Here is a 57671-nt window from a genome sequence, read left to right as displayed (position 1 = left end):
TAAATGGCGGGAACGTCCACTGAACACCCGCTCTAGTTGTTTGAAATTCTCCAGAACTCGACCAGTTCCCAAAACCACACAACTTAGAGGATCGGCAGCGACATGAGTCACAATTCCGGTTTCGTGGCTGATGAGGGTATCTAGTCCCTTCAACAATGCGCCACCACCGGCTAGCATAATGCCCCTGTCGATAATATCCGCTGCTAGCTCCGGAGGTGTCCGCTCTAGCGTGCGTTTCACTGCGTCAACAATCACTGAAAGCGGTTCGGACATACTTTCACGGATTTCTGGTCCTTTGATTGTGACTGTTCGTGGCAAACCAGAGAGGAGGTGTAAGCCCCGCACCTCTAGGGTGACATCATCATCATGGTGAGTTGGGTAGGCTGAACCAATCTGAATTTTGATTTCTTCAGCGGTGCGTTCCCCAATCACTAAGTTATGGACTTTTTTCATGTAGTGGGTAATCGATTCACTTAGTTCATCTCCGGCAACGCGCACGGATTCACTAAGCACCGTCCCTTGCAAACTGAGCACAGCCACTTCGGTTGTGCCACCACCGATATCAATGATCATGTTGCCCGTTGGCTCTGCTACCGGTAGCCCAGCACCAATCGCTGCTGCTACTGGTTCATCAATCAAGTAGACATCTCTTGCCCCTGCTTGAGATGCTGCTTCCATTACCGCCCGTCGTTCGACACCTGTAACACCACTAGGAATGCCAATGACAATCCGTGGTGAAACCAAAGTTCTGCCTTCATGAACTCGCCGAATAAAATGCTTAAGCATCAATTCTGCGGTATCAAAGTCGGCTATCACGCCATCGCGGAGGGGACGAAGGGCAACCACATTACCTGGGGTTCTGCCCAACATTTTTTTCGCATCCTCACCCACGGCTAGCGGAACTTTTAAGTCTTGGTCCATGGCGACTACGGAAGGCTCTTGTAGCACAATGCCTTTACCGGATACATATACTAAAGTGTTAGCAGTACCCAGGTCTATACCCATGTCCCGTGATAGGGAAAAGCGACTGAAAAGACCCACTCGTTTCTACGCCCCCAAAGTCAAATGTTGCTGTGTATGACCAAAATGTAACTGAACCGTAACCGAGGTGGATTCTATTACGTTTCTTGAGCTGAGTCTAGTGAGGTAGAGCAATTCATTCACACAAATCATCAACAACTAAGTTGAAAGTATCATTCAGCATCGAGAATCTGTCATCCGGAGAAAGTCAAATCGAGTATATTCGTTCCTTACCAAAAGTTTGGATAACTCAAAGAAAGTTAGTGATTGCCTGAGATTTGCGCTGATTCGCTAAAATATTATTTACGCTATCAGTACAGTTGTACTAAAAAATATGAGCCTTAATGTTGTCAATTTAGTTGGTCGCGTCGGTGGAGACCCAGATGTCAAGTATTTTGAGTCTGGTAGTGTTAAGTGTAATCTAACGCTAGCCGTGAACCGTCGTAGTCGCAATAACGATCAGCCGGATTGGTTCAATTTAGAGCTATGGGGTAAGACGGCGGAAGTAGCGGCTAACTATGTACGCAAGGGTAGTTTAATTGGCGTACAAGGTGCCCTGAAGATTGAGACGTGGAGCGATCGCGCAACTGGAGCCAATCGCTCTAAGCCAATCATTAAAGTAGATCGGCTAGATTTGTTAGGCTCCAAGCGGGATACAGATTCTAGTGCTGTGGATGGATACAACGATGCAGAGTTTTAAGGAAGAGTTTTCTCTTCTTTATTTCCCCACTCCTAGATTAGTAGCTAATTTGCAGCGTTACTGAGGCTTGTACTTCTTGCTCACCGCCAATGATTGGCGTGTTAGCCACTTGATCGCTAGCAAAAGCCGCTCTTTCCAATACAGGCATTGGTGGGGGTGGGGTAGCTCCGTTAACTTGAATGTTAACAACCTCCTTCCGACTCAGATTTAAGCTACTCAAAACCGCATCGGCTTGCCTTTGAGCATCCTGAGTAGCTTCGCGAAGGGCTTGTTGTTGAGCCGCTGCGATCGCTTCATCAGCGGCGGTAAAGCTCACGCTATCAATCCGTGTTGCCCCAGCTTTGACGGCATCATCTAAGAGCGTACCCGCTTGCTCGGTAGACGTGCGAAAGCTCACTGTATTGGCAGCCGAATAACTGGTGAGGCGTTGCACGTTGTTCTCGTAGCTATAAATTGGGTTGAGCCGAACACCAGTTGTTTGTAACTTTTCTACATTACGCGATCGCAAGAACTCGACAACCGAAGCAGAGCGACGTGCCACTTCCTGCTGAACGCCAGTAGCAGTTTCTCCCTGAATCTCAACACCTAACTGTACTTGTGTTGCGGTTGCTGGAATCATTTCAACGCCTCGACCTGTAACAGTTAGGGTGCGTAGAAGTCGTTCTTGAGCGATCGCTGGATTGCTTAACGACAGAGTCAAAAGCCCTACCAATAGGGAAATTGTCTGTAACCGCCCAGCAACTTTAGAGCAGCAACCAGATAGAAACGCTTGAGTCATAGGAATAGATTCTCCTCACTTGAGAGATGACATAACTCTGCAAGGCAGAGCTACTTAGGCTTCTACTGTGCCACGGTAGTGAGTTGAGATTTGAAGTAGTTACAGTTTTAGCAACTGAGGTACTGTGGCTGAGTGATCTAACAGCTACGACTCTTTAACTGATGGCTTACTGGCTACTCAAAAGCGAACCTCAAGATTATTCCTACGCCAATTTAGAGCAAGAGGGACGCGCCGTTTGGAATGGGGTCAAAAATCCCCTTGCTCTCAAACATCTCCGCACAATGCAACCAAGAGACAAAGCGTTCATTTATCACACGGGTAAAGAGCGGCAGGTGGTTGGGGTTGCTGAAGTTCTGACTCTGCCTTATCCTGATCCCGCACTCAATAATCCTAAACTCGTCGTCGTGGACATCCAAGCTGTGCGATCGCTACCCCAACCCGTTACCCTAGCCCAGATCAAGCAAAATAATAACTTGACTGATTTTGACCTCATCCGCTTGCCCCGGCTGTCGGTTGTCCCTGTGCCTATTGGGTATTGGCAGCAAATTTTACAACTTGCTGGCGAATAAACATGAACACAAGGTTCGCTCATTAGCACTCTTGACCGCTCGGATAGGTTGTTGCCCGACTCTTGAACCTCAGCGGAGTGAAGTTTTGGTATCAAATTTAACAGAAAACAGAACAAGCCCGATAAAGGCTTGATTCTATTAAGAAGCTTGTAGAGTAGAAAGAATGATTTCTTCGCAACTAATGGCTGATGCAACTGCCTGGGTAAATTTTTTTGACCCAACCTACTCGCTCCCCTCTTTGTATACTCCTCAGTCGCTACTTGCAGCGGCAGCTACCAACGAAGCAGAAAGCAGTTCACTAATACTGGCAGGAGTGCTGCTGAGTTTAGTCGTCATCTACTTCGCGAGCAAAGTAGGGGGTGAACTTTGCGCTCGGATTAACTTACCACCTGTATTAGGGGAACTAGTAGGCGGTGTCGTTGTTGGAGTGTCTGCCTTACACCTATTAGTTTTTCCGGAAGGCGGCGCAGGCGGTACTGACTCTCTAATTATAAATATTCTGCAAGCTACCGCTGGTCTCAGCCCAGACTCAGCTCTATCAGTATTTCAGGCTCAGAGCGAAGTCATTTCAGTCTTAGCTGAACTGGGTGTAGTAATTCTGTTATTTGAAATTGGTCTGGAGTCCGATCTCCAAGAACTCATTCGTGTTGGTCCTCAAGCGGCAGTTGTTGCTGTTGTTGGCGTGGTTGTCCCCTTTGCGGCTGGAACTGCTGGTTTAATTTATCTATTTGGAATTCCAGTTGTACCTGCCATTTTTGCTGGTGCAGCGTTAACGGCAACAAGTATCGGCATTACAGCGAAAGTCTTAGCAGAAATCGGGCGTCTTAGTTCCAAAGAAGGTCAGATTATTATTGGCGCTGCCGTTCTTGATGATGTTTTAGGCATCATTGTCTTGGCAGTTGTCGCGAGTTTAGCCAAGACAGGCGAAATCGTCATCAGCAACGTTATCTATCTGATTATCAGCGCTAGTGTCTTCCTAGTTGGTTCAATTTTAATAGGTCGCTTCTTGGGACCTTATTTCGTCGCGTTAGTCAATCAAATGAAGACTCGTGGTCAGCTGTTGCTGACTGCCCTGATTTTTGCCTTTCTCCTGTCTTATGTTGCTGCGGCTATTCAATTAGAAGCAATTTTGGGAGCCTTTGCAGCGGGACTTGTTCTAGCAGAGACAGATAAGCGCCGTGATTTGGAAGAACAGGTGATTCCCGTTGCCGATATTTTGGTGCCGATTTTCTTTGTAACCGTGGGTGCAAAAACTGACTTGGGTGTTCTAAACCCAGCGGTTCCTAGCAATCGGGAAGGCTTGATTTTAGCAATTTTCCTGATTGTGGTCGCGATCATCGGTAAGGTAGTTACTGGTTTGTCAGTGTTCGGTCAACCCGGAATCAATCGGCTAGCTATTGGAGTTGGGATGATTCCTAGAGGCGAAGTGGGGTTGGTTTTTGCGGGTGTCGGCTCAGCGAGTGGGGCACTATCGGAAGCCACTGAGGCAGCGATTATTATGATGGTCATTTTGACCACTTTTATTGCTCCTCCCTTGCTGCGGCTTGTGTTTCAGGAGTCAGAGTCGGATACTACCTCATCAGAAGAGTCGGTCTGATAGTGTCAGCGAGTTCTTCGTGCGATCGGGCGAAGCGCAGCAGCTTTGGAGTTAGCGAAGCGGCTCGAAAGGAGCAAGCGCAGAGCAAGATGGGACAAACTGCTAAAACTCAATAGAGTTAGCAGAAGTTGAACCAACTCAAAAAGCGAAAGAGAAATTTGTAAATCCTGATTTTTTGAGCAAATTGAACGGATTGCATCGACCCAGCAGACATTAGAGCGATATTCTTGATTTGGAAAAACCCGTGTATACTATTTTTCCTGAAACTTAAATTTGCCAGTCTACGTCCCAGAGGGTTGACTGTCCAAGTAGACAGATAACTAGTGGTATGCATTGTTGGGTGCAGCAAAAAAGCTTGAGTCAGGGTAGGAACAAGAGCGTTATGGGACTTGTGGATTTGTGCAAACAACCGGAAGAAAATGTGGCAAGTCACATTTTCACTCTTGTAACTTCTAGATTGTAGGATGCATTGCCAATTGACAAACCGCTCAACGATGCAGCACCGCGCTTTCAACAGGAGCAATAATTGTGAGATTTCGCTGGCTACTGATACTCTCCAGCTTTTTGACTGTTTTTCTTTTTTCCGCTGCTGCACAAGCACGTCAACTTCTTACTTGGCGCTTTGAGAGCAATCAAAACCGATTGGTATTTACCACAGACGCTGGGGTTCAACCCAGAGCGCAACTGATTGCTAACCCAACGCGCGTAGTCATTGATTTACCAGGAATTGCTCTAGGACGCCCTACAGCGAATCAACGGGTAGGTGGCGCGATTCGGGAAGTTCGAGTCGGGCAATTTGAGAATCAGACCACTCGGATTGTGATTGAATTAGCTCCAGGTTACACCCTAGATCCAACACAGGTAAAATTCCGGGGAATAACATCGAGTCAATGGTCGGTGCAATTACCAACACCTGAGCGGATAGCACCGTCATCCAATCGACCGCCACAAAGCCGATTACCTCTGCCGCCAGCTACTAACCCCTCAGGTAATCAATCCTCTCAACAAAGACCACCTTCGTCGGGAACACCAAATCGACCGGTTCCCACAGTTCCCTCTGGTCGATTGGCGACGATTCAGTCGGTTGAAGTGGCGAATAATCAGACTCAACTGGTGATTCGAGCGAATCAACGGGTGAGAGCCACGAGTGTTTGGGATCGAGCCGCCAATGCCTATCGAATCACTATCCAAGGCGCTCAACTGGCTGATAAAGTCAGAGGCCCGGAGCTTGATTCCAACAGCCCTTTAACACGGGTTCAAATCCGCCAACAAGACCCACGCACGGTTGTGATTTTGGTACAGCCTGGTGCAGGTACCCAAATTGGCGAACTCAATCAGCTTAATGATGAACTTCTGGCGCTGCAACTGCAACCGAGCAGAGGATCTGACTCCTCACAAGTGATTGGAGCGATTCCTGTGCCAGCGCCAGAGAGGACAACACCACCAGTCAGGGCGACACCACCAGCTTCAATGCCTCGTGTTCCCAACAGTCGTATGGTTGTCATGATTGATCCAGGACATGGTGGCAAAGACCCTGGAACTATTGGCATTGGCGGTGTACAAGAGAAAAATGTGATTTTGCCGATTTCCCAAGAGGTGGCGGCGATTTTGGAGCAACAGGGTGTCCAGGCTGTGCTGACCCGAACATCTGACTATTTTGTCAGCCTTGAAGGACGGGTGCAAATGGCAGACCGAGCCAATGCTAATTTATTTGTTAGCATCCACGCGAATGCCATCAGTATGAGCCGACCTGATGTGAATGGATTAGAGACGTATTATTACTCCAGCGGTCAGCGCCTTGCCCAGACAATCCACAACAGCATTTTACAAAGTGTCGATGTTAGCGATCGCAGAGTTCGACAGGCACGGTTTTATGTGCTAAGAAAATCCTCAATGCCGTCTGTATTGGTGGAAGTTGGTTTTCTTACGGGTCGTGATGATTCCGCGAAACTGGCAAACCCTAATTATCGCTCTCAAGTTGCACAAGCGATCGCTCGTGGTATCCTCCAGTACATTCAGCAGAATAGTTAAACGTCAAAAGATAAGCAAAGATCGGTGTCCAACTTTCCCGCCTCCTACCCCAGCGACTCTCTTCGAGCGAATGCGTCCGACTCCTACATTGGTAAACCTTCAGTTGAGGAAAGCTTGAAACCTCTGTTTGAGGCAAAAGAAGAACCAACACGGCATCGTATCGGTGTTTTTGACAGTGGCGTTGGTGGTCTCACTGTTCTGAGAGAACTCTATCGCCAGCTACCGAACGAATCGATTCTTTACTTTGCTGACACAGCGCGGCTACCCTACGGGACAAGGTCAAGTCGGGAAATTGTGCAGTTTTGCTTTGAGATCTTGAGCTGGATGGTGCAACAGGATGTCAAAATGGTTGTCCTTGCCTGTAATACCAGCGATGCCTTAGCCTTAGACGCTTTACGCAGTGAGTTCAATCTCCCAATTCTGGGGCTAATTCTACCGGGGGCGCGTGCAGCTGTTCAGCAAGGTCGTCGCATTGGGGTGATTGCTACCCCAGCGACGGCAGCCAGCAATGCTTATCGACGGGCAATATTAGAAGTCGAAGCAACGGCTCAAGTCTGGCAAGTTGGCTGTCCAGAGTTTGTACCGTTGGTTGAGCAAAACCGCTTGTACGACCCGTATACTGCCGAAGTTGCCCAACAGTACTTAGCTCCTTTGCTACAGCAGCGAATTGATACACTCGTTTATGGTTGTACTCACTATCCGCATTTATCACCTGTACTGCGGGAGATTCTCCCCCCACATGTCAAGCTTGTAGATCCAGCAGAACATGTTGTGTCGGCTGCGGCTCAAGAGTTAGATTTGATTGGATTGAAAAATCCTTGGTCACCTCTACCGACCCGATTCTGTGTCAGTGGATCTCCGCAACAGTTTGCAAAACTGTCACTACAATGGTTGGGGTGTACCCCATCCGTCGAAAAAATACAGCTCCCAACCGCTTCACCCTCACCGATTCCGCTAGAACCAGTAGATTAAAATGCCAAGCTCATGTAAACTAGTCTTCTATTGCAGTTTCTAATAAGCGTCGGCGGGAGCTGACTGATTGATTCGTCTTCAATTACCAGTTTCTTTGGAGGCTGCCACTTCGAGTTGATCGGAGCTATTAGGTTCACCCTCCTTAGCGATTCGCTTTAAGGATTTTCCTTTAGGGAAATAAGCTAACGAAGCACCTTGACTAGTGTGAAGAGACCAGCGTTCAACCTCGTCAGTTTTAGAAGATTGTTCTGTTGCTACATAGGGTGCATAAGCATCAACGGCTGAGTTGGCAACATATCGAGAACCCTTTGTTGTCCGTTGCGCCAACATCAACAGTAAATAAATCGTTAATAAATAACCAGTCGCTAGTAGAGGAATAATTACAGGCATATCCGTGTTAAACATAGTCTGGACAGGAGGTAGAAGAATGATGAAGATTTCAATAGCAGTTTTGACAACAGCCTTCCTAGACCCGTTCAAGGTTTAAGATACTGTTGTTATTAAGAATTTTTAGGGAGATAGAGCATTGTTCCCATCCCCTTCCCTAATTCCCTCTAGTCAAGCTAAGCTGTTGACCAAGAATCTCTACCCAAGCTTTCCTCCTAAGGGAAGCGGGAAGGCTGTATACTATGTCTGACGAATGACTTGCCTTAATGAAAACGCTAAGTTGTCATCCTGTAACATCAGGCTATCTCTGCCTATCAATCTTGCTCTAATCTGAAGCCTAGGAAGAATAACCCTAACCCGTCACTTCAGAATTAATAAATTCATGAATTTTTTGAAATCCTTAATTATTAGATTAACACAAGAAGCCTGGGGAGCAGCACCCAATTTTTTGTCCACTTAACAAGTCTACACAATGACTTTGAGGATTCTCCACCCATGCTGTTAGAGAAACAAGCTTTCCTCAAGAGGACGCTTAGCTTAGAATTAAGGAAAGAATATGTAAAGTTTCGTAACCTAATCTCTGAGTCGGCTAATCCATGACCTCAGTTACCTCCCTCTTTGCCCCTGTTGAAACAGACTTGTGTATACTCACCGAGAACCTAAAGAACCTGGTAGGTGCCCGTCATCCCATACTGTATGCCGCAGCCGAACACTTGTTTGGGGCTGGAGGAAAGCGGGTAAGACCAGCAATTGTCCTATTGATTTCGCGGGCAACAATGCTGGGACAGGAGATTACCCCGCGCCATCGGCGTCTAGCAGAAATTACGGAAATGATCCACACAGCAAGTCTGGTGCATGACGATGTCGTCGATGAGTCAGAGGTTCGTCGGAATGTCCCGACAGTGAATAGCCTTTTCAATAACCGTGTTGCGGTACTGGCTGGAGATTTTTTGTTTGGTCAATCCGCTTGGTATCTGGCTAATCTTGACAACCTAGAGGTGGTCAAGCTGCTGTCAGAAGTCATTAAGGACATGGCAGAAGGGGAAATTCAGCAAGGGCTGAATCGATTTGATACAACCACCACCATTGATGCCTACCTAGAGAAGACCTACAACAAAACAGCTTCATTGATTGCCAACAGCGCTAAGGGGGCTGGACTACTGAGTGGTGTCTCAGCGGAGATTGCTACAGATTTGTACTACTATGGGCGTTTTATTGGCTTAGCCTTCCAGATTGTCGATGATATTTTGGACTTTACGGCTTCGACAGAAGCGTTAGGTAAGCCAGCTGGCTCGGATTTAATTAGTGGCAACCTCACAGCCCCTGTTTTATATGCTCTTGAAGAAAAGCCTTACTTGGAGGTGCTAATTGAGCGCGAGTTTGCCCAACCGGAGGATATTGAGCAAGCGATCGCACTCGTTATGGAAAGCCGAGGCATTGAGCGCTCCCGTGCCTTAGCCGCACAATACGCTGAGACTGCCGTACAACGCATCACTCAACTCAAACCCTCAGAGTCGTCTAAAGCGTTAGTTGACTTAGCTGACTACGTTCTGAGTCGCCTATATTAAGCTAGCTTTGCAGGAAGCACTCCCTAGTGGTAAAGGCGACGTGAGGAAAATAGTGTGCTAAAACTTACGGAGAATCACTACAGCGTAAGTACGAATTGTTCAGTCTAAAATTTACTAAAACTTCATATTGGAGAAATCTCTGAACAAGGGTTAGTCTTGCCTCAAGTGCTTTACTCAAGCCTGTTTGGGCAAGAGCGGACTCAAGCAATATCCGGAGGCAGATTGCTAGGATATGACCTAGGTACTGACCGGATTTGTTGCAGCTGCGTTTGAATCAACTGTTGTAGGTTATCTCGACGCACCTCTATACCAGCCGTTAGATTACCAGGTGTATCAAAGAAAACTATGCTAGTAAGGGTTTCGATCGCTAACATCTGAAACAAAATGTGAGTGACTGGCACCGTAACAGCAAGAACTTCAGGGTCTGAAACCGACTGAAAATCAGCCGCATTTTTAAGAGTAGGAAACGCATAAATTACATTTTTCTCAATCTCAGGCTGGGCGCGATTACTCAGAGTCGTTAACACCCAACCCTGGTCAAGGGTTTGAAGAATGTAGTAGTCCGAATGTTCTAGCTGGCTAGCAACGAGTGTGAGTACGGGTGCGATCGCCTTAATTGCTTTAGGTGTCGTCCCATCTTGCGGTGCATTATCAACCAAGACTTGAATTTGTCGTTCTAAATCCATAAAGACTCAACTATAGAGCATGATTTGCTGCTATGTATGAGTCTAAACCCAGACAAATCAGTCAAGACTTATGTTTATGTTAGGGTCTTTGTTAATTAATGAACATTATGATGGAAGTCTGCCAGGGCGTGGAGGCAATATTTCAACTGCTGTTTAACGAATTCCGGCAGTCTACTCGTGCTTCCGAGCAGACCTGTCGCAATGTCGCAGCACGTTTAGCCAATGAAGTTACGCGAATCTGTACTGAAAGTAATCGGATTCAAACCTCTGGAGACGTTGATAGCTGGGCGCATACCCTCGCAAATCTTCGTCTCAAGCAAGTATTAAGCTACTACAAACTAGGGTCGCATCGGGGACGGGTAGAACTCCAGAGTACCCTCAGTGCGATCGTCTACCGCTACATTACGCCTCCTCAGGCACCTGCAAGTTACCAGGCACGATTGACCCTGATTGAAGATTTCTTACAGGGATTTTATGTAGAAGCCTTAAATGCCTTCCGTCGAGAAAATACGATTGAGGCAGGTTATCGTCCGCGAGCGCTTTTGGAACTGGCTGAATACATGGCTTTTACTGAGCGCTACGGCAAGCGACGTATTCCCTTACCCGGTCGTCGATCTCAACAATTACTCATCCTCAGAGCACAAACCTTTTCCCAACAGCAACCGCCAGAAACGTCTGTCGATATGGACACAGCAGCGGAAGGAGGGACATCAGAGTCTGATACAACCTGGAATGATGCCGCCATACAGCAGGTAAGGGAGATGATGGTTGCGTCTGAACCAGAACCCCTAGAAGCAAATCTCCGGGATACGGTAGTTGAGGAACTACTGAAGTATCTAGAAGAGCGTCAGCAACAGGATTGTGCCGATTACTTTACGCTGCGTCTGCAAGACTTGCCAGCGAGCGAGATCGAGGGCATTTTAGGACTCACCCCCCGGCAGCGAGACTATTTACAGCAACGCTTTAAATATCATCTCATTCGCTTTGCCCTCTCTCACCGTTGGGAGCTAGTTCATCAATGGCTGGAAGCCGATTTGGAGAGAAACCTTGGCTTAACACCCTTGGAATGGCAACTGTTTCAGGACAAAATTACTTCTGGGCAGCGAGAATTACTCGAACTCAAGCAAAAACGATATTCCCATTTTGAAATCGCTCAAGCTCTAGGTTGTACGGTCACTCAGGTCGAAAAGCGATGGTTTAAGTTACTTGAAATTGCCTGGGATATTCGCAATAGTTCAGTATCCGGATCTGGTGCATCTCAAGATGAATAGTGACATGGATAATAACTCGGACACCCTATATAGTCGCTTAATTGCTTGGCTACTAGAAGAGTCCGTTCCCGCTGCTTCTCTACCAGCAGACGGGCAGGCACAAAACCCTGTCCATACAGGCGAACAAAGAGCAGCGGATTTTGAATTGGATCATTTAGACCCTCTTGATTTAGAAGAATTGAACATTGCATCTTTTAACCCAGGCGAAGCGGCTCAAGACCGCATACAAGCAGACTCAGACTATACCCCTGCTTGCGAGGAAACTGAACCAGGCGGCGAAACCCGCCCCTACAAAATGGGAGAATTGCCAACCGTGCAAAATCGTTTTCAGGCGATATTAAAGCGCCGGCTACAAGTTGAGATTGAACGTCACCCACCGCTTTTCCCGTGGGAGACAGAGATGTCTGACTATGAACCCGATTCTTCTGACGTTATCGCAGATAGTTGGGTTCCTCCTGTCCGGATCTGGATGCCACAACTGTCTAACCTAACTCTGCCCGTCTCGATCCCAGAAAACGTTTTAGCACAACTGCTAGACGCTTGCTCTGAGGCAGTGTCTTCTCGGCGCCAGTTAGGCGCAAAACTGGTCAGTGCGGTGGAAAGCTTATTCTCCGACCAGTTTCAGTTGCTCAACAATGTAGCATCACTGGTGTTGCGATCGCTTGAGCCAGCGCGTGATGGTGACCCAGAGCCAACACAATCCTTGCTCAGGCAACTGCAATCTTTGTCTTACGAAGACTCGACCACTGAGCAAAAGATGACGCTGGCGCTGCTGGCAGCCAAAGAGATTATTAGCGCTCTTAGTGTGCCAATTTCATCAACTCATACCCCTGTTGAACGGCAGTGGGAGACGGCTGCGGGTCTTGTGACTGTGCAGGCAGAGTATCTGATGCAAGATGGAGTACCGAAGCTCCGTGTTACGGCTCATTTACCTCGTGGTGGCAGCTTGACATTGCGGACACCTCAGGCATCTGCAAACTCACAGCGCATCTATCCCGGCTATCTGAGCGTTGAATCCTTTGATTTGCAGCCAAATCAAACTTATCCTTTAGAAATCCGGTTCCATGACTTGGAACAAACACCTCTAGTGTTTGCGATTTGCCCAACTCGGTAAGCGAAAAGTGATTTGGGCTAGCATATTGAAGTCCTGGCATATTGTCTTTAGTCTCTAGTTTTTGGTCTTAAGTCCCTTGTTGAGGATGACCACTGACTAACAACTAATGACAATGACTGATGACCACTGACTGATTTGCTATGTCTAACTCATTAGGGATTCGGCAACTACGGCGTCTACCCGTTTTTAGCCAGCTTTGGCAGCGCCTTGAAGCGACGGAACCTCCACAGCCAGAAAACTCGATTTTGCTACGGGTGCTGGTGCAAGGTTTGGTGATTGTTGGGATTATCGCAACGGATGTTGCTGCCGAAACCCAACTGAGCTATTGGGCTGTGCCATTGAGTCTGATCGGGGCAACTTGGAGTTGGTATCACCGCCGCGATCGCAATATCCCCGTTAAGTTTTTGCTGGCGATTGGGATGCTGCTGTCAATGGGAGTATTCTTCAGCAACTTGTTAGGGCAGCTTAACGATACACGTTTAATTTTGGCTGAACTTTTAATTCAGCTCCAAGTTCTTCACAGTTTTGATTTACCTCGTCGGAAGGATTTGGGGTATTCAATGGTGATTGGACTGATTCTTTTGGGTGTCGCGGCAACTCTCAGCGAAACCTTAGCCTTTGCGCCATTGTTACTGGTATTCTTGGCGATCGCCCTTCCGGTTCTTGTCCTCGACTACCAGTCGCGCCTGGGTATCTCGACAACGCGAAAGCGTAAAAACGCCTCTGGGCTTGCTCCTCGCTCCTCACCACTATCCCTAAGACGCCTCAGCCTCTTTCTCATAGTAGTTCTAGGATTGGGGCTGACGATTTTCGCTCTAATGCCTCGGTTTCCCGGCTATCAGCTACAGACGTTTCCAGTCAGTGACCCTGGCAATTTTGCCAATCAGAATTTTGATCCTAACAATCGTGGCATCATCAATCCTGGGTATGTTCGTGAGGGTAACCAAAACGGAGGCGGTAGCAGTACGGGACAAGGCAGAGGCAGAGGCTCTGGTGAAATGGATGACACATTTTACTACGGCTTCAGCAGCCAGATGAACCAAAACCTCCGGGGAGAACTCAAACCCAAAGTTGTCATGCGGGTGCGATCGCAAGCACCAGGATTTTGGCGCGTGCTAGCGTTTGACCGCTACACGGGTCAGGGATGGGAGATGTCTCGTGAAAACAGGGTGTTGAATGTACGACGACCTGAATGGTCTTATCGGTTTTTTCTCTCGATGCCATCTTTCAGGGGTGAAACCAAACAGGTAATTCAAACTTACACCGTGGTGTCGGAACTGCCGAACCTGATTCCGGCTTTGGCTTATCCTCAGCAACTTTATTTTCCATCACCGGAGATCGAGGTAGACGTGGAAGGTAGTTTGCGATCGCCTGCTGCCTTACTTGAAGACCTCACTTACACAGTAGTTTCGGAAGTTCCCTACCGCAATCGCTCTGTGCTGCAAAAAGCAAGCGCTGACTACCCCAAGAGTATTAGCAGTTACTATTTGGATGTTCCCCAAAAAATTGCTGATAAGGTACGGCAACGGACTGAAGAACTCTTAGCCACCTCGCCAAAACCCATCACCTCCCCTTATGAAAAAGCACTGTACTTAACTCAGGCTCTCAAGCAGCGCTACAGTATCCCAGAAGACCCCTTCGGTTTACCCTATCTAGCGGAAAACGAAGACTTGGTAGAAGCCTTTCTCTTCAAACACAACGGCGGTTACCCAGACCACTTCTCCACCGTTCTCACCATTATGCTGCGTTCCATTGGCATCCCAGCACGATTGGTAGCCGGGTTTGCCACAGGTGAATTCAATCCGTTTACAGGCTTCTACATTGTTAAAAATACCGATGCCTATGCCATGACAGAGGTGTATTTCCCCAAATATGGCTGGTATACCTTTGACCCGATTCCAGGGCATGAACTGTTTCCTCAAAGCGTAGAGGAGTCGCAAACGTTTGGTGTCTTGCGTCAGTTCTGGCAGTGGGTAGCAGGGTGGTTACCTTCACCCGTTACCAGTTGGATTGGCAGTGTGTGGAATCTGATCATTCGTTTACTTGCCAGGGTAATTGTGTTTGTGTGGGGCATTGTTTCAAATGGTTGGGTTGGCGCATTTACGGGATTGATTTTAGCGATCGCTCTTGGCTTCCTTGGCTGGCTAGGTTGGAACCAGTGGCGAACCTGGCGCTACCGACGATGGTTAGCGAGGCTACCACAAATGGAAAGTCTCTATCAGCAAATGCTGAAAGTTTTAGGCACTCAAGGCTACGCTAAGCACCCTGCACAGACTCCCTTGGAATATGCAAAAACAATGCATCAACACCAACCAGTAAACTCTGCCCAGGTGATTGACGAAATCTCTCAAGCCTACGTCCGTTGGCGTTATGGTGCCCAGATGCCCAATATTCCACAACTACGACAGCAGCTACAGAACTTGATTAAAACTAGTCAGCGGTTGAACAAGAAGAATACCGCTTGAGAGGGGAGCCTCCCAATTGTACAAATACATTTTCTTGTGGGACAAGCCGGAAAGCCTGTCAAAGCAAAGGGCGGGCAGGATGCCCACCCCACAATAAATTATTTCTGCAAAAATGGGATGCACCCACTTGAGAGTCGATACAGAGTTGGGAAATGGCGAGTTATCCCTCTCCTAAGAAAACAGAATGGTTTCTTGTATGACCTAACGGATGCGATCGCGTCCGTGAACAGCTTCTGTCAATCTCCGAAAACATTTGCCATTATCGATTCAAGCGTCCTGCTTCTGACGCTTGAGGGTCGCCGTACTAACACCCGCTAGAGCCAGTAAGCCCAGAATGCTAGCGGGTTCGGGAACGGCGGTAGGCTCCGAAACACTAACAGTTCCGAGCGTGGCAGTGGGATTCCCTGCGGAGACTGACTCAACACCATCCATAAACGAAATAGCTAGTAGAGCCTGTAAATCTAGAATTTCATTGCCAGAAGCGGAGACAAAGGAGCCTTGGTCGAGATTGTCTGGATCGAGGAAATCGAGTCCGATGGGCTGGTTGGGGGTATCATTCACGTAGAAACTCGGATCAAAATCCGTTGTTCCACCCGCTTTAGAGGAAATGGAAAATGCCGATACGACCTCATTTCCACTCCAGTTCCATTGCCAGTCCTTCAACTCATCAGCCGACACAATGCCGTCAGCCACATCGTTTTCATCGGCGATGATGGTACCAAAAATCGAGCCGCCGCCATCATCTTCCCACCAGTTGGTATATTCAATATCCCAACTAAAGAGTGCGGCATTAGCGGGTGCAGTAAGTGTAGCCCAACCTAACGCCACCGTTGCAACAAGAGCTAAGTGTTTCATAAAACCACCATTACGTGAATACTGTTGAACAACTAAAGTCTGTCTCTGATCGCTCACGGCAAAGCAGGAGCTGATTCTGTTTCTGGTATTGGGCTTCCGTTGTTTACAAAAAGCCCAACACTACACCAACTTAGGAACCAACAATTCCGCCATCTTTGCGAGTAATTACAACCGTTGCATCACGGGGTATTTTGCCGCTACCTTGTGGTGCCGGGAAGTTTGTCAGACTTGGGTCGCCATCACCCGGATGCTGAAGGTTGACAAACATCGTCCGGCGGTCGGGGGTTACAGTAATGCCAGTTACCTCACAGCCCGTTACACCCGAAAAGATCCGGCGAATTTCACCTGTATTTGTGTCAGAAACGAGCATCTGGTCATTCAGTGTCACGCCGTTGATTTCCGGCTGAGTGCCGTCGGTTTCAATGAACAGCCTACCATCGGGATCAGACCAGAGACCATCCGGGCTACCAAAGGCGCTCTTATCGGTATCGTGAGTATCTACAGCGAGAACAAAGATGTCCCAGGTGAAGGTGGTGCCGACATGGTTGTTGCTGTCCCGCCACTTGATGATGTGACCAAAGGGATTGGGTGCCTGTGGGTTAGCGGCATCAGGCTCTTCACGGCGAGTATTGTTTGTGAGGGTGCAATAGATATCGCCATTGGGAGCAGCAGCGATCCACTCCGGACGATCCATTGGCGTGGCACCCACGGTGTCTGCCGCTATACGAGCATAAGTCAGCACCTCAGCTTGGTCTGCAAACCGAGCCGCAAGAGCTGAGTTATTAATGGTGAGTTCAATCCACTCGCCTGTGCCGTTATCGTTAAACTTGGCAACATAGAGCTTACCTCGGTCTAAGGGGCTGATGCCGCGTGCCTGCATCGACCGCCAGTTGCTTTCTGAAACAAACTTGTAGATATAGTCAAAGCGTTCGTCATCGCCCATGTACACCACGGCGCGACCACCTTGTCCAACGACTACCTCGGCGTTTTCGTGCTTACAGCGACCCAGCGCAGTCCGCTTAACGGGAGTCTGAGAAGCGTTCATGGGATCAATCTCGACTACCCAGCCAAATCGATTCTCTTCCTTGGTGTAACTGGAGTTCGAGAGGTCAAAGCGCGGGTCAAATTTGTGCCAATCATAGCCAGAGCCTTCGGCACTGAAGCCATAGCGTTCTTGTGCTTCCGTTGGTGTCCAGCTACCTGTAGCGCCGAAGTAACCATTGAAGTTCTCTTCGCAAGTCAGGTAAGTACCCCAGGGAGTGTAACCATTCGCGCAGTTGTTCACAGTACCCTTCGGAGAATTGCCTGCTGGTGTTTGCAACAGTGGATGACCAGCAACGGGTCCGCCGAACGTTACTGGCGTGTTGACATGGATGCGACGATTCTTAGAGCTGTTAACCCTTTGCCACTTGCCGTTGAGCTTTTGAATCTCAACTACGGATACGCCGTGAGCATGTTGAGAGAGGCGAACATCTTCAAGACTTTCCGGTGCTTCCTTACCCAGCACATGCACATTGTTGCCAAACTCATGGTTAATCGCCAACACACCCCGGTCATTACCCTCCCCAATCGGGAAGAGCCACATGCCGTCGTGACCAATCCCGATCTGTTGAAGCTGCTGGGCAGCCGTTGGGCGTGTATTCGGGTCACCATTATATTCTGGGCCACCAGGCTGAAGCGAGGTTCCCCAGGGAATCAGCACGTCAAACTGGTAATTGGATGAAATGGTGGGTACAGGTCCTACACTGTTAGCCGCAGGAACAGGTGTAAAGCTGATCAAACTGCTGCCTGGAGCTTGGGCGATCGCTGTGCCAGAGCCTTTAGCCGTCGCCGTCGCCGCACCTCGATCTAAAAAGCGATCGCCGGCTAGCGCTGCTAAGAAGCCAGTAGCTGACAGCGCCGCACCACGAGCGAGTACGTTTCGCCGAGACATTCTGGCTTGGAGCACGTCCTGAAACGGACGATTGCCCGACCTATTGCTGCTTCTATTGTCGTGAATCACTTGGACTCTCCTCTCAATATTGACTCTGTTGTCGATAGATGTGAACTGAAAACTGCTCTACGCTCGAACTCAGCCACGTTACGTAAGCCCAGTTTCAAACCTGGGGCTTTTCCCTCACAGGAAGCTACACTTCTGAATCGGGGAAACTTTTAAGACATTCTTGTGTCAGTGAACTGTCATATCTAGTCAGCTTGAACGCCCGTAATAAGGAGACGTGGAGATGTTTTTATTAGGAGCAATTGTCCCGACTTGATATCCCACCTAAACCTCACAATCACTAATCCAATTCGTCTAAATATTCCTGTGCCGCTGCCCCAGTCAGACGACCTTCATCAAAGGCTCGATCAATTTCTGAGATCGAACTTTGAGCGCTTATAGTCGCTCTAGCTGGAGTTCTTGCTACTGTTTGTGTCGGCTGCCCTTCATGACGCTGGAGTAGCGCGTAGGAGACGTTGTAGTACTTAGTCCAAACACTTACAAGGGGGGTTTCTTGCCACTGAGAGCGAGAAACAGTGGTAGTGAGAATTGGAACAATTTCGCCGTAGCGATCGCCTACAACCACCACCTCAACTTCTGAAAGATCGAGGTTTTGACTAAATTGACGACTAATTTCGTCGCTGACCATCGTCTCTGCCCGTCTGAAAAAGTCTCCAGACTCGACTGGACCATACACAGACATATCAACAACGATGCTTTCAGCCTTTGCATATATAGGTCGATAACTGTCACAAAAAAACCAGAAAAACGCCGCAGATGCTATCAAAAAATAGCGAGTCAAACCCTTGCCCGTCCTCTCTGCCAAAGCTACTTTTAGCACCTCTGGTTGCCGTGATTGTCTCAATGATTTGATGCTCACAATTACAAAAACTTTATCCCTGGGTCTTGACAGCAAATCTGAATAAGTAATTTAAATGCTGAACAGATTACTTTTTCTTTAGAAGGAGTTGACATAGTTTGATGCAAAAGCATTTACAGCTCAACGCAATATCTACCAGGAGACATAATATTTCTACGTTAAAAGAGTTTATCTGTATAGGCTTAAAACTAAGTAATCTAAGGGTTAAGAGTTTGCCCGGAAGTTTAAATCTCCAGTAGAGTAAGGCAACCTTTGGCTAGTTTTTAGCTTAGTTATAGCAATGGAAAAAATTTTGGTCGTCAAGGCTGAAAAGTCTACAAATTAAGGCTTTTTTGTGTTCTGATTGCCAATTCTACGAAGTTGTCAAAGGTCGCAATGGCTGCAAATGTCGGAGAAGCAAGCGTTACAGAAGACAAAACTCCCAGCACAGACAATCCGGTGTAGAGAGAAGGTTTAACTGTGCTTTGCTATCGGGTAGCGGATCGCCTGAAGCTATACCGAGTTTGAAGGGATAGTCAGAAAACCTAGGTTGAGCAACAACTCGACGACTGGGCCATTGAGACGCGAGTACAATCCCTGTTAAAGCTCCAGCGCTCACCAGTAAGCTTCGCCGTCTCAGGCGAGTTGAAAGTAAGCGCTCAAAATGAAAGCGCTCCATAAGCACCCCTCTTAAAATTTTCTTGCGATTGGCTAAGACAAGAATCAACAAAATTAAACAAGAGTAAGTAACAAGCTCGATTGGATTGAATCAATCGTTCTCGTCTTTTCGGTGACTTTGACTTGTGCAAGATGAACTTAACAATCAGACCTTAACTACTCATCAAGCTTTTGTTAAGAATTACTGATTATGCCTTACGGATGAGGTCAAAAAGGAAAGGCTATTGTGACTTATATATGTCGTAGATAAAGCAATGATGATACCCTGTTGTTGATGCGATCGCTCTTCGGGCGTTGCCTTAGGCAATCCCAACTGCCCTAACATCTAAAGACAATAAGTTGATGACGGAGATCGCACCACGTCCTCAGGTCTCAAAAAGGCGACCAAAACTGCCACTGCGATTGATCTTAGTGGTACCATTCATTGTCCAGATTTTCGCGGCTGTGGGACTGATAGGGTGGCTCTCTTTGCGGAATGGACAAATAGCGGTCAACGACGTTACTACTCAGTTACGCAACGAAGTCACCGCTCGTATTCAGCAAGAACTAGACAATTTTTTATCAACGCCATACCTAGTCAATCAAATTAACATCGATGATATCCGGGTTGGTCACTTAGATATCAACAACTTGCGAGGTTGGATGCCTCACATCTGGCGGCAGCTAAAGTTATTCGACTCAGTTGTTTATATTTCTTTTGGTAGCGAACGAGGAGAATTTGTTGGGGTAGATAGGCGAGATGATGGCAGCTTTATCTATCACATTAAGGATAGCCTCACGGCTGGGGCAGCACTGCAATACAAAATCGACGCTAGGGGCAATCCCACTCAAAAAATTTACACGCTGCCAAGTTATGAGCCGCGCCTCCGACCCTGGTATATACGTCCAAAGCAAGCTGGTCAACACACTTGGAGTGAAATTTACCAGATTTTAACTCCTCCTGTTCTGGCGCTCACACTGGGTCAGCCCTACTATGACGAAACAGGTGCGCTGAAAGGGATAGTAGCGGCTGATGTGAGCCTCGCCCAAATCAGTGATTTTCTAGGACAGTTGTCAATTGGCAAATCAGGAGAAGCCTTTATCATCGAACGGGATGGTTCACTTGTTGCCAGTTCATCCAGTCAACCGCCATTTGGGAACCAGAACAAGAGAATTAAAGCCAACCAAATCAATGAAGCTTTGATTCAATCGGCTGCTGAGTTTTTATCCCAACAGTTCAAAGACTTCAACCAGATTAAAGGCAGCCAGCAACTCAGCTTTACATGCGATGGCAAACGGCAATTTCTCCAGGTAACGCCCCTTTCTGGCGATTTCGGGCTGGATTGGCTAATCGTTGTGGTTGTTCCCGAAGCTGACTTCATGGAACAAATCAACGCCAACACGCAGATGACGATTGGGTTGTGTTTTTTAGCGCTGGTGCTGGCAACAGGATTAGGAATCTTCACCTCTCGCTGGATTACCCAACCGATTCTGCGATTAAGTGAAGCGTCTCGAAAAATTGCGGCTGGTGCATTAGACCAAAACGTAGAAGTTAAAGGTGTGGCAGAGTTGGAGGTTCTCTCTCAATCGTTCAACCACATGGCAGCACAGCTCAAAACCTCCTTTTCAGAGCTAGAAATCCGAGTTGAGCAACGAACGGTTGAACTCAAGGAAGCAAAACTTACTGCTGATGCCGCTAACCAAGCAAAAAGCGAATTCCTCGCTAATATGAGCCACGAATTGCGAACTCCTCTCAATGGCATCTTGGGTTATGCCCAAATTCTGCAACGTTCAAAAACGCTAACTGAGTGTGAGCGAAACGGTATCAGAGTTATTTCTCAATCCGGCTTCCACCTCTTAACCCTCATCAATGAAATTCTAGATTTATCAAAGATAGAAGCCCGAAAAATGGCGCTTCATCCCAAAGACTTTCATTTTCCCTCGCTTCTACAAGGTGTTGTAGAAATTTGTCGGATTCGGGCTGAGCAAAAGGAAATTTCGTTTATTTACCAATGCACTTCTGATTTACCTATCGGTATCCATACTGATGAAAAACGCTTGAGACAAGTACTCATCAACTTATTGGATAATGCAATCAAATTTACCGATGTTGGTGGTGTGACGTTTAAGGTTAGTCTTATTCATCAGCTATCGGTAGATAACAATAGACAACAAACAGCCAATAACAAATCACAGAAAAATACCAAAATCCACTTCCAAATTGAAGATACAGGTATCGGCATGAGCCAGGAGCAGAGCGAAAAGATATTTTTACCCTTTGAGCAAGTAGGCGATCGCAATCTTCAGGCACAAGGTACAGGGCTGGGATTAGCAATCAGTAGCAAAATTATTCAAATAATGGGTAGTGCTATCCAAGTCAAGAGCCAACCAAGTAAAGGAAGTACGTTTTTCTTTGATTTGGAGTTACCGAAAGCCGACGACTGGACACAGGCAGCCGTTAGTTTCAATTGGGGAAGAATTATCGGCATTCTCGGAAAAAAGCCTAAAATTCTGATGGTAGATGACCGCTGGGAAAACCGCTCAGTTATCGTCAATTTGTTGGAATCAATTGGCTTTGAAATGGTGGAAGCTATCAATGGTCAAGAGGGATTAGAAAAAGCAGCACAGTTCAATCCCGATTTGATTATCACAGACTTAGCGATGCCTGTGATGGATGGATTTGAGCTGATGAAGCACATTCGACAATCAGCGCTCTTACAGAATGTCGTTATTATTGTCTCATCAGCCAGCGTGTATGATATTGACCAACACACAAGTTTAGATGCAGGCGGAAATGATTTTCTTCCTAAACCCGTGCAGGTTGATGAACTTCTTCAAAAGCTCAAGAAGCATTTAAATTTGGAATGGATTTACGAGAATTCCTCTGAGTTTAGTAATCCCTATTCAACAAAACTAATAGAAAATGGGCAAGAAAAAGATAACGTCAATGACTTAATAGCTCCTTCTCATGAAGAATTAGCTATCCTACTGGACTTAGTTAAAAAAGGTCGATTACCAAGTCTTTTAGACTATCTTGAACAACTCGAACGAGTTGATGAAAAGTTTATTCCCTTTACCCAACATCTGCGCCAGCTAGCCAAAGGCTTTCAGGTCAAGAAAATTCGCCAGTTCCTCGAACTGTACCAGTTAGAATATTAGCGAGAGATTATTGAGTTGCTATTTGTAGCAAGTTCTCAAAACTCATAAGTCTCCTACCAGGACGTAGCAATGACGCCAACCCAAGAGACTGACCTGATTTTAATCGTTGATGACAGTCCGGCTGATCTAGAAGTGCTGTCCAAAACTCTTACGGATGCAGGTTTTGAAATTGCGATCGCTGTTGATGGTGAAAGTGCGCTGGAACAGGTAGGCTATGAGCTACCAACTCTCATCCTATTAGATGTACTACTGCCAGGAATTGACGGGTTTGAAACGTGCCGTCGCCTGAAGATGAACCCGTTAACGCAAGAAATTCCCATAATTTTTTTGACTGTCCTTGATGACACCCTTGATAAGATCAAAGGTCTAAATTTGGGAGCAGTAGACTATATCAGCAAACCCTTTCAGCAAGAAGAGGTACTTGCGAGGGTTAGAGTGCAACTGAAACTGTACAGCTTGACAAAGACTCTCGAACGGCAAAATATCCAACTTAAGCAAGAAGTTGAACAGCGTACCGCAGCAGAAGCTGCCCTACAAAAGCTTACGGTTGACCTAGAAAAACGAGTAGAGGAACGCACTGCCAAGCTAAAACAAACCTTATCTGAGTTGCAGCAGGCTCAAATGCGTTTGGTTCAGAGCGAAAAAATGTATAGCTTGGGCAAGATGGTAGCGGGTATTGCCCACGAACTCAACAACCCGGTGAGCTTTATCGACGGCAACCTAGTTTATGCTCTTCACTATATCGACGACTTGCTAGAGTTGCTACATCTTTACATCAAGCACTATCCAAATCCCGTGCCTGAAATTCAGGAGAAGGCGGAAAAAATTGATCTAGATTTCGTGATGAGAGACTTACCGAAACTACTGAATTCGATGCAAGTGGGAACAGAACGCATTTCCAAGCTTGTTAAGAGTTTACGCAACTTCTCCCACTTGGATCAAGCAGAAAAGAAGGCTGTTGATTTGCACCAAAGTTTAGACAACACCCTGTTAATTTTGCAGCATCGACTGAAGCTAACCTCGAAATTTCCAGGTATAGAGATTCTCAAAGAGTACGGTAATTTGCCACTCGTGGAGTGTTATCCAGGGCAACTAAATCAAGTCTTTATGAATATTCTCAGCAATGCAATTGAAGCATTGGAAGAGTCAGTAATCAATCACGACGGAACAGAAAGAATAGATAAAGAAATTCCTAAGATTGAGATTCGTACAGAAGCGAAAAATGACAAGGTGACAATCCGTTTTGCAGATAATGGGCCTGGTATGCCCCAAACAGTATACGACAGATTATTCGACCCTTTCTTTACAACCAAGTCCTTTGGTAAAGGTACAGGCTTAGGATTGGCAATTAGTTACCAAATTGTGGTAGAAAAACACGGAGGAAGACTCCACTGTGTCTCAACGCTAGGAGAAGGTGCAGAATTCATAATCGAGATTCCCCTTCTCGAGGCTGACTGATATGACCGTTTCCTGTTAAATGAGGTGCAGTTAAAGGCTTTGAAACTAGCGTTATAGTTAGGAAAAAAAAGGCTGATGGTTGGGATCTGACCGTTAACTGCTACAGCGAATCCAGTTAGTTAAAGATATTGCTTTAGATATACCTCAAATACACTTCTACGGATAGACCGTATTACCTATGTATAACGGTCAATCTAATGTTATGTAGACAACTGGGAAGTTAGGATTCATTACCTACATGCAAGTAATCAATGATCAGAGTGTATTAAACCAAGCTTCAGCCTGGGGTTTTAGCTGCGAACGTGATCTGCACAACAATTGGCAGATTGTTCCAAAGCTGAGAACTACAAGCTGGAAATTGCAGCAGAATGGGGAGAGATGGTTACTGCTAGTTGATGGTGTGGCTCAGGTTAATCTTCACGAACCCGAAGCGATCGCCTTTTTGCAGCGTCGTTGGTCAAATCGGTCTGAGCGGAAAGCTGTCTAGACAGTATTACCCCAAACAATGGATAAGTAAGATAGCTTATACATTCCTTATCGCATCAAGGGACTGGCGCATCGTGCATCGCGGCATCTTGATTGTCATGAACTATGAACAAAAAAAACTATCAGGCTTGTATTTCACCCAAGTGAGAACTGCTATAAGCCAGCTTAATGATACTTTCCCGCCGTCACATTATCCCTGAATTTGTCTAGCCTTTCTTCTAGTTCAAGAGTGAGTTGGTTAAGCTGGTACTCATTACTTAAAGTTGGATGGGCAGTTTTGGCAATATTAACCAACTGCATTGCTATCATTGTTTGCTGGCTGCTCCCAATCTCGTTTAAAGAGCGGAACTTATCCTGTTTAAGCCAATTAACCCAATGACGGGTTGCTTTGAGAGAGGAGCGGATGCCTCGTGCGGCTGGCGGGTATAAATGACTTAGGGGAGCAATGTAGCTGGGTTGATATTCTGCATTAATTGAAGAACACCAATCAAGCCATTTAAATCTTAAAATTCTGGAGCTGGTAACTATTGAAATCCAAGGAACCCGAAGCGCATCGGCAACAATGGCACCATGCATCGCTTCGGCAAGAAGAACCTCTGTCTGGCTAATCGCAGATAATACTTGCTCGATTGGCCAGCGTGGATCGATATATCCAAATCCTATTTGCTCGCAGGTTAATTTCCAAAACTCGCTACCATAATTGGCATGATGAACGTGAGGCATGAAGGCAAAGCGATTAGTTTTGCCACCAGTGGGTTTGAATAGGCGTCTAACGAGGATAGCTCCATCGGCGACGGCAAATTTAGCTGGCAAACCAAGCTTTTGAGCAGATAGTAAACCTCTCACACAGTAAATAGTCCAGGAATTATCAATGTTAGGCAAACCTTTTTCATAACCAATTCCGGAACTAAAGATTGCTATCTTGCGAACATTTGATAAGCGCTTGATTAATAAATTATTGAGCAGAGTTCCAATACCGACAAACACTGTTTTTTCATCTTCATCAAATACACCAGGAAGTAGTTGATTCCATAACCAAGGATTTAAGGAATCACCAAAATTACTCATCCCATCGGGTCGGCTATAGTAAAAAAGTTTCATTGATTCTTACGCTTTGACGTTGATGATGCTAATAACGCAGCGTGTATTTTATATTGAATTCGATTAATATTGAAAGTAAAATAGTTACGGTCTAAGATTAATTTTTGAAACCAGTGAGGTTTGGCTTTCCAATGGTAATAGGCTGGAATCGCGATCGCTTCTAAAAAGTTTCGCCACCTAGCAGTAATGTTTGAATGCAGTAAGGACTGAGCGCGAAGTTGCCCATTTTTCACCATTTCTAGACGTAAAGTGTGATTGTCTGTGGCACCGCGTAAAGGGCGATCGCTTTGCAGTCGTTCCAAGGCTGAAATGACATCGGCAGGAGAAGTCACTTCTAGATAGTCGAGGGAGGATTGGCGTTCAGCACGGTAGGCAGATTCAGCACCTACAATCGCAGGTACGTTAGCTAACCAAGCATTGTACAGTTTTGTTGCAGGCTTGCTGATGTAGTTGCGACTCAGATAGAGTTGTTGGCGATCGAAACTACGTACTGCCACGATCGCATCAATCTCGCTATAGTCATTCCAACGATCATGAATCTGGCTGTAGTCGCTCCAGTGGTTGCGATTGAGTATCGGATACCAATTCAACCCCATCACCTTGAGCTGTTTTTCCCAAGAAGAATCTAGTAGCTCCGGTGCTAGATTGACTTCGTGACCGAAAAAAGCAATATTCTCAAAGCGATCGCCTCTTGCAAGATTGCGAGGAATCAAGGCTGGCTGAGACCAGTGAGGTATATAGTAACTATTCTTAAGGGTTTTACTTTCTAGGGAATTTTGTACAACATGGAGCTGAGCATAGGGATACGCTGGTAGCTCAGCCTTCAGGCAAATGAGTAGTATATTTGGCGTTGGCTTGAGATTATCGTTATGTGCTCGTAAGGCGTTGCGATGCACTAAAACAATTCCTTCAGCAGGCAACTCGCTTACCAGTTCGCAAGGAAAATTATCTGCCTTTAAGCGAAGGTAAGTTTGTACAGTCCAGGCATAGATACCAAGACCAAAACCTTTCCAGTTTTCATCTGCACTTACTGGCATGGTGGAAGGCCAATAAAGCTGAGGAATATAAAAGTAAATGGGTGGTACTCTCTCACTCATGGAGGAAGAAATGATTTTTTAAATTACTTTTCACCCAAAAAAAATGCCAATAGTAAAAAGGACTCACAAGAGTGCTTAAAAGAAGTTCCATTTCACAAGCTGCAACAGTATTAGTTTTTAAAGCTTTGCGATACTTGATGAAATGAAGAATAAGTTTTCTGAGATCGTTGACCCAGTAGGCTAGCAAAGCCAAGGGTTTCTGCCAGACTCGAAAGCGTAACATCCGAATCGGATATCGGCTCAAACCTACTCCTCGCAAGAGTTTCGCTAAATACCTTTTTTCTAACCGCCAAGGGGGTATGTGGTGATAAATGCACATTTGAGGGTTATGCCAAATCTCCCATCCTCCTTGAATGATGTAAGATAACGTTTCTAAATCTTCCCCTTTTGATAACAGAGATGTCGTGCATACTCCTTTGAAAAAAGGGCGACCAGGAACACAATCTATCCAGGCTTGCTTGCGAATGACAAGTCCTGCTCCCACGGGAAGTAGACCGTTGCGAAGGTCATATCGAAAAGGTTCTTGACCGCGTTCGACAATTGCTAAAAAACACGATATTCTCTGAAAATTTTCTGGAGGTTTGCTTTCATACTCTCCGTAAACTTGACTACCATAAGCTCCAGCTTGAGGATGCAACTGACCAAAACAATAAGCTTCATAAACCCAGTTAGGAGTTGGTAAGTTATCATCATCCAAAAAGCCAATTAAAGACCCTTGAGCTTCTTTGATGGCGCGGCGTCGAGCAAAAGCTATTCCTTGGGTGGGTTCAAAGTAATATCTCAGGGGATACTCTTTAGACCAATTGGATTGATAGTCTTGGACAACTTTTGCAGTATTGTCATTGCTGTTGTTATCGATAACAATCACTTCCCAGGAGAAATGTTTGTCTTGAGACGGTATTAGCGTTTGTTCTTGAGCGTCAAGCTGTAAAGAATGACCTTTATCGAATGCCGTTTGCCTTAGCCTAGCAGTAGCCAAGTCACAAGCAGTTAACTCGGCTGTATTAGTGCTGACTTTGCCTGATGCCTCAGTAGCCAAGCAGAACGCGCTATCAGCCAAGGCGATAAAAGCAGAAGGAGAAGTAACGTTACCTAAGGCAATTCGCAATCGCTCTAAAACCTTAGGCAAACGACTTTCTCCGTTGTACGTACAAATAGCTACCGTAAAGTCAACCACAATTCAAAGGGGCTAGAGACTGCGGACTAAAGACTCTTGTGCTAGAGGAAAACCTCTGCCAATGCTGATAGCTCCACTAGACTACCGTGAAAGTAGTAGAAGCGCTGTCAATCAGCACACTTGCTTGAATCCCAGTTAGAAGCGCTAGAGTTTCGTCATTGAAACTAATCAAAGTGTTGTTTTCCTCTTGCGCGATCGCTAACTGACCAAAGCTCAATCCATCTGCTAAGCCAATGAAGTCAATACCAACTTGGAAGTCGAGGATAGTATCAGTGCCTTCACCCGCTGCTAGCACAAAGGTATCGCGACCAGTACCACCGGAGAAGTCATCGCCAACGAGTATGTCATTACCCAAACCCCCCCGAATCAGGTCATCACCCGCATCACCATAGATTTGGTCGTCGCCTTCATCACCGTAGAGGGAATCATTACCAGCTTTACCACCAATTCGGTCATTACCTGCGCCGCCATAGATTTGGTCATCACCCCCAACGGTACCGCCAGGTTCACGACTGTTGAGGTCGCCCCGCAACACATCATCACCGTCTTCACCAAAAATCCGGTCATCCCCTAATTCACCCGCCACGAGGTCATTCCCCGCACCTGCGTTGATGATATCGTTGCGATCGCTAGAACCAATCAAGGTCTCACTATCAGCAGTCCCGTTGAGGATATTCGGAGCTTCCAGAACGTTATCTTCCCGCGCTGAAAGGTTTTGAATCCGCAGGTCTTGAGACGGATCGACATCTTCGCTCTCAAAGGTGCCAAGCTGATTGATGTACTCCGCAAAAGCATCCTGCTCTGTACCATTGTCAGCAAACGTCGCTGTCCCTGTCCGTACTCCTGGGTCTACCAAGTCCACTTGGTTTAGCGTATCGCCAAATTCAGGGAAGGGATAGCCATCGCCTCCCTGAGCGAGGAAGCTCAAAGTCACCATCCGGAACGTGCGCGTCGGGTCGCCTACGATTTCCCCATTCTCAACAACCGTCTCAATTAGGTTCCCTTCTGAATCCTTAATTGCCACAGTCTGAACGCGCTCTCCTGCTGGCAAGGTTGCATCAAAGCTGAAAGCCAAGCCACCCACTTGAGGGAACTGACCAGGCGTTGTCCCTGGTTCTGTCGCAGAAACACCATGCTCTAGTACCTCAAGGAGTTGCTCCGCTGTTACGGTGACTAAACTCAGGGCATTGTTAAAGCGCAACGAGTTCTCAATATCTAGCTGAGAAACATCTCCTTCCTCCTTACCTGCCAGAGGATTCGCTGGTGGTGGGAGCCTATCAAAATCGTTAGGGTCTGTGGAACCTGGCGCTGCCTCAATCGCGCCAATATTGTCCCGGATGCCACCACCATTTTTAAGGGAAAGGAGAACAGTGGAGTCAACTTGTTGGGCAGCAAAAAGGTTAGCGTCAGCCGTGAGGTTCCCCAAGTTGGTTTCCTGAGTCCGCACATCGTTCCGAGTCCCATTGAGGAATACCTCTGTTTCACCAAAGATGTTGCCATCCTTGGTATTGATAACTTCGCTCAAAGCATCGGTAATGGCAACAACCTCTGGGTCAGCCACCTCTTCAGGATTGACATCGGTACCATAAACCGTATCAACGCCTAAATCATCCGTTGCGTAAGCGCCACTATCTTCACTAATGTTGGTGATAATGCCGTTCGCATCAAAGTCCAGCACCAAGCGACCAACATACTGCCAGTTACCGTCCGTGTTGACCACATACGTTGGTTGACCACTGGCAGAGGTCAGCTCAATTGGGTATGTCCCTGCGCTAGTGTCTCCACTCCTCAGTGGGTCATCAGGGTTAGCGAGTAAGGTGTTGGAACCACCTGCAATAATTACATCCACATCTTGCAGAAGCCCTGCCAGAGTCTGCTCGATGTTAATTTGCTGCATATGAGCCAGCAGAACAACTTTGTTGATGCCTGTACCTGTTAGCTCATCAACACTCGTCTGAATCTCAGCCGCTAAGGCAGCATAGTCTGTTGGATCAGCAGGAGAAACTCCGACATTACCCGGAGAGGAGATAGAGCGCAGTGTGGGAGTGGTTGCACCAACAACACCAATCCGTTCTCCTAGATCGAGAGTGCCATCACCATCAGTGTCTTCCCCATCATCCAGGACGCCGTTGTCGTTGGTATCTTCTGAACCCACGGTAAGGATAACGCTACTAGCAATGCTGTTGGGTTGGGGAGCTTGTCCATCTTCAACAACAAACCGAGCCAAATTGCTGTCCGTGGTAAAGTCCAGGTTGGAGCTGAGATAGGGGAACTGCGTTCCGACATAGCCATTGCTACTACCGATGAGTTCCGCAACGGTTGAAGTACCCAAGTCAAATTCATGGTTTCCAAAGGCAGACGCCTGGAAGCCAATTTCATTCAAAATCTGGATATCAGCTCGTCCTACACCTTCACGACCTAGAACATCCCGCAGGGCGCGATCGCTACTTGCAGAAAAGAAGGGGCCAGGAATGTAATTATCACCCGACGACAGAATGAGGGTGTTGTCATACGTGTCTCTCAAACCATTAACAACGGCTGAGAAATTGACTGCATCCTCTAGAGCGGGAATTCCGCTTTCCATGTCAGAGGCGTGCAAAATCTGGAGTTGAAAGTCTGCCATGAGTGATGTGTGAAGAGCTTTTCAGTACAAGTTCGGAGTTTCTTGAAATCTGGGTGCAGTTTTTACCTAAAATTTACGCAATCTTTACCTGGATTTAACGTATTTTCATGGACTTTTGACCGCTTTTAGACGTTATCATTGAGTCAAAAAACGTGTAAAGTGATACAGAAAACATTCCTTATGAAGTTTCTGTAAAGTAACTCCGAAACTGAAGTATTTGCGATCGCTCTTTAGTCCGGGTGATAATACATAATCTTCTAGCGGGAAGGGAGTAATTCAGATTCCTATTCAGCCGCAAAATAAATGCGATCGCACAAACGCAATACGCTAATCTGCATTTAAATTGCATTATTGAGGAGACAAGGCAGAAGGAATAAGAGTTTTTGTCTCATCATCAAGATATGCAATTTAGATCCGTCTCAGCTTTTTTGTTTTCCTTGCTGTCTCTAAGTTCCACACACATCCCGCTGTATCTCATCTATCTAAAAACCGCTATAACTACAGTACAGAGAGAACATACTCTCCTTCATTTGCAGCATAATTAGTCGAAACATCATAAACCAAACCCTCCGCTTCAGCGCAGATATCAATTAATACAGGTAATTCTCCATTTTTATTAAAAGTCAGTATTTGGTATAGTAGTTGCCCCGCTTGAATAGAACTTCCCAACTCGACTCTTGACTGAATCATCCCCCCTGACGGAGCGTAGTATTGTTTAACTTGACTTTTTATAGTGAACTTAATTTCATGTTCGGCTGTCTTTGCTATAGGAAACCCCGGAATTTTTAATATTTCCTTTTGGGCTAAATAGTTTTTGATGCCCTGAATACCTCGTTTGACTGACTCTCGATTCATTTGCATCCCAGAACCACATTCCAGTGTCCAAGACTCAATATCAAATTGAATGGTTTTCCCAAACTCTACTAGTTTCTTCTTCAGTTCTAACCAAGGCTTAATAAACGCCTCATCAAAGGTATGTCCATCATATTCACTCATAAGAATTCCATAATTTAGTAGAAAAGCTTTAGCAGTTTCCTCCCGACTTTGGAAGCAATATAAATAGTCTATTGCTTGGTTACTAGAACTATGAATATCAATAACATAGTTAGCATCAAAACATAAAGACTGTAAGTGATAGCGATATCGCTCATTAAATGGCAATCCAGTAGGAGATTGAATTTTTTCAAATTGCTTTTTCAAGCCAAACTGGATTCGTTTAAGATAATTTTGTCTGATCTCAGCAGGGTCAAGATAAACTTGAGACTTGGCAAACTCTTCTAAATCGTCACATTCCTTTTCATAATCCCAAAAGATTCGATTCCAGTCTTTCCCGTCATAGATGTTATAACGCCCTGTCGAGAAGAAATGAGTTCGTTGATTGGTACTCAAAGGATTACAAACAGGAACGAGCCAGATTTCTCCTGTAAGCTGAGTAGCATCAAGAGTCATTAAAAACTCAATTAGCTGATGGATAATTGCATTACCAACAATTTCCGCCCCATGGAGATTGGCTTGTAGGTATGCCTTTTTCCCAGCTTGAGCGCCAATAAACTTATAGACTTGGATAGAAAGGCGATCGCCTGAAGCGAGATGCTGAATTGGAATTGTAGAAATCGTAGGAATCATTAGTAAAATAATTCTCGAGTAGGTGGTAGGTTTTAGGGAAAAATCTAGCTCAAGACTTGGTCATATTAGGACTTCGGGGAAATTCTAACTCCAAGACTCGCCGCTCACCCTACCACCTGCCACCTTGACAGGGATAGGTCACAATCCCCCAATGGAATTCTTTCAGTGGCTTATGACTTAAACTCTAAACCTCCCTTTAGACTGATGCGGTCGCGCTTGGTGAAGCAATAACGTGACCTCTCGGCTATTGCGGTTCATTCCACCTATAGAAAGAGTCAAATAGATTTCTTGATTCCTATAATTTCAAAAAACTTAATCAACTAGATGGGGAGGGTGCTGTAAATGCTGCCTACCGAAGGTAGACGAAGAGTTCAGATTGAAGGAGTCTCCCCAGTAATTGATGGGGGTCGTTTTCCGATTAAGCGAACTATCGGTGAGAAAGTCCATGTTGAAGCCGATATGTTCTGCGATAGTCACGATGCGATCGCAGGTGTCATTTTGTACCGTCCGGAAGCCTCCGAACAGTGGCGAGAAACACCCTTGTCTCCTTTAGTCAATGACCGTTGGCAAGGAGAATTCACAGTTTCTGATAAGGGACGCTATCTCTACACCGTCATGGGCTGGGTTGACCATTTTAAGTCCTGGCGGCGAGACATGGCGAAGAAATTGGACGCAGGACAGGAAGTGTCAGTCGATTGGCTAATTGGAGCGGAACTGGTTGAACAAGCGAGTCAACGGGCATCGGGTGATGATGCCCAACAGTTGAAAGCTTGGGCACAAAAACTTCGGGCTGGAGAAAAACAGAACTCTGCACTCCTACCAGACAATACACTGGCACAAGAATTAGTCGCCCTGGTAGACAAGTACCCCGACCGAGAACTCGCAACAACTTACGAAAAAACACTCCAGATTACCGTTGACCGAGAGAAAGCCCGCTTCAGCACTTGGTACGAAATGTTTCCACGCTCCTGTGGAGAACCTGGCAAGCATGGCACCTTCTCGGACTGCGAAGCCCGTCTGCCCTACATTGCTTCTATGGGCTTTGATGTTCTGTATCTCCCGCCAATCCACCCGATTGGCATCACCTTCCGTAAAGGCAAAAATAACGTAACTAAAGCTGAGTTAGAAGATGTCGGTGTACCTTGGGGAATCGGTGGCCCAGAAGGCGGACACAAGGCGGTCAACCCAAAATTAGGCACCTTAGAGGACTTCCGCTCGTTTGTCTCCAAAGCGGCTGAGCATGGCATCGAAATCGCCTTAGACTTGGCTTACCAATGCTCCCCCGACCACCCTTATGTGAAGGAACATCCCCAGTGGTTTAAGCACAGACCCGATGGGACAATCCAGTATGCCGAAAATCCCCCTAAAAAGTATCAAGATATTTACCCAATCGACTTTGAAACGGAAGACTGGCAGAACCTTTGGGAAGAACTAAAAAGCGTTGTACTGTTCTGGATTGACCAGGGAGTGCGTATCTTCCGGGTGGACAATCCTCATACTAAATCGTTTAATTTCTGGGAGTGGATGATTGGGGAAGTCAAGCAAGAGTATCCCGATATCATTTTCCTCTCTGAATCCTTCACTCGCCCCAAAGTGATGTACCGCCTTGCAAAGCTAGGCTTTACCCACTCCTATACTTATTTCACCTGGCGCAATACACAGTGGGAGTTAACCGAGTACTTCAAGGAATTGACACAAACGGAAGTGTGCGAGTTCTTCCGACCGAATCTGTGGCCGAATACCCCAGATATTCTCCCTGAGTTTCTCCAACAGGGAGGGCAACCTGCTTTTAAGCTTAGGTTAGCTCTAGCCGCGACATTGGGAGCCAACTACGGCATTTACGGACCAGCTTATGAGGTTTGTGAAAACCGACCTCTGCGGGAGAAAAGTGAAGAATATCTGGATTCGGAAAAATACCAAATGCGGGTTTGGGACTTAGACAGTCCTTACAGCATCAAAGGTTGGATTTCACGGATCAATCAGATCCGTCGAGATCATCCAGCCTTGCAGAGTGATAAAGGGCTGAGATTCCATCAGATCAGTAATGAGCAGATTATCTGCTACAGCAAGCAGACTGAGAACATGAGAGATCTGATGTTGATGGTTGTGAACCTCGATCCCCACTATACTCAGTCCGGTTGGCTTCATTTGCCCCTAGAGTCATTAGGACTCAAGCCTGACAAGCCCTATCAGTTGTTCGATTTGCTCAACGATGCCCAATATACGTGGTGGGGTGAGTCTAACTATGTGGAACTCAAGCCCCATGTAACTCCAGCTCATATCTTCGTGATCAGACAGTAACGACTAGCTCTTGGGTCGCACTCCTCTCTTCCTAAAGGAATAGGTTTGTCGCTAATACATAGACCTATCCCTTGCAATTCAGCCAAGAGCTTGTCTGACGAAGGATGCAAGTTTTGATTTTAGCGAGTGTCAACTAATCTCTTGAATAAGCCCGAATAACCCTTGGAAAAGTAGGTTGGAGTGCTTTGATACCGGAAAGTTACAACCGTTGAAATTGTTTTTAGTTAGATGTCCATGACCAGTTGCTCACTAACGTTGCGATGAAAATCCCTCCCCCCTACCACCTACAACCTAACCCCTAACACCTATTTCCAAGATTAGGTTCTCAGTCTAAATAATTACTTCTATTGACAGTTGGACAAATGAACCTAGCCAGTGCAATATACCCCTGAATCTAAAACTTAAAATCTAAAAACTATCCATGCAAAATCATCACTCGATATTGAATGATGACCCTTTATGGTTCAAGGATGCCATCATTTATGAGGTACCAATTCGTGCCTTTGCTGATAGTAATGATGATGGTATTGGTGACTTTCGGGGTCTGACAGAAAAGCTGGATTACCTGAAAGATTTAGGCATCACTGCAATTTGGGTATTACCATTCTTCCCTAGCCCATTGCGGGATGATGGTTACGATATTGCTGATTACACGAGTATTAACCCGATCTATGGCAATTTAGAAGATTTCCAAGACCTTTTAGATGCTGCTCATCAACGAGGTATTCGGGTAATTATTGAGTTAATTATTAACCACACGTCTGACCAACATCCTTGGTTTCAGCGAGCACGCAGAGCACCTAAGGGCAGTAAGGAGCGAGATTTTTATGTCTGGAGTGACACGCCCGAAAAATACCAAGACGCACGGATTATCTTCCAAGATTTTGAAACCTCTAATTGGTCTTGGGACCCGCTTACCAAAGCCTATTACTGGCATCGCTTCTACTCACATCAGCCAGATTTAAATTATGAAAGTCCTGCGGTGCGCCAAGCTGTCTTTGATGTCCTCGATTTCTGGTTGGGGATGGGAGTGGATGGGCTACGCATGGATGCAGTGCCCTATCTATATGAGGAGGAAGGGACGAACTGCGAAAATTTGCCAGCGACTCATGATTTCTTGAAGCAGCTACGCAAGCACGTAGACGAAAAGTACCCCAATCGGATGCTTCTGGCTGAGGCGAATCAATGGCCAGAGGATGCGGTTCAATATTATGCCGCTGGGGATGAATGTCACATGAACTTTCATTTCCCCTTGATGCCGCGCTTGTTCATGTCGTTGCAGATGGAGGATAGCTTCCCAATTATTGATATTCTTCAGCAGACTCCTGCAATTCCCGATAACTGCCAGTGGGCATTGTTCCTCCGCAACCATGATGAATTGACTCTGGAAATGGTGAGCGATGAAGACCGAGACTATATGTATCGGGTTTATGCTCAAGATCTTCAGGCAAGAATTAACTTGGGTATCCGTCGCCGTTTGGCTCCGTTGATGGGGAATAACCGCCGCCGGATTGAATTAATGAATGCTCTATTGCTCTCTTTCCCAGGTACTCCGGTGTTGTACTACGGGGATGAGATCGGGATGGGAGACAACATTTATTTAGGCGATCGCAATGGTGTCCGGACTCCCATGCAGTGGAGTGGCGATCGCAACGCCGGCTTTAGTCGCACGAATCCCCAAAAGCTGTATGCACCGCCAACTGTTGACCCAGAGTATCACTACGAATCGATCAACGTTGAAACCCAACGCGCTAACCCGCAGTCTCTCTGGTGGTGGATGAAACGCCTGATTGCAACCAGGGAACGTTATCAAGCCTTTGGTCGTGGAACATTTGAGTTTCTCTATCCAGAAAACCGCAAAGTCTTGGCTTTTCTTCGTTCCTACAATGGTGAAAATATCCTGGTCGTAGTGAATTTGTCGCGCTTTGTCCAAACGGTGGAATTGGACTTATCGGCATTCCGAGGCATGGTGCCGATTGAAATTTTTGGTCGTACCGAGTTCCCGGCTGTTGGTGAGTCGCCATACTTCCTCAGCCTTAGCCCCCATGCATTCTACTGGTTTACCTTAGAGTTGCAAGAGGAAGCTTCGCCGCTACGCAGACCACAAGCCCAACTGCCGAATCTGGTTATCAGTGGTCAATGGCAGAATGTGTTTGCCAGTGAATCAAGAACAACACTCGCTGGAGTTTTGCCGGGATATCTCTCTACCCGTCGTTGGTTTGGTGGTAAAGCCCGGACAATTCAAACGACGCAAATCACTGAGGTAGTGCCAGTCCCGTACCGAGACAGTGAGGCTTATATCATTTGGCTACAGGTGGATTATACAGAAGGATTGCCTGAAACGTATATCCTGCCAATTGCCTATGTTAGCGTTAGTGATTCCGCAAAAGAGCAAGAGAGTGGTGGTAGTGAGCGTGATGGAAGTCATTACGATCAAGCGATCGCGCAACTTAAGGTTCAGGGAACCAATGAAGTTGGGCTGTTGGTAGATGCTTTAGCTGACAAAGACTTCTTGGCCTTCCCCTTGGAAGCGATCGCATCAGCACGTCGCTACAAGGGAAGTGCTGGTGAACTCCTCGCCACGACAACTGATGTCATCGCGCAATTCCCCATAGAATCCTTAGAGCTTGAACCTCGCTTGCTCAAAGGAGAACAAAGCAATACATCAGTAGTTTACGGCGAAAAGCTCATCCTCAAACTCTTCCGTAAAGTTGAGGAAGGACTCAACCCAGACTTGGAAATTGGGCGCTTCTTGACTGGGAAAAAACTCACCCAACACTTTGCCTCTGTCGCTGGGGCATTGGAGTACCGTAGCCCAGGAAGCCAACCTGTGACGCTTGGGATATTACAAGAGTTTGTCCCAGATACCAGAGATGCTTGGTCTTATACACTGGATGGTTTACGCGACTATTTCGAGCAAGTGCTGGTTAGGCAAATTGATATCAATCAAGTAGAACTGCCATCCAACGCCCTCGTCTCTGATTTGTCAGTTGGTATTCCCGATCTAGCGAAGGAAATTATTGGTTCTTACTTAGCCAGTAGTGAACTTTTAGGTCAGCGCACCGCTGAACTGCACTTGGCATTAGCGTCTGATTCAGAAAATCCTGATTTTGCCCCGGAAGGCTTTACGTCGTTCTACCAGCGATCAATCTATCAGTACATGCGTAACTTGGCAGGGCGCAGCTTACTGTTGCTGAAAAAGCGACTTTCACAACTGCCACCAGAAACACAACACTTGGGGCAGACTGTCCTTAACCGTCAGGAACAACTGATGGATCGCTTTGGGTCAATCTTGAACCTAAAGATTACAGGTCAACGAACCCGTAATCACGGAGACTACCATCTGGGGCAAGTTCTCTACACGGGTAAAGACTTCATCATCATTGATTTTGAAGGAGAACCCGCCCGCCCGATGAGTGAACGGCGGATGAAGCGGAGTCCTCTGCGAGATGTCGCCGGGATGCTGCAATCCTTCAACTACGCGGTAAACCAGGCACTCCGCAATGAAGTCGATAGTGGGATGATTCGTCCTGAAAGTCTCCCAACTATGGAGCAATGGGCGCAGTTTTGGTATGGCTGGGTTGCCAGTGCTTTCCTCAATAGCTATCTACTCACAGCCGCAGAAGCGACTTTCTTACCGAAGTCTTCGCAAGAACTGCAAGTGCTGCTAGATGCTTATCTGTTGGAAAAAGCCGTTTATGAGTTGGGTTACGAACTTAACAATCGCCCTGATTGGGCAGAAATCCCACTTCAACGGATTCTCCAATTGCTGGAATTTTCAGATTAAGAAGCTATCAGCTATCAGCTTTTAAAGACTATCCCTAGCTGAAAGCTAACCGCTAAAACAAGGAGGAAATAAATCATGGTTACGACTCAATCAGCAGTTAGTACTAATGTGACGCTGCTCACCGAGGACGACCTCTACCTATTTAATGAGGGGTCTCACTTTAACTTGTATGAAAAGCTAGGTTCTCACCAGCTAACACACAATGGGGTTGAAGGAACTTACTTTGCTGTCTGGGCACCCAACGCCGCTTATGTCTCTGTCAAAGGTGACTTTAATGGCTGGAATCGAGATAGCCACCCCTTAACGGCTAGAGGCTATACCGGAATCTGGGAAGGTTTTATTCCTGGGATTAGCAAAGGTGTTATTTACAAGTACCACATCGTTTCCCACGGGGGTTATGAGGTAGAGAAAGCTGACCCCGTTGCACTGGCGTATGAGGTGCCGCCCAAAACCGCTTCTGTGGTTTGGGACACTGAGTATACCTGGAATGATTCCGAGTGGATGAACAAGCGCCAGAAGCATAACGCTCTGGATGCTCCAATTGCAATTTACGAAGTCCATACAGGCTCATGGATGCGAGTCCCTGAAGACGGCAATCGTTCTCTTAGCTACCGAGAACTTGCGCCGAAGCTGACTGAATATGTGCAGCAGATGGGTTATACCCATGTTGAGTTTCTGCCAATTACGGAACATCCTTTCTTTGGTTCTTGGGGTTATCAAACTACAGGCTTCTTTGCCCCGACTAGCCGTTACGGAACGCCTCAAGATTTCATGTATTTGGTGGACTACCTGCACCAGCATGATATTGGTGTGATTTTGGATTGGGTGCCGTCTCACTTCCCTACTGATGAGCATGGACTCTCCTACTTTGACGGGACACATCTTTACGAACACGCTGATCCACGTCAGGGTTACCATCCTGACTGGGGTAGTTTGATCTTTAACTATGGACGCAATGAAGTTAGCAGTTTTATCATCAGTAGTGCGTTCTTTTGGTTAGAGAAATGCCATATTGACGGGTTGCGGGTGGACGCGGTGGCTTCTATGCTTTATCTGGACTACTCCCGTAAGCAAGGGGAATGGATACCGAATCAACATGGCAGTAATGAGAATCTAGAAGCGATCGCATTCTTACGTCGTTTCAATGAAGCTGTTTACCAGCGCTTCCCTGATACCGTCACGATTGCTGAGGAGTCTACATCCTGGTCGATGGTATCTCGCCCAACCTTCTTAGGTGGTTTAGGCTTCGGAATGAAGTGGGACATGGGTTGGATGCATGACACGCTCAACTACATGAGCAATGACCCAATTCACCGGAAATACCATCACAATTCCTTGACTTTCCGAATGCTGTATGCATTTAATGAAAATTTTGTCTTACCGCTGTCCCATGATGAAGTGGTGCATGGCAAGGGTTCATTGATTGACAAAATGCCGGGAGACTACTGGCAGAAGTTTGCCAATTTGCGATCGCTTTTTGGCTATATGTACGCTCAATCTGCGAAGAAGCTGCTATTTATGGGCGGCGAGTTTGGGCAATGGCAGGAGTGGAAACACGACAGTAGCTTAGACTGGCATCTGTTGGAGAATCCCATGCATGAAGGTTTACGAAAATGGGTAGCTGACCTGAATCGCACTTATCGACAAGAAAGCGCACTTCACGAACTCGACTTCGACCCCTCCGGGTTTGAGTGGATTGATTGCAACGATTCCCAAAACAGCACCATCAGCTTAATTCGCAAAGGCAGCATTCAGGTGTCAGGGGTTAAGGGTGAGATATCGCCAACTCGCCTAGAACCTGAAGCCTGGAACCCAAATCCTACAGGAACAGTGCTGATAATCTGCAACTTTACTCCCTTACCTCGCTTCAACTACCGAGTCGGTGTTCCTGCTGCTGGCTTCTGGCAAGAATTGCTCAACAGCGATGCCTCTGAATACGGTGGTAGTGGCTTGGGTAATTTAGGTGGAGTACAAGCTGAGGAAATCCCCTATCACGGGCGCCCTTATTCACTGAATATTACCCTGCCACCATTAGCGGTTGCCTTCTTCAAGCTCACCTAAGCGCTGTTTAATTAGCTAATACCCCCGTTAACTCTACTAGGGTTAACGGGGTTTCTCAAATTGCCCCCCTATCTCCCAACTTTGGGGGAACCGGAGTTTATAGCGTTTCTCTATTTGCTGAGGTACAAAGTAGTTGGCTTTCAGGCAGAAGGCAGAAGGCAGAGGGCAAAGGGCAGAAGTTGAGTGTACTCCACTTATTTGAGAACTGCAATAAAGTCCCCAGAATTAGGGGATTTAGGGGGCGAATAAGACCTTATTGTTAGATTAAACTTCATTCCTAACCTCTTGGAGCCTATATTCAAGCTCGCTACGTTTACGCTGAACCTGAACCTGTTCAGCTTTGACTTCTTCTGAAGCATGATGAATCTTACTATGCTCAGCTTCTAGCTCCTCTTGTTTAGCTTCTAGCTCCTCTTGTTTAGCTTCAACCTCCTCAACTTCAGTTTTGAGCTTAGCCGCAAGTTTGCTAATAGGGATTGATTGATCATTGTCCTGATTCATATCTCAAATCCTTGGTTATATTAAAAAAGCTATATTCAACTTAAATAATAAACCAGATAGTTTTTGTAAAAACTGTAGTATTTAAGTTTGATATCTTTCTTGAAAGAAGTTAGTTTTAATTAACAAAAATAGAAAACTATGAACACTCTTGAAACCCACTCTTACAAAAATTAGAAGATTGAAATCTACCAAAACTAATCCGGTAGTTTTGGATATCACTGCTACGACTCAAACAACGATTTGTAATATGTTAAAAGTTTAAATAATTGAACAGGGCAAAAAGATAACCTACATGAATTAAACCGATGCCAAGAACAGCACAAAAGACTAGAAGAAGAAGCCGATAGACCGCATAGGGTTGAGAAACCATAAGTATATACTCCTAGAAGTTTATGGTTTCATGCTCCCTATAAACATCATTTAAAGCCTCTTCCTTTAGTTCAAATCTATAAGTAGGGAAGAGGTAGGACTCAGTATTCAGAAGTACTCCTAAGGGTTATCTTTCTAAGGAAATAGAACTTAACATAACTTCAATGGTTAGAGGTAAAAACACTCAAAATGCTAAGAAGTTTCTATCAGAAGTTCAGATTCCCGACTTCTTTGAGAAGTCGGGAATCTCGCGTTCAATGGTGTGCGCCATCCCTTGAAGCTCAAAGTTTCTTACGCTCTAAGTCTTTGAGTACCACCCGTGCAGCATTGCGACCTGATGCACCCATGATTCCGCCACCTGGATGTGTGCTTGCCCCAGTTAGGTACAGCCCCTTGAGGTGCGTTTTGTAGTTAGCCATGCCAAGGAAAGGGCGCAGCATAAACATCTGATCCATACTCATTTCCAAGTGCATGACATTGCCTCGGTACAAGCCAAGTTCACGCTCTAACCATAAGGGATGCTGGAATAATTGCCCAACTATCTTGGAACGGGTTCCAGGAGCATACTTCTCAAAGGTATCTAGAATATTCTCGGATACTTCTTCAGCCCGATCATCCCAGTTTCCGGAGGCAAGTTCGTAAGGGAAATACTGTCCCCACAACCACAACACTTCACCACCAGGTGGAGCTAGTGTATCATCGACCCCACTGAAGCTCATTGCAAAGATGGGCGGGTCTTGTGCGGGTTCACCTTTCTGGTAGTCACTGAAAGCAGTGTTGATTTGCTGGCGATCGCGACAGAGTAGTTGCAAGGCAACACGAGCATCTTTACCGGGATGGGCTGTGTAGGAGATCGGAGAATCCAGTGCCAGACGCAGCATAACGGCAAAGCCATTACCTGTCCGCATTCTTTTTGCGCCTCTCGGTCGATGTTCAGGTGGCAAGAGTTTCCCAAATGTTTCGATCGCATGAGTTCCGGCAACTACTGTCCGTGCGGTGTAAGTCTGTCCTTCAACTTCGATGCCAACAGCACGTCCGTCTTCTACGAGAATCTTTTCGACAGGTGCATTTAAGTGTACCTCTCCACCATGAGCGGTAATGTGCTTTGCGATCGCTTGCGTTAGCATTCCCGAACCACCCTTCGGTCGGGCGACACCGCCTTCATGGTAAAGCGGTTGCCAAAGTACAAATGGGCCACTCAGCGATTCAGTAGGTGGTGGGCCAGATTGGGCAGCCATCCAGACTAATGGTGCTTTAATCTTCTCTTCAGTGAAGTAATCATCCACGACTTGACCAAATGGTCTAAACAGCGTTTGGAATGTATTGAACCAACCCACCTGCTTAGACTTACCAGCAATCATCTTCTTGCCCAACTCGAATGGGCTAGGACTACTCAAGAAGTAGTCTTTGATCTGGATCATCAAGGGTCGCCAATCGTTTAAGAAACGGGCGTAAGCTTCGCCTTGTCCGGGAAATTTGGCTTCTAGATGATTAATAGTTTTTGCTTCATCTCGGTAGAAGAATACCGCATCACCGTCGGGAAACGGGGCAAAGAACATGGGGTCTAGTTCGATATACTCTAGCCCGTAATCCTCTAGCTTCAATTCCTGCACAATCGGTGTTAAGCGAATCAGGATGTGTGCGCTGCCGCCAATGTCGAAGCGGTATCCTGGCACAATTTCCTTAGTAGAGACAGCGCCCCCAATAATATCTCTACGCTCAAACACTCCCACTTTATAGCCAGCTTGAGCTAGGTAGGCGCTGGTAATCAGGGCGTTGTGTCCACCTCCGATTGTGATTACGTCGTAGTCGTATGCGTTTGAAGCCATTGTGCTGTTTTCGTTGTCGATCGCTAACTCCCTTAATCCCACATTACCGCTTGTGGCGATCGCATTCTTCATAGGCTAGAGGCTAGGGCGTGTTTTCTCGCCCCTTAGATCCCCCTAGCCCCTATGCATTAATCGCATCTTTCTTAACAAAAGATGGAAGGCGGTAGGCGTTATCAGCCAATAACGGAACACAACTACTGATATTGATAGCGGCGGCAAGTTCAACATCTTTTGCAAATCCCCGTGCAACCAACTCTTTACCTGAACTACATTGTTCCAAAGTGGTGCCGAGATTACCTTTCAAATTCTGAAATGCTGCTACAGCTACTTCTGCTTCTGGTGAGAGTCTTCCATCTAAGTAGCTGAGAATTGCACCCGCCCCAATCAAATCTTCCCAAGCTGGACGTAAACTTCGATCTTCCCAGCGTTCGCCAGCAGGGATAACAGCAATCTTGGTTCCATAGCTTCGGGCAAAATCTGCAACAGCCTTACAGTTACGCAGACAGCCAGCTAGTGTCGGTGTTTGCCCGGTGCGTAAAGTCAGAGAAGCACCATTGGGTGATGGTAAGACAAGTCTGGTTCCAGCCGGAATATCAACCAGTGAGACAGGAGAGAGGGAGTAGCCATTGCTAGCTTGACGCTTCTGACTTGCGAGTTCGGCATTCACAGATTGGGCATAATCAACAGTTGATTCATCCTTCCATCGGTAAGGAAATATTGTTGCTCCCCGATTAGTCGCAATTTCAACAGACGTTGAAAAAGAGAGGACATCAACAATAACTACAACATCACTAATTGGGGCAAGTTTTGCCACGCCTTGCTCACCCCACTCACACCGAAGCTCAAACTCTGACTGGTCGAAAATCATAATCTTCAGGGTGCTGGATTGGGGTAACGAGCATGAACAAGAAGAATACAGGAGTTCAGAATTCTTCTGAACCCTTTCAATCAACAATTCATACTTTGATTCAGTAACGTTTGGAATTGATGCGGTTGTCTAGACAATGAACAGAAAAATGCGATCGCTACTTCCAGAATTTCTCAATACAAACAGCATCACTCTCACCAGTTATCTGAATTTGTAGTCTTAATCCAAACCGAGTGGGTGCAACATCTCTCTCGAATTCTTGTACTCTAGTGCTAGCTAGAACGGGGAGCTTCAATAAGAAGCACTTTACCGCTAAACTAAAACCGGAAGCAAGTGAGCCGGAATGCAAGTCCGTCACTAGAATTGAGACATTGTTGCCGCTAATTAGGTGAAGTGCCGATGACGAATTTACCGCCTCGTGACCCCCGTTCGTCTAATCTAGGTTTCGATGAGTTAATTGGTGTTGTTGTCGCCTTCGGTGTGATTGGCACAATTTTGGCTGTGTTGCTTGGTCAAAAGGACAATCGGTTTGGTTTTGAAGCCTTAGATCCTTCATCAACAACTACTCCAGCCAGTCCAGGGGCTTTAATCATTCCTAGCCCTACGCCAGAAGCAACGTTACCCACTCCAATAGCAAGAGAGACACCGTCACCTTCACCAACAACAGTAGGACCACGAAGAGTAGGGCAGCGAGCGGTGGGTCCCTTAATAGTGGGAGCCGCTCCAGCCGCAAAGACAGAGGAAGCGGAAGCGGAAGCTACTCCAGTTAAGGGTTTCTCAGATGTTCCTCAAGACTATTGGGCACGTCCTTACATTGAAGCACTAACCCAGAGAGAAGTCATCGCTGGCTATACTGATGGAACTTTCCGCCCTGACGAACCAGTAACCAGGGCAGCATTCGCGGCTCAGTTAGATAAAGCGTTTGCCGAGAAACCCGTTGCAGGCACTCCAAGATATACCGCAGACTATAAGGATGTTGCTAACCAGTTCTGGGCATCATCAGCAATTCGGCAAGCAAGCGCCAACGGATTTATGCGAGGCTATCCTGGAAATGTCTTTCGACCTCAACAAGAAATTTCTAAGCTGCAAGCCTTGCTAGCGCTCAATAGTGGGCTGAATTTACCTGCACCTGCGGCTCCTAACCAAGTTTTACAGGTTTATCAAGATGCTGCTCAAATTCCTAAGTATGCAACTAACGCTGTGGCAGCAGCGACACAAGCAGGGATTGTGGTCAATCATCCCAATCGCCAACAACTAAACCCAAACATCCTCATCACTCGTGCTGAAGCGGCGGCATTGATTCATCAAGCGATGGCAAAAGCTGGCAAGGTGGAAGAAATTTCAACTGAATACCTTGTTAAGCCACAATAGACGGCTGGCAGTTAAGCTTCTATCAAATGGTGAGAGCAGGTATGTCTTTGCAGCAGGCTTGGCAATTATGACGATTGCATTCCAGAAAATGATGCTTGAGGAGTATCTTTACAAGGAGAAGCTGTTCATGAGCGATCGCACTCGTGAACAGCTAGGTATCAGCTCTTCACAACACTGACTTGCCTAACTTGGGTGAGGAAGCGGAACGCTTTGACGTAAAAGTTTGCACAATCGCAAGGAGACGTGTTGTAAAACAGGCTCCACGCAGCGGCTTTGTCCTCATCATAGTGGTTGGCTCGTTCAGGATAGCGTTCCAGCCATGCCAGTCGCACGGCATGACCAATTAGCACATCCAGCACAATATATTCTTTGATTTGCAAGTTGGGGTTGCGATCGCATACTTGAGCCAGCGTTATCAGCGTCTCAACATTGACTTGTCTGTACTGTGGTGCTGAAATTTTATTGAGCAGATGCTCCACTCGCAGAGCAAAATTCTTTTCCCCCGGTGTCATCTGTGCCAGCAAAAAGTCACTATCTAGACGATTACGAGGCTCTAGCTTATCGCCAATTAACACGCCTTTGCCGTGTTTCATCAAGCGCCAAACACATTTGAAAAAGTCAGGCGGAAGGCGGTTCATACTTCCCTGCTGTTGCCGATAACGCAACCAGCCTCCTTCTGACACCTCTGTTTCATCTTGTGTTGCTGGTTGTACCACCCAATCAATTTCACTCTCGTTTTGTTTAAGCTGTAGCGATTCTTGCTGATGTAATAGCTGACTCATCCCTGCATACCCAGCTAAGCAGGAACGGAGTCGCCTAGTCACCTCAAACGGTGTAAATTCCATCAACTGTTGATGGGCTTCATCCTGAGTGACACCCAACTCCCGTGCCAGTTCGCTGGTAATCAGTAGAATTAAATAACCTACACGTAGCGTCAGTAGACCTTTGAACAAGTGGGGTTCCGACCTAATTAACATACCGAGATAGATCAGAATTTCCTGACTCAAGACGCGATCGCGAATATCCTCCCGACAGAATTGATGGATTTTTTCCATAATTTGGTCGTTAGGCATCGGGCTTGTAATCAGCGATGCTTCACTGTAAGACTTGCCGACTGCAATCTGCTTACCACGTACCAAGAGATTGGTCACCATGTCCGACAAACAAAGATCGACCATCTGTCGCAATCCCGCAGCTTGACGAATAATTGCCCAAACTCCAGTATGACCTGCCTTTGTGTAGACTTCATCGAGCAAGTCCGCCACCGTAACCGATTGCCCCCAGCCACCCAAACCTGTGTCAAACTCAAGACCGCAGAGACGGGTTAACCTCTGCAACAACTGAATTTGCTCATAGAGGTTAAGAGACTCACGCAACTGAGAAAGCAAGATTCCCACCTCGGTTTCTGACTCGATCTGAAATTCTTGGGTATAGTTCAACGGCAAGTTTTTCTCACTCGCGCAAGCCAAGTGATACCGTCGTGACATGGTATCTTTGACCGACTCCTTAGAAAATTCAAAGTCGTGCAGAAAATCAATCCGTTCACTTCCAGCTTTCAGTATTAGCTGATTTAGCCGCCCCAGTTTGACCTTTACACCATTACAATGACCATCTTTTAGTTCCTGCATCAATGCCAACAACGCCTCGCTGCCCGTCTCCAGCATCGTCTGGGTCAACATTAGCGTCATTGTCGGACGCCCCGGTGGATTCCAATGATCCCGAATATAAGCCAGTTCACTTTTAATCTGTTCCACCAGGAAATGGTAGTCAAGCGTTAGGTAAAATTGCTGCGGGTCTAAAATGCACGGCAGGAAGACCATTGTCTCGCCCCGAAGGCGATAGATTCTTGATGTTGTCAGACTCCGCAAACGCCGCGCCGGACGTCCACTCATACCCAGCTTGTCGTTGCGCCCAACTTGGGTATAAGCGGCTGACAGTTCTCCTGCGTGACGCACCTGAATCGGCTCTATCTGCTCAGGAGTTTGCGTCTCAATACCGTAGACTTCCAGTTTGGCTTGCAAATCTTCATTTTCCGCCAGCAGTGCGATTTGTACGACGACTTCCCGTTGCCGCCCTACACGTAAGTAGCGTCCTAGTGGGTCAATATCGCCAACGGACAATAACCCTTCACTCAGCATCTGACCCAGCAGATACAACCCTTGCGCCCAAACCAATGGAATATTTTCGTTCGCCAAACGTGGCTGGCTGTGAGGATTTGCCTTCTCTGCCTCTACATTCTCAGCGGGAACGTAGTAAAGCTCTGGTAGGAGACGTAAACCATCGCGTTCAACTACTATTGACTCCAAACGCTCCTGGTATTCTTTGACTTGTGCTGCATCTCCCCGAAATATGCCATCCAGAAGTAGGTAGGTGAAAAACAACGGCCACTCACACTCTATATTTTCAAACTGTTGCAGTTCCCAAGGTTCGTAGTGCAAGCGATCGCAATTTTCCAAAACCGTTTGGTGTCCATCCCTCAAGAAGCGTTTGCAACCATATCGTCCTTGCAGTTTGTTGATGATTTCCAAACGTGTGCGTTCCACTAACTCCTCATCTTCCACCGCAAACGCAGGAAAACTAATCGCGCTCAACAAAGCCGCGTCAACTTCTTTAGAGTTAGATTCTCTAGGCAACAGGTTTTGCAGTGTAATTCGGGCGCGAGCAATTTCATCCGGTAGGACGTGGATAACGGAGGCTTGAGAACCACGGACACCAAACAAATCTAATTTATTGATCGCTTCCAGTGCCGCTTTTGCCATTCCGATGGAACTAGCATTCAGTTCTGGATGGGCATTATTAATCTTGTTACCTCGCTCCCAAATGCCATAATCGGGAGTTCGATAGGCACGTCCGATGTAGTGAACTAGATTCTGGACAAAGTTCACCTCGTCAATCGTATCGATAATCTCCAACCCTGAAGCGGTCATCTGGGCAAGCATCAGCAGCCAAAGCGAGGTTGCATCAACTTGTAAATGTCCCCATTCCCCATCGCCAACAACAATGTCACCCGTCTGGGTATCGTACTTGGCGTGTAAAGAATCTTTTATCGCCTGGGTATATTTAAAATGCTCAACTTTATGAGCCTGTCGCATCATCGCGTACAACAACCCACGCATCAACTTGATGACGCTATGTTCTAGTTCATAGATACGTCCTTTATCTTCATCAAGTTTGCGGTAAGCTAGCGCCAAACCCCACACCGCCAAAATGCTGTAGACGTTATCTCGCACCCAGGCATCGTTATAGTCACCATGAGCATTAACGGCAGTACTTGCAGGTAGTAAACCTGTGATCGGATTCTGGCGTGAAAGAATAATGGTCTTGATTTGTTGATAGTAATAATCCAGACGAGTTGATAATTGAGTAGCAGTTTTGGACATAGAATTCTCCAGTAACTTCAGGAATTTGACCCAGGCGCAGTGAGATATATCCAGTACGTGGAAGTCAATCTGAACTGGGTCTTGTACAGGCGATTTGCCAACTGATTGAGGTTGATTAGATTTTTCTAAAGGTCTTCTTTAACGGCTTTTTTTAAACACAAGGGTTGGGAGCCTGTCAATAAGCCCTCATCCCCTAACCCCTTCTCAAGAGCGCTCTTGAGAAGGGGAACTGGAATTTGGCTCCCCCTCGCCCAGTATTGGGAGAGGGGGCTGGGAGGTGAGGGCAGGAGATTGTTTGCAAAACTGACATGCTCCCAAAGGGTTTAACTCTGTAGTTAAAGCTATGAATTTACTACTAATCTGTATCAAAGTTTGGATAAGCCTATCCGTATATTTGATAACGTTTTCAATTCTTGATCGCGCTTATAAATAGCACAAAATCTGAGAAATTTATCTCGAAAGATAGAAGATGTATTGAACCACAAATGTCTTTCTCTATGCCTTACATACATAAACCTAGACATTATTGGCATCACTGATTGCCTGGATGCTGATGAAGTACCCAAAGTACATAATAGGAATATCAATTAGATTGTTAATATTCCCTGATTAATGGGGCTGCCATCTAACCAGAGTGCTTGTGGATTATGCTAATCAACAGGCACAGGCTAAGAGACTCTGAAGTAGACCAGCAAAGCGTCACAAGAGAATCTTCCCGACCCGTAGGGATAATGAAAACGTCAGAGGTATCTGCCGAAAGGTACAGAGATTTAGTAAGATAAACTATCTGTTGATAGACACAAAATAGTTGTAATCAAGCTAAGTTTTCACTAACAAGTAAACTGGACAGGTAAGTGTTTTTTGTTTCCAGTTCTTGTCTGCTTTCTGTGAACTTTTTTTATTAAGTTCTCTCGATAGGAGGCTCATAACATGGCGACTACTGACACAGTACGCTCAGTCTTTATTCTTTGATATCCAACATTTACCAGAGCGCGTGACTACCGATGAGCATGACATCTAATAAAAGCCCAGTTGTGATTCCATCTATGGGATTTGATCGCACTGAATTTCTTCAAACCTTTCCCGTTTCCTCCTCTAAAGAGGGTCGTTTCTACTCACTCCCTCAGCTTGAAGAGGCAGGAATCGGAGAAATCTCCCGACTTCCTGTCTGTCTGAGGATTATTCTTGAGTCGCTGATGAGGAATTGCGACGGAAAGAAAATCCAAGAGTCAGACATTACGACCTTAGCCTCCTGGCAGCCGAATGCCGATCGCACAGCTGAGATTCCGTTTATCGTTGCTAGGGTGTTGCTCCAAGACTTTACCGGAGTCCCTCTCGGAGTCGATCTGGCAGCGATGCGATCGGCTGTAGCCCGAATGGGGCAACCTGCCGAAATCATTGAACCGCTTGTGCCTGTAGACCTTGTGATCGACCACTCAGTACAGGTCGATTTTGCAGGTCTAGCTGATGCATTTAACCTTAATTTGGAGATGGAATTCAAGCGGAATATCTCTCGCTACGAGTTCCTTAAGTGGTGCCAGCAGTCCTTCAAGAGCTTCAATGTCATACCACCGGGAATTGGAATCTGTCATCAGGTAAATCTTGAATACCTTGCTCAAGGAGTGCTGGAGAAGGAGGGAGTCTACTACCCTGACACCATTGTCGGGACAGATTCTCATACAACGATGATTAATGGACTGGGTGTAGTCGGTTGGGGAGTTGGGGGGATTGAAGCAGAAGCCGCCATGTTGGGACAGCCAGTTTACATCCTTACTCCTGACGTAGTAGGCGTTTGCATGAAGGGTAAGCTTCGGGAGGGAGTCACAGCCACTGACCTCGTACTTCATATTACTGAACTGCTTCGCAAGACGAAAGTAGTCGGGAAATTTGTAGAGTTTCATGGTGAGGGAGCGTCTTCCTTATCCGTGACCGATCGCGCAACAATTGGCAATATGTCTCCTGAGTATGGCGCGACAATTGGCTTCTTCCCGATTGACGAAAAAACCTGTGACTATCTGGCAGCAACCGGACGCAGCCAAGCCAAGGTAGATGCGTTACGAAACTACTACACCGCTCAAAAAATGTTTGGGATTCCTCAAGAGGGTGAATGCCAGTACAGTACGGTAGTGGAAATCGATCTGGCTGAAGTGACTCCTTCGATCGCTGGCCCAAAACGTCCTCAGGATAGAATTGCTCTGGAAAATGTAAAACCAGGTTTCCTGGAGACGCTGCAATCCCAGACAGCGACAGGGTATAGTAAACCCGCTTCCGAGATCGGCGTAAAGTTTAGCAACACCCAAGATATTGATATAGAGCGATCGCATCAGGGTGGAGGCGAACAGGCACCTGAGACAGTACCGATGGGTGCTGGAAACCAAAGTACGAAAGACACAAGCACCATCACCGAGATCGAGATGATGACCAATCGTCCGACTCCAGATCGGATCGAGGAGGTGCTGCCAGACGAGCAGGAGCAGGCAATTCGGGAGGAGTTTCCAACAACTGAGCTTGAAATCGCTCATGGAGATGTACTGATTGCGGCGATTACTTCATGTACCAATACCTCCAATCCCAGTGTAATGCTTGCGGCAGGTCTGGTCGCAAAGAAGGCGGTAGAACGGGGACTGAGCGTGAATCCTAAGGTGAAAACCTCGCTGGCACCGGGTTCGCGTGTGGTGACCGATTACTTGGAAAAAACGGGATTGCAGCCTTATCTTAATGAATTAGGCTTTAATTTGGTGGGCTACGGTTGCACGACCTGCATTGGAAATTCTGGCCCAATTGAGCCTGCGATCGAGGCACTTCTCCAGCAGAAGGATATCGTTGCAGCGAGTGTACTTTCAGGCAATCGTAACTTTGAAGCCCGGATACATCAGAATATCAAAGCCAACTTCCTGATGAGTCCTCCGCTTGTGGTCGCTTATGCGATCGCGGGAAGTATGCTAGTCGATTTGCTAAACGAACCTCTGGGAAAAGATAAGGAGGGGAAGGACGTTTATTTGAAGGAAATATGGCCGACTTTAGAGGAAATCGGCGAACATACCGCATCAGCGTTAGACCCCGATACTTATCAAAGCCTCTACAAGGGTGTTGAACACAAGAATCAGCTTTGGGATGAAATTCGTTCCATTGGCGGCGAAGTGTACGAATGGGACACCACCTCCACCTACATCCAAGAGCCTCCATACTTTGAAGGGTTCAGTATGTCACCTGAGAAGGTAGCTGACATTATCAACGCCCGACCTCTTGCGATATTTGGAGATTCAGTTACCACCGATCACATCAGTCCCGCAGGTGCAATTAAACCGAGTTCTTCAGCAGGAACCTATCTCAAGGAGCATGGAGTAGCTGTCGAAGATTTCAACAGTTATGGTTCTCGTCGTGGCAATCATGATGTGATGGTTCGTGGCACCTTTGCGAATGTGCGAATCAAAAATTTAATGGTTCCCGGAACTGAAGGAGGCGTAACTGTCCATCATCCTAGCGGTGAGAGGATGGGGATTTATGAAGCTTCAATGCAGTATCAAACCTCTAATACTCCCCTTGTAGTCATTGCGGGACAAGAGTACGGCACTGGCAGTTCCAGGGATTGGGCAGCGAAGGGAACGAGTCTCCTGGGAGTTAAAGCAGTTATTGCCCAAAGCTTTGAGCGAATTCACCGGAGCAACCTGATAGGCATGGGAGTCTTGCCCTGCCAGTTCTTGGAGGGAACGAACGCCGCTAGTTTGGGGCTAACCGGGGAGGAGCTATTTACCCTCAAGGGTTTGGAAAGCAGCATTGCTCCCCGCCAGACTCTCTCCCTCTTGATCGAGTACCCGTTAGGAGAGAAGAAAGAGGTGCCAGTGCTTCTAAGGCTCGATACTGCGATCGAGGTCGATTACTACTGTCATGGAGGTATCCTACCGTATGTACTAAGACAGTTGGTGGAATAACATGCATTCACTTGGATGCATCTCATTTTTGCAGAGATAATTTGTTGTGGGGCGGGCAGGATGCCCACCCTTTAGCTTTGACAGGCTTTCCGGCTTGTCCCACAAGAAAATGTATTTGTACAATTGGAATTCTCCCCTTCCTACTTCCCTACCTCCCTATTGTTTCGGTTCTGGCTTTACCTGAGAAAAAACCCTATAAGAACGAATATCATCACCTGCCTCACCTACCTCCTCCTTATGTCGCTCAGTTTCAACGCTTACCAAGTTGTAGCGAATATTCTCAGCATAAACAGTCAAAGTAATTTTTAAGACTTCTAGGAAGCTAATTAACCACTGACATTCTGATTCTGATTCATCCTCATAATATTGAATCAAATAACCAATGCAAGATTCTAAATGAATATAGCTGTTCTTACTAACTAAAATTATTTTAAGAAGAAGAATAGACAAGGTTAAAGATTTACCTTGAATTACTAATAAACTAAATATTTTAGAAGGTTTTCCCTTGGTTTGAGTTGTCAAGAGTTCAATGGTTCGATTGCAAGTCCTTAGAAGCAAATAAGAGTCCCATCCTTGGTTTTCATGCCTTTGATAAAGCGAATCTAAATGTTCTGAAATATAGATTTCCACTAATTCCACTAATTCACATTTTTTCAGAGAAAATACTAAATATTTAAGAAAGCTTTCTTTTAAGTTTTTATACCTAATCCCCACAACTTGTTTTCTAAAAATATTTGCAAAATTGATGTAACTAAACATTCCTCGCTTAGTTAGAATAGTCTGCATTAAACGCAGAACATCTGCACCTAAAACCGTTGGGTTTTGGTATCGTTTAATAGACGCGGCTACCTGGGGTGTATAAGCGGTGTACATCGCTAAGTCAAGCTTGAACTGCTCCTTTAACTGATGCGCTACTAGTTTGGCAGCTTCTCGTTGTTCTATTGGCTTGTTAGTATCTTGATACTGAGCAGTTAGGAGATAAGAAGCATAACGGTTACTCCAACGAGATTTTTCTCGACTAGTGTACTTGGAAACAAATAGATTGAGTTCTTGATAATCCTTGCTGTGAAAGAAATCCTTTAACCAGCGTCTTAGACGTTGCCGAGTTGGAGATAAGGCTTGATTTTTGGGTACTTCTGGTAATTGTGCAAAAAGTTGAATGAGTTGCTGTATTTGTTGATAATGTCTAGCAGCACTCCAGTTGTTGATTAAAATATAACATGATCGAATTATTGTACTATTAAAGATATCTCTTTGATTTAAGCTAATAATTGCATACAACGCATGATGAATGTCTACTGGAACTTTTTCAACTTGTGAAATAAATAAGTTATCAAAATGCTGCAAAAGCCAATCTGGTGATTTTTTTCTGACCTGGGACAAGAAAAAATTACATATAGTTTCTTGAGTTCCTAGAGGAAACCTTTCTTGTTTGCTAGAATTAGATTGAGAATCTTCCCTAAGCGTCTCTAGCTTTTGAGTATAAAAAGCCTTTATCTGATTACTATTTGTTTGGTGGTTAGAATTTTGAGTTCGCATTACCTTATACTATTTTCCGTAAAAGTAATATCAACAATTCATTCCCCTGCCTCAGCAAAGGAGAATCTATAGAAGTCGAGCTTCATATCTCCACCTAAAACATCTACCAATAATAAATAAGGAACCAAGAAATTTACTCAAAAACTTCCACATTCAACTAAATTACTTGGATTTCTACTACATCTCCTCTGGCTAAAGGAGTGTACTATTAGTAACATTAATCCTTAGCAATACAGCAAAAATAAGTCAACTAAGGAATTAGCAACTCAAAAAATTTCACCATTACTATCAGGCGCGTCAGAGTGTAGAACTTCTATCGCTGGTATTCTTTCAATCTTCAATCGTAAATATTAGTAATATTTCTTTAGCAAAAGAAAAGGTTCAGTCAGGGAACCACTGCTCATCCAGGCTTTGAAGGTTTGTGAGCAACAAATAATGCAAGAATATCATATCCTGTCACTAACGCTTAGAGTTTTAAAATTCTCAACATAACCCTGTGACTCTTATCACTGCTGTAATCGCACTTTATTGCTCAAGCATTCTGCAATGTAGTAGTTAGCGGTCAGCTATCAGCAGTTAAAAGAACGTTGCGCTAACGCGATCGCACCCGTATCCCCAAAGATTGCCTATGCCAACTTCCAAAGGTACAAAAGCTAGAATGTGAGCGCTAACACTTGATAAATGAGCTTTCTCCACAAACTAAACTCATGAAAAAGATATTATTCGCAACCTCTGTTTGTCTTTTCCTTACCGGAGGCACACTTAAGCCTGCCGCTGCACCTGTCAGCGCCCAAACGCCGTTTGTAATGGCACAAACTAACAATTCCAAAACTAGCCCTGCTACGCCAACTCAACAAATAGAAATTCTTAGCACAGGGGCAGAACCCAGACAGGAACTGCGTTTTACACCACCCGCTAACACCAAGCAAACGGTTAACATCACTACAACAATGGACGCAGCAAGCTCGGTAGGGGGTCAAGCTGTACCCAAGTTCAAAATTCCGACAAGTGTGATGAAGATGGATGTTACAGTCACTCAGGTCGATCCGAATGGGGATATTCACTTACAGTTCGCCTACACCGACGCTGATGTTGTCGCTGATAGCGCTGTCCCACCAGAACTACTTGAGAGTATGCGATCGACAATCCAGCAGCTAGTCGGTCTTAATGGCACTTACATTACTGATAATCGAGGACAAGTCAAATCAGGCAACTTTGATCTCCCAGAGGGAAGTGACCCAATCACCGAACAATTATTTGAGCAATTATCAAATTCCCTCGATCAATTTTCTTCGCCAGTTCCCGCTGAAGCGATCGGGAAAGGGGCAAAATGGCGGGTTACCTCATCACTTAACTTATCAGGAATTAACCTATCCCAGAGTACGATTTATGAGTTGGTGGATCTACAAGATAATGTCGCGACGATTAACGTCACCCTAGAACAGAACGCCAATACTCAAAACCTGACTCTACCAGGGACACCCGCCGGTGCAGACTTTACCTTAAAATCCCTTACCTCTCAAGGTCAAGGACAGATGATCATGCCATTGAATGCAGCTATGCCGACTCGCTCTAATGTGTCGATTAGTTCCAATAATGAGATGAGCATTAAAGATCCAAATAGCAAGACAGAAACGACATTAACAACACAATTATCGATGCAGATGGCTCTGGAATCTCAGTTCCAAGAGTAACTAGCTGCTCTCTCATTTACCTTGAATGGCACCAACTTAAGAAAAATGACGCTCAGATAAGAGGATTCAGATAGCCAGTTTACGTTTGAGAACGGCACGAGGCTGCTGCACCAACTATAAACTTGGGCGTAAGCTTCTTGCGTCTTGATTTGACCTTGCCACAGTAGCTAAGCGAAGTGGCATCTAAGTGGGTGGGAAATTTGTCGATAGAGATAGTAGAGTTAAGTCTATATTTACAAATATTCATAGACTTATAGAATTGTGTATATTTTACTTAAGATAGCTTTACCTTTATAATATTTCTAACAATTTGGAGCGGAAAAAATAATCGAGAGTCAAAACTCGTGATGCTCCCGCTCCTGAAGAAAGTCTGTTAGAGATTACAGGTATCGATTATGAGCAATAGCGCTACTGCCAAAGCCAACAACTCCAGTAGTACGAGTAGTCGTAGGAGTAAAAAGAGTCAGGAAGTAAACCTTAAAAGCCCAGTAGCTGTAGATAGTGTAGAAACTTCACAAAAGCCAAGTGTAAACGCGAGTAACGGAGCACAAGTTATTGCCATGCCAGTCCCAGCAAATTTACAAGAAGCTGCTATACAGACATCCTCTCAGCCTGCTTTAACAACTCCTCTACCGGGCAACCGCCCCATTGATTCTAGTAATATTCAGGTTCTTGGAACAATTTCAGCGATGGGAGAGCGCCCAATCGTTGCTAGCAATATTAAGGTATGGGATACAATTACCCTCTCCGGAGAGCGTCCAATCGCTACCAGTAGTCTTCAACTTTCCGAGACAGCAATGATCATCGGAAACCGTCCAATCGCTTCAAATTACCTTGATGGTGCTGAAGATATCATGGGTTATTTAGATTAAATTCAACTAACTTAAATTAATCAGCGTGCTTGTTCCACTAGCATCTTGCTTTGTTGTCAAAACTTTTTCTCTTTGGAGATAAGCAAGATAGCACCCAAGTAGAGTTACAGGCACGCTTAATTGTTTGTGTAATTTTAAGTCATTGTAAGCTTATCTCCCTCTCGATCTGTAAGTAGAATTTATAAGTTTTGTAAAGCTTGAAGAGGCAACTGTCACAGACTTGTTAATGTTACGCTTCATCACGGAAAGCTAATTGTTGCTTGGCAAATCTGCGCTTTTAGGAAGAAGAGAGGCTGCTGACTAATACTTCTATGGATGGACGAAGAGGTAAAGAATTTCAGATAAATTCGATACATAAGGTAAACAAAGTTGCAAAACTTTTTGCCCGCATTTTTCAAAATGTATCAAATTTAAAGAATAGGGAGAAAAACATGAGTACTGAAGATAGAGCAAAAGCTACAGGTAAAAACCTTGAAGGCAAGGCTCAAGAAGCTTTAGGTAATATTACTGGTGACCCTGAAGATAAGGCAGAAGGTAAAGCTAAGCAGGCTGAAAGCCAAGCCCGTCATGCCGCTGAAGACTTAAAAGACAAAGCCAAAGAAGCACTTGAATAGTTGTATTACTAGCTAATGTCGGAGGGTCTAGATAGTTTTTCAATTATCTAGACCCTCTTCTTCTTTGGCTTGGGTAATAGGAAAATACTGAAGTTTCAGGAGGCTGCTGTAAATTTCACTCCAAAAGCTTGTCAATTCTTTACAGCTTTGCCTCTTTTTTAGTGCTTGCCAATACTAAAGTATTCAGTAAGCGTGGGATAAAAGAAGAAAAGCTTTCAACCAGCTTTAGTTAAATAGTTCGCTTTTAATCACACTTTTTTCAAAAAAATTAAAATGTACACAGAGATAAAAATCATGACGAAGGACGAACCCTATAACC

The 57671-nt window shown here is 45.9% G+C and carries 39 protein-coding genes (2 of these 39 cut by a window edge); 21 read left to right on the top strand and 18 right to left on the bottom strand.

Annotated features, from left to right (window positions below):
* Nucleotides 1-1005: the 5' portion of a rod shape-determining protein gene (locus AC5JL3_RS02225; protein WP_496072931.1), read on the bottom strand. The gene continues 3 nt to the left of window position 1, outside the view; the window shows 1005 of its 1008 coding nt (coding positions 1-1005); it begins with the start codon at nucleotides 1003-1005; its stop codon lies beyond the left edge, outside the window.
* 349 nt (nucleotides 1006-1354) lie between these two features.
* Here AC5JL3_RS02225 and AC5JL3_RS02220 point away from each other — a divergent pair, with 349 nt between their 5' ends.
* Complete coding sequence (locus AC5JL3_RS02220) at nucleotides 1355-1720, top strand: single-stranded DNA-binding protein (protein WP_192221918.1); 366 nt, start codon at nucleotides 1355-1357, stop codon at nucleotides 1718-1720.
* Nucleotides 1721-1757: 37 nt separating this feature from the next.
* Here the strand turns inward: AC5JL3_RS02220 and AC5JL3_RS02215 are convergent, their stop codons facing one another.
* Nucleotides 1758-2498, bottom strand: a complete 741-nt coding sequence (locus tag AC5JL3_RS02215) for an SIMPL domain-containing protein (RefSeq protein ID WP_496072930.1) — start codon at nucleotides 2496-2498, stop codon at nucleotides 1758-1760.
* Nucleotides 2499-2659: 161 nt separating this feature from the next.
* Between AC5JL3_RS02215 and AC5JL3_RS02210 the strand changes: the two genes are divergently transcribed.
* The 4 genes from AC5JL3_RS02210 to murI all read left to right on the top strand — a co-directional run bounded on the left by AC5JL3_RS02210 (nucleotide 2660) and on the right by murI (nucleotide 7667).
* Nucleotides 2660-3067, top strand: coding sequence for an EVE domain-containing protein (locus AC5JL3_RS02210; protein ID WP_496072929.1), 408 nt, complete (start codon nucleotides 2660-2662; stop codon nucleotides 3065-3067).
* Nucleotides 3068-3230: 163 nt separating this feature from the next.
* A complete protein-coding gene (locus tag AC5JL3_RS02205) occupies nucleotides 3231-4664 on the top strand; it encodes a cation:proton antiporter (protein ID WP_496072928.1) in 1434 nt (477 codons plus the stop codon).
* A 528-nt stretch (nucleotides 4665-5192) separates the two neighbouring features.
* Nucleotides 5193-6695, top strand: coding sequence for an N-acetylmuramoyl-L-alanine amidase (locus tag AC5JL3_RS02200; RefSeq protein WP_496072927.1), 1503 nt, complete (start codon nucleotides 5193-5195; stop codon nucleotides 6693-6695).
* 123 nt (nucleotides 6696-6818) lie between these two features.
* On the top strand, nucleotides 6819-7667 hold the full coding sequence (murI, locus tag AC5JL3_RS02195; RefSeq protein ID WP_496072945.1) for a glutamate racemase: 849 nt from the start codon (nucleotides 6819-6821) through the stop codon (nucleotides 7665-7667).
* Between the two features lie 78 nt (nucleotides 7668-7745).
* Here murI and AC5JL3_RS02190 read toward each other — a convergent pair whose 3' ends face one another.
* The gene (locus tag AC5JL3_RS02190) at nucleotides 7746-8147 is read right to left on the bottom strand and encodes a hypothetical protein (RefSeq protein WP_496072926.1); all 402 of its coding nucleotides are present in this window, start codon (nucleotides 8145-8147) and stop codon (nucleotides 7746-7748) included.
* Between the two features lie 503 nt (nucleotides 8148-8650).
* On the opposite strand from AC5JL3_RS02190, the gene sds reads away from it, so the two are divergent.
* Nucleotides 8651-9622: a solanesyl diphosphate synthase gene (sds, locus tag AC5JL3_RS02185; protein WP_192221914.1), complete on the top strand. Its 972-nt coding sequence runs from the start codon at nucleotides 8651-8653 to the stop codon at nucleotides 9620-9622.
* A gap of 200 nt (nucleotides 9623-9822) precedes the next feature.
* Here the strand turns inward: sds and AC5JL3_RS02180 are convergent, their stop codons facing one another.
* Nucleotides 9823-10308 (bottom strand): hypothetical protein, encoded by a 486-nt coding sequence (locus AC5JL3_RS02180; RefSeq protein WP_496072925.1) that lies wholly within the window; start codon nucleotides 10306-10308, stop codon nucleotides 9823-9825.
* Nucleotides 10309-10415: 107 nt separating this feature from the next.
* Between AC5JL3_RS02180 and hetZ the strand changes: the two genes are divergently transcribed.
* The 3 genes from hetZ (at nucleotide 10416) to AC5JL3_RS02165 (ending at nucleotide 15158) form a co-directional block, all read left to right on the top strand.
* Nucleotides 10416-11579 (top strand): heterocyst differentiation protein HetZ, encoded by a 1164-nt coding sequence (hetZ, locus tag AC5JL3_RS02175; protein ID WP_496072944.1) that lies wholly within the window; start codon nucleotides 10416-10418, stop codon nucleotides 11577-11579.
* Nucleotides 11580-11583: 4 nt separating this feature from the next.
* Nucleotides 11584-12693 (top strand): hypothetical protein, encoded by a 1110-nt coding sequence (locus AC5JL3_RS02170; RefSeq protein WP_496072924.1) that lies wholly within the window; start codon nucleotides 11584-11586, stop codon nucleotides 12691-12693.
* Nucleotides 12694-12833: 140 nt separating this feature from the next.
* Nucleotides 12834-15158 carry a transglutaminase TgpA family protein gene (locus tag AC5JL3_RS02165; RefSeq protein WP_496072923.1) on the top strand — a complete coding sequence of 775 codons (2325 nt, stop codon included), beginning with the start codon at nucleotides 12834-12836 and terminating at the stop codon, nucleotides 15156-15158.
* Between the two features lie 267 nt (nucleotides 15159-15425).
* Here the strand turns inward: AC5JL3_RS02165 and AC5JL3_RS02160 are convergent, their stop codons facing one another.
* The 4 genes from AC5JL3_RS02160 to AC5JL3_RS02145 form a co-directional block, all read right to left on the bottom strand.
* Nucleotides 15426-16013 (bottom strand): PEP-CTERM sorting domain-containing protein, encoded by a 588-nt coding sequence (locus tag AC5JL3_RS02160; protein WP_496072922.1) that lies wholly within the window; start codon nucleotides 16011-16013, stop codon nucleotides 15426-15428.
* Nucleotides 16014-16143: 130 nt separating this feature from the next.
* Nucleotides 16144-17946, bottom strand: coding sequence for a PhoX family protein (locus tag AC5JL3_RS02155; RefSeq protein ID WP_496072921.1), 1803 nt, complete (start codon nucleotides 17944-17946; stop codon nucleotides 16144-16146).
* A 346-nt stretch (nucleotides 17947-18292) separates the two neighbouring features.
* A complete protein-coding gene (locus AC5JL3_RS02150; protein WP_496072920.1) occupies nucleotides 18293-18871 on the bottom strand; it encodes a hypothetical protein in 579 nt (192 codons plus the stop codon).
* Nucleotides 18872-19274: 403 nt separating this feature from the next.
* Nucleotides 19275-19529 (bottom strand): hypothetical protein, encoded by a 255-nt coding sequence (locus AC5JL3_RS02145; protein ID WP_496072919.1) that lies wholly within the window; start codon nucleotides 19527-19529, stop codon nucleotides 19275-19277.
* A 341-nt stretch (nucleotides 19530-19870) separates the two neighbouring features.
* On the opposite strand from AC5JL3_RS02145, the gene AC5JL3_RS02140 reads away from it, so the two are divergent.
* From AC5JL3_RS02140 to AC5JL3_RS02130, 3 genes are all read left to right on the top strand, one after another.
* Nucleotides 19871-22666 carry a hybrid sensor histidine kinase/response regulator gene (locus AC5JL3_RS02140; protein ID WP_496072918.1) on the top strand — a complete coding sequence of 932 codons (2796 nt, stop codon included), beginning with the start codon at nucleotides 19871-19873 and terminating at the stop codon, nucleotides 22664-22666.
* 69 nt (nucleotides 22667-22735) lie between these two features.
* Complete coding sequence (locus AC5JL3_RS02135; RefSeq protein ID WP_496072917.1) at nucleotides 22736-24124, top strand: hybrid sensor histidine kinase/response regulator; 1389 nt, start codon at nucleotides 22736-22738, stop codon at nucleotides 24122-24124.
* Nucleotides 24125-24362: 238 nt separating this feature from the next.
* The gene (locus AC5JL3_RS02130) at nucleotides 24363-24611 is read left to right on the top strand and encodes a hypothetical protein (protein ID WP_496072916.1); all 249 of its coding nucleotides are present in this window, start codon (nucleotides 24363-24365) and stop codon (nucleotides 24609-24611) included.
* Nucleotides 24612-24775: 164 nt separating this feature from the next.
* Here the strand turns inward: AC5JL3_RS02130 and AC5JL3_RS02125 are convergent, their stop codons facing one another.
* The 5 genes from AC5JL3_RS02125 to AC5JL3_RS02105 all read right to left on the bottom strand — a co-directional run bounded on the left by AC5JL3_RS02125 (nucleotide 24776) and on the right by AC5JL3_RS02105 (nucleotide 32234).
* Nucleotides 24776-25711, bottom strand: a complete 936-nt coding sequence (locus tag AC5JL3_RS02125; protein ID WP_496072915.1) for a polysaccharide pyruvyl transferase family protein — start codon at nucleotides 25709-25711, stop codon at nucleotides 24776-24778.
* Nucleotides 25708-26808, bottom strand: a complete 1101-nt coding sequence (locus AC5JL3_RS02120) for a hypothetical protein (RefSeq protein WP_496072914.1) — start codon at nucleotides 26806-26808, stop codon at nucleotides 25708-25710. Before AC5JL3_RS02120 ends, AC5JL3_RS02125 begins: the two co-directional genes overlap by 4 nt.
* Entirely contained in the window at nucleotides 26801-27937 is a 1137-nt protein-coding gene (gene hpsE / locus AC5JL3_RS02115) for a hormogonium polysaccharide biosynthesis glycosyltransferase HpsE (protein ID WP_496072913.1), read from the bottom strand. Before hpsE ends, AC5JL3_RS02120 begins: the two co-directional genes overlap by 8 nt.
* 124 nt (nucleotides 27938-28061) lie before the next feature.
* On the bottom strand, nucleotides 28062-30608 hold the full coding sequence (locus AC5JL3_RS02110; protein ID WP_496072912.1) for a 5'-nucleotidase C-terminal domain-containing protein: 2547 nt from the start codon (nucleotides 30606-30608) through the stop codon (nucleotides 28062-28064).
* A 498-nt stretch (nucleotides 30609-31106) separates the two neighbouring features.
* The gene (locus AC5JL3_RS02105; protein ID WP_496072911.1) at nucleotides 31107-32234 is read right to left on the bottom strand and encodes a succinylglutamate desuccinylase/aspartoacylase family protein; all 1128 of its coding nucleotides are present in this window, start codon (nucleotides 32232-32234) and stop codon (nucleotides 31107-31109) included.
* A gap of 342 nt (nucleotides 32235-32576) precedes the next feature.
* Between AC5JL3_RS02105 and AC5JL3_RS02100 the strand changes: the two genes are divergently transcribed.
* The 3 genes from AC5JL3_RS02100 (at nucleotide 32577) to glgB (ending at nucleotide 40383) form a co-directional block, all read left to right on the top strand.
* Complete coding sequence (locus AC5JL3_RS02100; RefSeq protein ID WP_496072910.1) at nucleotides 32577-34535, top strand: alpha-1,4-glucan--maltose-1-phosphate maltosyltransferase; 1959 nt, start codon at nucleotides 32577-32579, stop codon at nucleotides 34533-34535.
* Between the two features lie 421 nt (nucleotides 34536-34956).
* The gene (treS, locus tag AC5JL3_RS02095) at nucleotides 34957-38322 is read left to right on the top strand and encodes a maltose alpha-D-glucosyltransferase (protein ID WP_496072909.1); all 3366 of its coding nucleotides are present in this window, start codon (nucleotides 34957-34959) and stop codon (nucleotides 38320-38322) included.
* Between the two features lie 75 nt (nucleotides 38323-38397).
* Entirely contained in the window at nucleotides 38398-40383 is a 1986-nt protein-coding gene (gene glgB / locus AC5JL3_RS02090; RefSeq protein WP_496072908.1) for a 1,4-alpha-glucan branching protein GlgB, read from the top strand.
* A 264-nt stretch (nucleotides 40384-40647) separates the two neighbouring features.
* Here the strand turns inward: glgB and AC5JL3_RS02085 are convergent, their stop codons facing one another.
* The 3 genes from AC5JL3_RS02085 to AC5JL3_RS02075 form a co-directional block, all read right to left on the bottom strand.
* Nucleotides 40648-40884, bottom strand: a complete 237-nt coding sequence (locus tag AC5JL3_RS02085) for a hypothetical protein (RefSeq protein WP_496072907.1) — start codon at nucleotides 40882-40884, stop codon at nucleotides 40648-40650.
* A 650-nt stretch (nucleotides 40885-41534) separates the two neighbouring features.
* The gene (locus AC5JL3_RS02080) at nucleotides 41535-43154 is read right to left on the bottom strand and encodes a phytoene desaturase family protein (RefSeq protein ID WP_496072906.1); all 1620 of its coding nucleotides are present in this window, start codon (nucleotides 43152-43154) and stop codon (nucleotides 41535-41537) included.
* A gap of 49 nt (nucleotides 43155-43203) precedes the next feature.
* The gene (locus tag AC5JL3_RS02075) at nucleotides 43204-43950 is read right to left on the bottom strand and encodes a 2-phosphosulfolactate phosphatase (protein ID WP_496072905.1); all 747 of its coding nucleotides are present in this window, start codon (nucleotides 43948-43950) and stop codon (nucleotides 43204-43206) included.
* Between the two features lie 399 nt (nucleotides 43951-44349).
* On the opposite strand from AC5JL3_RS02075, the gene AC5JL3_RS02070 reads away from it, so the two are divergent.
* Nucleotides 44350-45321 carry an S-layer homology domain-containing protein gene (locus AC5JL3_RS02070; RefSeq protein WP_496072904.1) on the top strand — a complete coding sequence of 324 codons (972 nt, stop codon included), beginning with the start codon at nucleotides 44350-44352 and terminating at the stop codon, nucleotides 45319-45321.
* Between the two features lie 158 nt (nucleotides 45322-45479).
* On the opposite strand, the gene AC5JL3_RS02065 is transcribed toward AC5JL3_RS02070, so the two are convergent.
* A complete protein-coding gene (locus AC5JL3_RS02065; RefSeq protein WP_496072903.1) occupies nucleotides 45480-48701 on the bottom strand; it encodes a phosphorylase b kinase regulatory subunit alpha/beta in 3222 nt (1073 codons plus the stop codon).
* Between the two features lie 1004 nt (nucleotides 48702-49705).
* Between AC5JL3_RS02065 and AC5JL3_RS02060 the strand changes: the two genes are divergently transcribed.
* Nucleotides 49706-52633 carry an aconitate hydratase gene (locus AC5JL3_RS02060; RefSeq protein WP_496072902.1) on the top strand — a complete coding sequence of 976 codons (2928 nt, stop codon included), beginning with the start codon at nucleotides 49706-49708 and terminating at the stop codon, nucleotides 52631-52633.
* 156 nt (nucleotides 52634-52789) lie between these two features.
* On the opposite strand, the gene AC5JL3_RS02055 is transcribed toward AC5JL3_RS02060, so the two are convergent.
* Entirely contained in the window at nucleotides 52790-54172 is a 1383-nt protein-coding gene (locus tag AC5JL3_RS02055; protein ID WP_496072901.1) for a Sll1247 family protein, read from the bottom strand.
* Nucleotides 54173-54879: 707 nt separating this feature from the next.
* On the opposite strand from AC5JL3_RS02055, the gene AC5JL3_RS02050 reads away from it, so the two are divergent.
* The 4 genes from AC5JL3_RS02050 to AC5JL3_RS02035 form a co-directional block, all read left to right on the top strand.
* Nucleotides 54880-55866, top strand: a complete 987-nt coding sequence (locus AC5JL3_RS02050; protein ID WP_496072900.1) for a DUF6263 family protein — start codon at nucleotides 54880-54882, stop codon at nucleotides 55864-55866.
* 395 nt (nucleotides 55867-56261) lie between these two features.
* Nucleotides 56262-56738 carry a hypothetical protein gene (locus tag AC5JL3_RS02045; protein ID WP_496072899.1) on the top strand — a complete coding sequence of 159 codons (477 nt, stop codon included), beginning with the start codon at nucleotides 56262-56264 and terminating at the stop codon, nucleotides 56736-56738.
* Between the two features lie 431 nt (nucleotides 56739-57169).
* Nucleotides 57170-57352, top strand: coding sequence for a CsbD family protein (locus AC5JL3_RS02040; RefSeq protein WP_496072943.1), 183 nt, complete (start codon nucleotides 57170-57172; stop codon nucleotides 57350-57352).
* A gap of 294 nt (nucleotides 57353-57646) precedes the next feature.
* Nucleotides 57647-57671: the start of a hypothetical protein gene (locus tag AC5JL3_RS02035; RefSeq protein ID WP_496072898.1), read on the top strand. It continues 503 nt past the right edge of the window; only the first 25 of its 528 coding nucleotides appear in the window; its start codon is at nucleotides 57647-57649; its stop codon lies off the right edge, out of view.

The sequence above is a fragment of the Symplocastrum torsivum genome, assembly GCF_059505465.1.
Note: the sequence above shows the minus strand (reverse complement) of the source record. Positions and strands in the feature narration are given on the sequence as shown.

Coding starts and splice junctions, on each gene's coding strand:
- AC5JL3_RS02050 (WP_496072900.1), top strand. CDS start 54,880: ATGAAAAAGATATTATTCGCAACCTCTGTTTGTCTTTTCCTTACCGGA.
- AC5JL3_RS02180 (WP_496072925.1), bottom strand. CDS start 10,308: ATGGATTTAGAACGACAAATTCAAGTCTTGGTTGATAATGCACCGCAA.
- AC5JL3_RS02135 (WP_496072917.1), top strand. CDS start 22,736: ATGACGCCAACCCAAGAGACTGACCTGATTTTAATCGTTGATGACAGT.
- AC5JL3_RS02085 (WP_496072907.1), bottom strand. CDS start 40,884: ATGAATCAGGACAATGATCAATCAATCCCTATTAGCAAACTTGCGGCT.
- AC5JL3_RS02160 (WP_496072922.1), bottom strand. CDS start 16,013: ATGAAACACTTAGCTCTTGTTGCAACGGTGGCGTTAGGTTGGGCTACA.
- AC5JL3_RS02110 (WP_496072912.1), bottom strand. CDS start 30,608: ATGGCAGACTTTCAACTCCAGATTTTGCACGCCTCTGACATGGAAAGC.
- AC5JL3_RS02045 (WP_496072899.1), top strand. CDS start 56,262: ATGAGCAATAGCGCTACTGCCAAAGCCAACAACTCCAGTAGTACGAGT.
- AC5JL3_RS02205 (WP_496072928.1), top strand. CDS start 3,231: ATGATTTCTTCGCAACTAATGGCTGATGCAACTGCCTGGGTAAATTTT.
- AC5JL3_RS02060 (WP_496072902.1), top strand. CDS start 49,706: ATGAGCATGACATCTAATAAAAGCCCAGTTGTGATTCCATCTATGGGA.
- AC5JL3_RS02055 (WP_496072901.1), bottom strand. CDS start 54,172: ATGCGAACTCAAAATTCTAACCACCAAACAAATAGTAATCAGATAAAG.
- AC5JL3_RS02040 (WP_496072943.1), top strand. CDS start 57,170: ATGAGTACTGAAGATAGAGCAAAAGCTACAGGTAAAAACCTTGAAGGC.
- AC5JL3_RS02105 (WP_496072911.1), bottom strand. CDS start 32,234: ATGATTCCTACGATTTCTACAATTCCAATTCAGCATCTCGCTTCAGGC.
- AC5JL3_RS02080 (WP_496072906.1), bottom strand. CDS start 43,154: ATGAAGAATGCGATCGCCACAAGCGGTAATGTGGGATTAAGGGAGTTA.
- sds (WP_192221914.1), top strand. CDS start 8,651: ATGACCTCAGTTACCTCCCTCTTTGCCCCTGTTGAAACAGACTTGTGT.
- AC5JL3_RS02140 (WP_496072918.1), top strand. CDS start 19,871: ATGACGGAGATCGCACCACGTCCTCAGGTCTCAAAAAGGCGACCAAAA.
- glgB (WP_496072908.1), top strand. CDS start 38,398: ATGGTTACGACTCAATCAGCAGTTAGTACTAATGTGACGCTGCTCACC.
- AC5JL3_RS02170 (WP_496072924.1), top strand. CDS start 11,584: ATGGATAATAACTCGGACACCCTATATAGTCGCTTAATTGCTTGGCTA.
- AC5JL3_RS02100 (WP_496072910.1), top strand. CDS start 32,577: ATGCTGCCTACCGAAGGTAGACGAAGAGTTCAGATTGAAGGAGTCTCC.
- AC5JL3_RS02210 (WP_496072929.1), top strand. CDS start 2,660: ATGGCTTACTGGCTACTCAAAAGCGAACCTCAAGATTATTCCTACGCC.
- AC5JL3_RS02075 (WP_496072905.1), bottom strand. CDS start 43,950: ATGATTTTCGACCAGTCAGAGTTTGAGCTTCGGTGTGAGTGGGGTGAG.
- treS (WP_496072909.1), top strand. CDS start 34,957: ATGCAAAATCATCACTCGATATTGAATGATGACCCTTTATGGTTCAAG.
- AC5JL3_RS02065 (WP_496072903.1), bottom strand. CDS start 48,701: ATGTCCAAAACTGCTACTCAATTATCAACTCGTCTGGATTATTACTAT.
- AC5JL3_RS02165 (WP_496072923.1), top strand. CDS start 12,834: ATGTCTAACTCATTAGGGATTCGGCAACTACGGCGTCTACCCGTTTTT.
- AC5JL3_RS02145 (WP_496072919.1), bottom strand. CDS start 19,529: ATGGAGCGCTTTCATTTTGAGCGCTTACTTTCAACTCGCCTGAGACGG.
- AC5JL3_RS02125 (WP_496072915.1), bottom strand. CDS start 25,711: ATGAAACTTTTTTACTATAGCCGACCCGATGGGATGAGTAATTTTGGT.
- AC5JL3_RS02215 (WP_496072930.1), bottom strand. CDS start 2,498: ATGACTCAAGCGTTTCTATCTGGTTGCTGCTCTAAAGTTGCTGGGCGG.
- hetZ (WP_496072944.1), top strand. CDS start 10,416: ATGATGGAAGTCTGCCAGGGCGTGGAGGCAATATTTCAACTGCTGTTT.
- AC5JL3_RS02120 (WP_496072914.1), bottom strand. CDS start 26,808: ATGAGTGAGAGAGTACCACCCATTTACTTTTATATTCCTCAGCTTTAT.
- AC5JL3_RS02220 (WP_192221918.1), top strand. CDS start 1,355: ATGAGCCTTAATGTTGTCAATTTAGTTGGTCGCGTCGGTGGAGACCCA.
- AC5JL3_RS02070 (WP_496072904.1), top strand. CDS start 44,350: ATGACGAATTTACCGCCTCGTGACCCCCGTTCGTCTAATCTAGGTTTC.
- AC5JL3_RS02130 (WP_496072916.1), top strand. CDS start 24,363: ATGCAAGTAATCAATGATCAGAGTGTATTAAACCAAGCTTCAGCCTGG.
- AC5JL3_RS02155 (WP_496072921.1), bottom strand. CDS start 17,946: ATGTCTCGGCGAAACGTACTCGCTCGTGGTGCGGCGCTGTCAGCTACT.